General features: G+C 63.9%; 56 protein-coding genes and 1 pseudogene (2 of these 57 cut by a window edge). 35 read left to right on the top strand and 22 right to left on the bottom strand.

The annotated features are described in order from the left end of the window. On the top strand, window positions 1-528 hold the 3' portion of the coding sequence (locus NKJ04_RS06360) for an ABC transporter permease (protein WP_352673986.1). The gene continues 273 nt to the left of window position 1, outside the view; only the last 528 of its 801 coding nucleotides appear in the window; its start codon lies beyond the left edge, outside the window; its stop codon occupies window positions 526-528. Between the two features lie 91 nt (window positions 529-619). Here NKJ04_RS06360 and NKJ04_RS06355 read toward each other — a convergent pair whose 3' ends face one another. From NKJ04_RS06355 to NKJ04_RS06330, 6 genes are read right to left on the bottom strand one after another with little or no spacing between them, the layout of a single operon-like run. Beyond that, window positions 620-1,879, bottom strand: a complete 1,260-nt coding sequence (locus tag NKJ04_RS06355; protein WP_352673984.1) for an ABC transporter substrate-binding protein — start codon at window positions 1,877-1,879, stop codon at window positions 620-622. Between the two features lie 49 nt (window positions 1,880-1,928). Beyond that, on the bottom strand, window positions 1,929-2,357 hold the full coding sequence (locus NKJ04_RS06350) for a hypothetical protein (RefSeq protein WP_352673982.1): 429 nt from the start codon (window positions 2,355-2,357) through the stop codon (window positions 1,929-1,931). Further along, a complete protein-coding gene (locus NKJ04_RS06345) occupies window positions 2,354-3,409 on the bottom strand; it encodes an aldo/keto reductase (protein WP_352673981.1) in 1,056 nt (351 codons plus the stop codon). The genes NKJ04_RS06350 and NKJ04_RS06345 overlap by 4 nt, the downstream gene beginning before the upstream one ends. Next, window positions 3,406-3,759, bottom strand: coding sequence for a TIGR04076 family protein (locus NKJ04_RS06340; protein ID WP_352673979.1), 354 nt, complete (start codon window positions 3,757-3,759; stop codon window positions 3,406-3,408). Before NKJ04_RS06340 ends, NKJ04_RS06345 begins: the two co-directional genes overlap by 4 nt. A gap of 1 nt (window position 3,760) precedes the next feature. Next, window positions 3,761-4,243 (bottom strand): DUF3830 family protein, encoded by a 483-nt coding sequence (locus NKJ04_RS06335; RefSeq protein WP_352673978.1) that lies wholly within the window; start codon window positions 4,241-4,243, stop codon window positions 3,761-3,763. Then, a complete protein-coding gene (locus NKJ04_RS06330; RefSeq protein WP_352673976.1) occupies window positions 4,240-4,974 on the bottom strand; it encodes a GntR family transcriptional regulator in 735 nt (244 codons plus the stop codon). The genes NKJ04_RS06335 and NKJ04_RS06330 overlap by 4 nt, the downstream gene beginning before the upstream one ends. A 127-nt stretch (window positions 4,975-5,101) precedes the next feature. On the opposite strand from NKJ04_RS06330, the gene NKJ04_RS06325 reads away from it, so the two are divergent. The 5 genes from NKJ04_RS06325 to NKJ04_RS06305 are packed head-to-tail and all read left to right on the top strand — an operon-like array spanning window position 5,102 to window position 9,834. Beyond that, window positions 5,102-5,902 (top strand): ABC transporter ATP-binding protein, encoded by an 801-nt coding sequence (locus NKJ04_RS06325; protein ID WP_352673974.1) that lies wholly within the window; start codon window positions 5,102-5,104, stop codon window positions 5,900-5,902. Then, window positions 5,899-6,648 (top strand): branched-chain amino acid ABC transporter ATP-binding protein, encoded by a 750-nt coding sequence (locus NKJ04_RS06320; protein ID WP_352673973.1) that lies wholly within the window; start codon window positions 5,899-5,901, stop codon window positions 6,646-6,648. The genes NKJ04_RS06325 and NKJ04_RS06320 overlap by 4 nt, the downstream gene beginning before the upstream one ends. After that, on the top strand, window positions 6,645-7,553 hold the full coding sequence (locus NKJ04_RS06315) for a branched-chain amino acid ABC transporter permease (RefSeq protein ID WP_352673971.1): 909 nt from the start codon (window positions 6,645-6,647) through the stop codon (window positions 7,551-7,553). Before NKJ04_RS06320 ends, NKJ04_RS06315 begins: the two co-directional genes overlap by 4 nt. Then, complete coding sequence (locus NKJ04_RS06310; protein WP_352674115.1) at window positions 7,550-8,533, top strand: branched-chain amino acid ABC transporter permease; 984 nt, start codon at window positions 7,550-7,552, stop codon at window positions 8,531-8,533. The genes NKJ04_RS06315 and NKJ04_RS06310 overlap by 4 nt, the downstream gene beginning before the upstream one ends. Then, on the top strand, window positions 8,530-9,834 hold the full coding sequence (locus tag NKJ04_RS06305; protein WP_352673969.1) for an NAD(P)/FAD-dependent oxidoreductase: 1,305 nt from the start codon (window positions 8,530-8,532) through the stop codon (window positions 9,832-9,834). Before NKJ04_RS06310 ends, NKJ04_RS06305 begins: the two co-directional genes overlap by 4 nt. Before the next feature lie 8 nt (window positions 9,835-9,842). On the opposite strand, the gene NKJ04_RS06300 is transcribed toward NKJ04_RS06305, so the two are convergent. From NKJ04_RS06300 to NKJ04_RS06285, 4 genes are read right to left on the bottom strand one after another with little or no spacing between them, the layout of a single operon-like run. After that, window positions 9,843-10,499 carry a GntR family transcriptional regulator gene (locus NKJ04_RS06300; RefSeq protein WP_352673968.1) on the bottom strand — a complete coding sequence of 219 codons (657 nt, stop codon included), beginning with the start codon at window positions 10,497-10,499 and terminating at the stop codon, window positions 9,843-9,845. Between the two features lie 13 nt (window positions 10,500-10,512). Further along, entirely contained in the window at window positions 10,513-11,823 is a 1,311-nt protein-coding gene (locus NKJ04_RS06295; protein ID WP_352673967.1) for an aspartate aminotransferase family protein, read from the bottom strand. After that, window positions 11,824-12,882, bottom strand: a complete 1,059-nt coding sequence (locus tag NKJ04_RS06290) for a phosphotransferase (protein ID WP_352554769.1) — start codon at window positions 12,880-12,882, stop codon at window positions 11,824-11,826. Beyond that, the gene (locus NKJ04_RS06285) at window positions 12,879-14,174 is read right to left on the bottom strand and encodes an ArgE/DapE family deacylase (RefSeq protein WP_352673965.1); all 1,296 of its coding nucleotides are present in this window, start codon (window positions 14,172-14,174) and stop codon (window positions 12,879-12,881) included. Before NKJ04_RS06285 ends, NKJ04_RS06290 begins: the two co-directional genes overlap by 4 nt. A gap of 168 nt (window positions 14,175-14,342) precedes the next feature. Here NKJ04_RS06285 and NKJ04_RS06280 point away from each other — a divergent pair, with 168 nt between their 5' ends. The 8 genes from NKJ04_RS06280 (at window position 14,343) to NKJ04_RS06245 (ending at window position 23,433) form a co-directional block, all read left to right on the top strand. Then, the gene (locus tag NKJ04_RS06280; protein WP_245273050.1) at window positions 14,343-15,044 is read left to right on the top strand and encodes a GNAT family N-acetyltransferase; all 702 of its coding nucleotides are present in this window, start codon (window positions 14,343-14,345) and stop codon (window positions 15,042-15,044) included. Beyond that, window positions 15,041-17,767 (top strand): winged helix-turn-helix domain-containing protein, encoded by a 2,727-nt coding sequence (locus NKJ04_RS06275; protein WP_352554887.1) that lies wholly within the window; start codon window positions 15,041-15,043, stop codon window positions 17,765-17,767. Before NKJ04_RS06280 ends, NKJ04_RS06275 begins: the two co-directional genes overlap by 4 nt. 82 nt (window positions 17,768-17,849) lie before the next feature. Continuing rightward, the gene (locus NKJ04_RS06270; protein ID WP_023808834.1) at window positions 17,850-18,971 is read left to right on the top strand and encodes a histone deacetylase-like amidohydrolase; all 1,122 of its coding nucleotides are present in this window, start codon (window positions 17,850-17,852) and stop codon (window positions 18,969-18,971) included. After that, on the top strand, window positions 18,916-19,833 hold the full coding sequence (urtB, locus tag NKJ04_RS06265) for an urea ABC transporter permease subunit UrtB (RefSeq protein ID WP_352609318.1): 918 nt from the start codon (window positions 18,916-18,918) through the stop codon (window positions 19,831-19,833). The genes NKJ04_RS06270 and urtB overlap by 56 nt, the downstream gene beginning before the upstream one ends. After that, on the top strand, window positions 19,830-20,816 hold the full coding sequence (locus NKJ04_RS06260) for a branched-chain amino acid ABC transporter permease (RefSeq protein ID WP_023808836.1): 987 nt from the start codon (window positions 19,830-19,832) through the stop codon (window positions 20,814-20,816). The genes urtB and NKJ04_RS06260 overlap by 4 nt, the downstream gene beginning before the upstream one ends. Beyond that, window positions 20,813-21,517 (top strand): ATP-binding cassette domain-containing protein, encoded by a 705-nt coding sequence (locus tag NKJ04_RS06255; protein WP_023808837.1) that lies wholly within the window; start codon window positions 20,813-20,815, stop codon window positions 21,515-21,517. The genes NKJ04_RS06260 and NKJ04_RS06255 overlap by 4 nt, the downstream gene beginning before the upstream one ends. 2 nt (window positions 21,518-21,519) lie before the next feature. After that, entirely contained in the window at window positions 21,520-22,221 is a 702-nt protein-coding gene (locus tag NKJ04_RS06250) for an ABC transporter ATP-binding protein (protein ID WP_023808838.1), read from the top strand. A 42-nt stretch (window positions 22,222-22,263) separates the two neighbouring features. Then, the gene (locus tag NKJ04_RS06245) at window positions 22,264-23,433 is read left to right on the top strand and encodes a substrate-binding protein (RefSeq protein WP_023808839.1); all 1,170 of its coding nucleotides are present in this window, start codon (window positions 22,264-22,266) and stop codon (window positions 23,431-23,433) included. Between the two features lie 44 nt (window positions 23,434-23,477). Here the strand turns inward: NKJ04_RS06245 and NKJ04_RS06240 are convergent, their stop codons facing one another. After that, on the bottom strand, window positions 23,478-25,124 hold the full coding sequence (locus NKJ04_RS06240) for an acetolactate synthase large subunit (protein ID WP_352609317.1): 1,647 nt from the start codon (window positions 25,122-25,124) through the stop codon (window positions 23,478-23,480). Window positions 25,125-25,210: 86 nt separating this feature from the next. Beyond that, window positions 25,211-25,594 carry an SRPBCC family protein gene (locus NKJ04_RS06235; protein WP_352673961.1) on the bottom strand — a complete coding sequence of 128 codons (384 nt, stop codon included), beginning with the start codon at window positions 25,592-25,594 and terminating at the stop codon, window positions 25,211-25,213. On the opposite strand from NKJ04_RS06235, the gene NKJ04_RS06230 reads away from it, so the two are divergent. Beyond that, on the top strand, window positions 25,574-26,554 hold the full coding sequence (locus tag NKJ04_RS06230) for a CocE/NonD family hydrolase C-terminal non-catalytic domain-containing protein (protein WP_352673960.1): 981 nt from the start codon (window positions 25,574-25,576) through the stop codon (window positions 26,552-26,554). The two genes, NKJ04_RS06235 and NKJ04_RS06230, sit on opposite strands and share 21 nt — an antisense overlap. A 19-nt stretch (window positions 26,555-26,573) precedes the next feature. On the opposite strand, the gene NKJ04_RS06225 is transcribed toward NKJ04_RS06230, so the two are convergent. Then, window positions 26,574-27,476: a LysR family transcriptional regulator gene (locus NKJ04_RS06225; protein ID WP_352673958.1), complete on the bottom strand. Its 903-nt coding sequence runs from the start codon at window positions 27,474-27,476 to the stop codon at window positions 26,574-26,576. A gap of 102 nt (window positions 27,477-27,578) precedes the next feature. On the opposite strand from NKJ04_RS06225, the gene NKJ04_RS06220 reads away from it, so the two are divergent. The 3 genes from NKJ04_RS06220 (at window position 27,579) to NKJ04_RS06210 (ending at window position 30,116) form a co-directional block, all read left to right on the top strand. Beyond that, on the top strand, window positions 27,579-28,568 hold the full coding sequence (locus NKJ04_RS06220; protein ID WP_352673957.1) for a zinc-dependent alcohol dehydrogenase family protein: 990 nt from the start codon (window positions 27,579-27,581) through the stop codon (window positions 28,566-28,568). Between the two features lie 193 nt (window positions 28,569-28,761). Next, a complete protein-coding gene (locus tag NKJ04_RS06215) occupies window positions 28,762-29,061 on the top strand; it encodes a TFIIB-type zinc ribbon-containing protein (RefSeq protein ID WP_023808853.1) in 300 nt (99 codons plus the stop codon). A 68-nt stretch (window positions 29,062-29,129) separates the two neighbouring features. Then, window positions 29,130-30,116, top strand: a complete 987-nt coding sequence (locus tag NKJ04_RS06210) for a Tim44 domain-containing protein (RefSeq protein WP_352673955.1) — start codon at window positions 29,130-29,132, stop codon at window positions 30,114-30,116. Window positions 30,117-30,157: 41 nt separating this feature from the next. Here the strand turns inward: NKJ04_RS06210 and NKJ04_RS06205 are convergent, their stop codons facing one another. Further along, window positions 30,158-31,255: a lactonase family protein gene (locus NKJ04_RS06205; RefSeq protein WP_352673954.1), complete on the bottom strand. Its 1,098-nt coding sequence runs from the start codon at window positions 31,253-31,255 to the stop codon at window positions 30,158-30,160. Between the two features lie 197 nt (window positions 31,256-31,452). Between NKJ04_RS06205 and NKJ04_RS06200 the strand changes: the two genes are divergently transcribed. The 8 genes from NKJ04_RS06200 (at window position 31,453) to NKJ04_RS06165 (ending at window position 39,022) form a co-directional block, all read left to right on the top strand. Beyond that, window positions 31,453-32,004 carry a MaoC family dehydratase gene (locus tag NKJ04_RS06200; RefSeq protein ID WP_352673953.1) on the top strand — a complete coding sequence of 184 codons (552 nt, stop codon included), beginning with the start codon at window positions 31,453-31,455 and terminating at the stop codon, window positions 32,002-32,004. A 2-nt stretch (window positions 32,005-32,006) separates the two neighbouring features. Further along, window positions 32,007-33,167 carry a CaiB/BaiF CoA transferase family protein gene (locus NKJ04_RS06195; protein ID WP_352673951.1) on the top strand — a complete coding sequence of 387 codons (1,161 nt, stop codon included), beginning with the start codon at window positions 32,007-32,009 and terminating at the stop codon, window positions 33,165-33,167. Further along, window positions 33,164-34,333 (top strand): extracellular solute-binding protein, encoded by a 1,170-nt coding sequence (locus NKJ04_RS06190; RefSeq protein ID WP_352673950.1) that lies wholly within the window; start codon window positions 33,164-33,166, stop codon window positions 34,331-34,333. Before NKJ04_RS06195 ends, NKJ04_RS06190 begins: the two co-directional genes overlap by 4 nt. A gap of 26 nt (window positions 34,334-34,359) precedes the next feature. Next, window positions 34,360-35,547, top strand: coding sequence for an ABC transporter substrate-binding protein (locus NKJ04_RS06185; protein ID WP_352673948.1), 1,188 nt, complete (start codon window positions 34,360-34,362; stop codon window positions 35,545-35,547). A 66-nt stretch (window positions 35,548-35,613) separates the two neighbouring features. Next, window positions 35,614-36,351 (top strand): ATP-binding cassette domain-containing protein, encoded by a 738-nt coding sequence (locus tag NKJ04_RS06180; protein WP_352673947.1) that lies wholly within the window; start codon window positions 35,614-35,616, stop codon window positions 36,349-36,351. After that, window positions 36,344-37,102 (top strand): ATP-binding cassette domain-containing protein, encoded by a 759-nt coding sequence (locus tag NKJ04_RS06175; protein WP_023808860.1) that lies wholly within the window; start codon window positions 36,344-36,346, stop codon window positions 37,100-37,102. The genes NKJ04_RS06180 and NKJ04_RS06175 overlap by 8 nt, the downstream gene beginning before the upstream one ends. Continuing rightward, window positions 37,099-38,049: an ABC transporter permease gene (locus NKJ04_RS06170; protein ID WP_352440085.1), complete on the top strand. Its 951-nt coding sequence runs from the start codon at window positions 37,099-37,101 to the stop codon at window positions 38,047-38,049. Before NKJ04_RS06175 ends, NKJ04_RS06170 begins: the two co-directional genes overlap by 4 nt. Window position 38,050: 1 nt before the next feature. Further along, entirely contained in the window at window positions 38,051-39,022 is a 972-nt protein-coding gene (locus tag NKJ04_RS06165; protein ID WP_023808862.1) for an ABC transporter permease, read from the top strand. A 9-nt stretch (window positions 39,023-39,031) separates the two neighbouring features. Here the strand turns inward: NKJ04_RS06165 and NKJ04_RS06160 are convergent, their stop codons facing one another. Both NKJ04_RS06160 and NKJ04_RS06155 read right to left on the bottom strand, forming a co-directional pair. Further along, complete coding sequence (locus NKJ04_RS06160; protein WP_352673945.1) at window positions 39,032-39,871, bottom strand: amidohydrolase family protein; 840 nt, start codon at window positions 39,869-39,871, stop codon at window positions 39,032-39,034. A gap of 65 nt (window positions 39,872-39,936) precedes the next feature. Then, entirely contained in the window at window positions 39,937-40,722 is a 786-nt protein-coding gene (locus tag NKJ04_RS06155; protein ID WP_023808863.1) for an IclR family transcriptional regulator, read from the bottom strand. A gap of 169 nt (window positions 40,723-40,891) precedes the next feature. Here NKJ04_RS06155 and NKJ04_RS06150 point away from each other — a divergent pair, with 169 nt between their 5' ends. From NKJ04_RS06150 to NKJ04_RS06115, 8 genes are all read left to right on the top strand, one after another. Next, window positions 40,892-42,211: an ABC transporter substrate-binding protein gene (locus tag NKJ04_RS06150; protein ID WP_352673943.1), complete on the top strand. Its 1,320-nt coding sequence runs from the start codon at window positions 40,892-40,894 to the stop codon at window positions 42,209-42,211. Window positions 42,212-42,344: 133 nt separating this feature from the next. Beyond that, entirely contained in the window at window positions 42,345-43,241 is an 897-nt protein-coding gene (locus NKJ04_RS06145) for a carbohydrate ABC transporter permease (RefSeq protein ID WP_013533025.1), read from the top strand. Continuing rightward, complete coding sequence (locus NKJ04_RS06140) at window positions 43,241-44,107, top strand: carbohydrate ABC transporter permease (RefSeq protein ID WP_352673941.1); 867 nt, start codon at window positions 43,241-43,243, stop codon at window positions 44,105-44,107. Before NKJ04_RS06145 ends, NKJ04_RS06140 begins: the two co-directional genes overlap by 1 nt. Window positions 44,108-44,111: 4 nt before the next feature. Continuing rightward, window positions 44,112-45,209, top strand: coding sequence for an ABC transporter ATP-binding protein (locus tag NKJ04_RS06135; RefSeq protein WP_352673939.1), 1,098 nt, complete (start codon window positions 44,112-44,114; stop codon window positions 45,207-45,209). Between the two features lie 5 nt (window positions 45,210-45,214). Next, a complete protein-coding gene (locus NKJ04_RS06130) occupies window positions 45,215-46,327 on the top strand; it encodes a mandelate racemase/muconate lactonizing enzyme family protein (RefSeq protein ID WP_023808868.1) in 1,113 nt (370 codons plus the stop codon). Window positions 46,328-46,336: 9 nt separating this feature from the next. Further along, the gene (locus NKJ04_RS06125; RefSeq protein WP_023808869.1) at window positions 46,337-46,666 is read left to right on the top strand and encodes an L-rhamnose mutarotase; all 330 of its coding nucleotides are present in this window, start codon (window positions 46,337-46,339) and stop codon (window positions 46,664-46,666) included. Beyond that, on the top strand, window positions 46,659-47,735 hold the full coding sequence (locus NKJ04_RS06120) for a Gfo/Idh/MocA family protein (protein WP_023808870.1): 1,077 nt from the start codon (window positions 46,659-46,661) through the stop codon (window positions 47,733-47,735). Before NKJ04_RS06125 ends, NKJ04_RS06120 begins: the two co-directional genes overlap by 8 nt. Beyond that, a complete protein-coding gene (locus NKJ04_RS06115) occupies window positions 47,735-48,187 on the top strand; it encodes a MaoC/PaaZ C-terminal domain-containing protein (protein WP_502897889.1) in 453 nt (150 codons plus the stop codon). The genes NKJ04_RS06120 and NKJ04_RS06115 overlap by 1 nt, the downstream gene beginning before the upstream one ends. Window positions 48,188-48,216: 29 nt before the next feature. Here NKJ04_RS06115 and NKJ04_RS06110 read toward each other — a convergent pair whose 3' ends face one another. Next, a complete protein-coding gene (locus NKJ04_RS06110) occupies window positions 48,217-48,873 on the bottom strand; it encodes a GntR family transcriptional regulator (protein ID WP_352673937.1) in 657 nt (218 codons plus the stop codon). 103 nt (window positions 48,874-48,976) lie between these two features. Next, window positions 48,977-50,430 (bottom strand): annotated as a pseudogene (locus NKJ04_RS06105) (DHA2 family efflux MFS transporter permease subunit). 375 nt (window positions 50,431-50,805) lie between these two features. Here NKJ04_RS06105 and NKJ04_RS06100 point away from each other — a divergent pair. Then, window positions 50,806-51,822 carry a Zn-dependent oxidoreductase gene (locus NKJ04_RS06100; protein WP_352673936.1) on the top strand — a complete coding sequence of 339 codons (1,017 nt, stop codon included), beginning with the start codon at window positions 50,806-50,808 and terminating at the stop codon, window positions 51,820-51,822. A 6-nt stretch (window positions 51,823-51,828) separates the two neighbouring features. On the opposite strand, the gene NKJ04_RS06095 is transcribed toward NKJ04_RS06100, so the two are convergent. From NKJ04_RS06095 to NKJ04_RS06080, 4 genes are all read right to left on the bottom strand, one after another. After that, a complete protein-coding gene (locus tag NKJ04_RS06095; protein WP_352673935.1) occupies window positions 51,829-52,533 on the bottom strand; it encodes a cyclase family protein in 705 nt (234 codons plus the stop codon). Next, complete coding sequence (locus tag NKJ04_RS06090; RefSeq protein ID WP_352673934.1) at window positions 52,530-53,468, bottom strand: ABC transporter permease; 939 nt, start codon at window positions 53,466-53,468, stop codon at window positions 52,530-52,532. The genes NKJ04_RS06095 and NKJ04_RS06090 overlap by 4 nt, the downstream gene beginning before the upstream one ends. Then, entirely contained in the window at window positions 53,465-54,370 is a 906-nt protein-coding gene (locus tag NKJ04_RS06085; protein WP_352440117.1) for an ABC transporter permease, read from the bottom strand. Before NKJ04_RS06085 ends, NKJ04_RS06090 begins: the two co-directional genes overlap by 4 nt. A 61-nt stretch (window positions 54,371-54,431) precedes the next feature. Then, window positions 54,432-55,105 carry the 3' end of a sugar ABC transporter ATP-binding protein gene (locus tag NKJ04_RS06080; RefSeq protein WP_352673932.1) on the bottom strand. Its footprint extends 817 nt past the window's final position, so only the last 674 of its 1,491 coding nucleotides appear in the window; the start codon falls outside the window, past its right edge; it ends in the stop codon at window positions 54,432-54,434.

The following is a 55,105-nucleotide window of genomic DNA, read 5'->3' as shown; positions in this document are numbered from 1 at the left end:
CACGGGCGCCGCTCCGGACCCTCGGTGCTGCAGTTCATCATCTTCCTGCCGTTCCTGATGCCACCGATCATCAGCGGCCTGGCGCTGCTGATCTTCTTCCGCGAAATCGGCCTCGAACGCTCGCTGCTGACGGTCGTCATCGGGCATACGGTTTTCGTGCTGGCGATCGTCTACCGCACGGTGCTGATGCGGCTGCAGTCGATGAGCCGCACGCTGGTCGAAGCGTCCTACGATCTCGGTGCCACGGGCTGGCAGACGTTCTGGCGCATTATCCTGCCGAACCTGTCGAGCGCCATGGTCGGCGGCGCCATCCTGGCCTTCGCGCTGTCGTTCGACGAGACCATGATCACGATCCTGGTCACAGGTACCCAGAGCACGCTGCCGGTCAGGCTGTGGGCAATGATGCGGCTTGGCTTCTCACCTGACATCAATGCGCTGGTAGCGCTGATCCTGATGTTCACAGTGCTGCTCTGCGTGCTCGCCGCCCGCTTTCTCATCCCCAGGCAGGTCGCGACGGAACGGACTTGAGTGCCGGGCAAGAGCGCAGCAATGAAGCAGCCATAGTCTTGGTCCGGCATCGATGCTGATACAATCGATGCCGGACAAAACGGAATGATGCTTACTGAAGCTTGGCTTGCAAGGCGTTGACATCGTCGGTGGTCATTTCACCGTCCGTCGCCACCTTGCCGTCGACGATCTTCCACAGCCGGAACGGGCCTGTGATGTCGCCATATTTATCGAAGGCGACCGGGCCGATCACGCCTTCGTAGCGGATCGGCTTGCCGTCCTTGATCAAGCCGAGCGCCTTGGCGAACTCTTCCTTGCCGGCAAAGATCGGCGCGCCGGCCGGATCGACCGCCTTGTACATCGCGTCCTTGATCTTGGCCGGATCCTCCGAACCGGCAATGGCGATGGCGAGACCAACAATCGCGCCGGCGTCATAGGAACGGTCGGCTGCCGGATTGGTCGGTTCGATGCCGGAGAATTCCTTGTAGTTCTTGGTGAAGTACTCTGTCGAAGCGGTCGGGCTGGTGCCGGACGAGGTGCCGTAGGCTTCCTTCAGATAGTCGGCGCCGACGGACTCGATGAAATCAGGGCTGTTCATGCCGTCATTGAGGAGGAATTTCTGCACGCCGCCCTGCGAGATCCAGGTACGGGCGACCGTTGCACCGTCGACCGGCGTGCTGACGAGATAGAGCCCGTCCGGTTCGCCGGCCATCGCCGCCGTGACTTCGGAGGCATAGCTCGACTGCTTCTCGTTATAGGGCGTGTCGGAGACGATGGTGCCGCCGAGCGCTTTATAGGCACGCGAGAATTCGGCCACCATGTTGACGCCGAAATCGTTGTTGACGTGGATGATCGACAGTTTCTTGAAACCCTTGTCGACGGCGTATTTGGCGGCGGCGACGCCCTGCAGCGCATCCGAGGTGATGGTGCGGAAGAAGATGCCGTTGGTCTTGCCGTCGCGGCCGAGCGCGGTCAGCGTCGGCGAGGACGAAGCCGGCGAGACCTGGACGATCTTGGCTGGCGCGGTGACGGAGGTCAGGATCGGGATCGACACAGACGAGATGATGCCGCCGATGATGACCGGCACCTTCTTGACCTGAACCAGCTGGGTGGCTGCGTCGACCGCTATGTTGCCCTGGCTCTGGCTGTCGCGCGTATCGGTGACGAGATCGCAGCCGCGCACACCGCCGGCTCCGTTGATGTCGCGGAAGGCCATCTCGACCGACTTGGCCCCGGCCTGACCGTATTCGCCGGCCGGGCCGGTCAGTTCCATGACGAGGCCGACGGTGATCTTGCAATTGGCTGCCTGCGCGGCATCCGCCATCGTGACGAGAGCGAGCGCGGTGGTGAGTTGGAGTATCGTCTTTGTCATTGTTGTTCCCCTTTTCGTTACTCGACTGTATTTGAATTCTGGAACCTGTTCAGCGTTCCGGCACCTGCAGCCAGGTTTCATGCAGATGTCGCCATTCGACGCCGTTGGGCGCCGATGAACTGGTGGTGAAGACGGCGCTCGACTGGCGTCGGCTGTGCTTGTCTGCGCGCAGCTGCGCTTCGACATAAAGGACGACGATGGTATCGGCGTCCTGCCAGCCGGGCCGGATATCCTCGATCGAAATGGCAAAACCGTCGTCGCAAGAGGCGCGGCTTGAGCGGACATGGTCGACGACCGCTTCGCGGTCGAGGATCTGCCCGTCCGGCGCCACTATGCTGAGGTCTTTTCCCATCGCGCGTTCGAAGCGGCCGAAATCAGCCGTGTTGGCGCGCGCGGCGACGAACCAGTCGACAAAGAAGCGGTGCAGGTCGATGATTTCGGCACTGGCGCGTGAAAACAGGGAGGGTTCGCCGCTCATTTCTTCCCCGCATTGAGGTTGTAATGCATGATCGAACCGTGGCGGCCGCGGCGGTCGCGTTCCAGCGTATAGACATCACCTTCGAGACCCGCGCCTTGCGCGATGACGGCCGCAATCCGCGCCCGGTCCTCGGCGTCAAGCGCCACGTCCATGATTTTCGCATTGGCAATGGCGTGCGCCTGGTTGCGGGCACCGACGATGACAGCCGCCACTTGCGGCTGTTCCAGCACCCAGGCGCTGGCGATGGTGGCAATGTCGACGCCGTGGCGGTCGCCAACGGCTTTCAGCGCCTGAAGCAGGTGCTGGAACAGATCCCAGCCGCCGAAATCATCGATGATCAGCTTGTATTTGACCAGCGAGCGGTTTTCGAGCGGCGTGGCGGGTTCGGCCGCACCGAGCCATTTGTCGCTGAGGAAGCCGCCGGCAACCGAGCCGTAACAGAGGAAGCTGACGCCGTTCTGTTTTGCGAGTGCCGCCAAGCTGTTGCCCGGCCGCTGGTCGAGCACGGAATATTGCAGCTGTTGACTGACAAGCGGGATGCCGGCGGCGAGGATTTCGGTGAGCCGCGGCGTATCGAAATTGGTGGTGCCGAGATTGCGCACCTTGCCTTCCAGCCTAAGCTCGTTGAGCCAGCCCATCGCATCGACATAGCGCGGCTGGTCATAATCCCACCAATGGAACTGCACGAGATCGAGCCGCTCGGTCTTCAGCCGCCGCAGCGACTGGTCGACGATGCCCCTGATGTAGTCGCGGCTGATGCTGGCCAGCCGTTCGAGGTCGGGCACCAGCTTGGTGTGCACCTTCATCCGGGCGGCGACGTCGAGGCCGCGCTCGCTGGCCAGCCGCAGGCGCGCGGCACCGATGAGTTCCTCGACGCCGGTGTAGATGTCGGCGCAATCATAGGTCCAGATGCCGGCATCGAAAGTGGCGATCAGATCGGCCACCGCTTGGCTGCGGTCGATGGCGCCGTGGCCACCAGCCAGCTGCCAGCCGCCGCGAATGACGCGCGAGATGGTGTAGCCGGGGCCGAGTTCGAAGGTCTTGGCACTCATCTCTGGTCATCCTCCTTCGGCAGCGGCACGGCCGTCGTCTCGGCGTGGCTGAACCGTCGCTTGGCCACCCTGACAATCCGCAGCCGGCTGGCGCAATTGGGATCGGGACAAGCGATCTCGGCGTCCGAGGTCATCCAGTCGTTCCTGTCGGTAGGGCGCTGCTTGGCCGCCAGCAGCGGCAAGACGGCGGCGAGCGAATAGATCGAAAACCCCTGCCCTGCCGGCATCGAAAGCATCTCGCCCTTGAGCTCGAAATAGTCGCCGGCCCTGGCGCCGCAATAGATCGGTTTTCCCTCGGGGATGACCGCCTCGACGCGAAGATCGAAGAGTTCGAAACTGTCGTCGGTCATTTCAGGCCTCCACCAGGCTGAAGGTGACATCGCAGGCGCCGTTGCGCCGGATGACGCCGCAAGCGGCGGCGAACTGATCGCGCTCCCCGGCACGCACCTGCGCCACCACGCTGCCGGCCAGCCAGCCGATCGGGAACAACAGCCGCGCCCCCTGCCCGTAGTAGAGGCCGATGTCGAAGATCGCATTGGGATTGCCGCCCCACATGCGTGGCGGCACATAGGACAGGACGATGTCGCCCGGCTGCGGCGTCAGCGTCGCGTTCTCGGCCGGCAACGGTTTTGCATAGGCCTGGCCCTCGAGGGCGGCGGCCGGAACTGGACAGGAAATCTCAGGCCCTGTCCACATCGCATGGATACCCGGAACGACGCGTGGCGTGCCGAGATAGGCCAAGAGGAAGGCAGCGTTTTCCGGCGCCTTCTCGGACAGCAACAATGCGGTGACGGAAAGCTTCGAACGTGGCTCGGTGATCCTGATGGCGGTCATGTCTGGTCTTTCGCGGCGGCAGCTTGCAGCTTGCTACGCAGGAAGGTGAAGGGGCGGCTGATGTCGGCGACCAGCGACTCGCGCGCCGACTGCGCATCCTGCGTGGCCAGCGCAGTGACGATGCGGCGGTGATACTGTGCGGTGTCGACCTCGCCGGCTTCCGAGAAGGCGTAGATGGCGACGCGAATGCAGGGGCCCGATTGCAGCCACAGGCTCTCGATCATCGGGATCAGCACGGCCGAGCCGCAGGAGCGGTAGATCTCGAAATGAAAGCTCTGGTTGAGCGTCACTTCGCGATCGACGTCCTTCTTGTGTTTCAGCGCCCGCATCTCGTCCCATTCGCCGAGAATGGTTTCGATGGTGGCGATCTGGCGCGGGCCCATGCGGGCGGCCGCCAGCGCGATCGCCTCGCCTTCGATCAGGATGCGGGCACGCAGGAGATCGTCGAGGCGTTCCAGCGTGATCGGCGGCACGCGCACCGAACGGTTGGGCAACGCCTCCAGCGCCTTTTCCGTGATCAGCCGGCCGAGCGCCTCGCGCACCGGCATGGTCGAGGTGACCAAGGCGTCAGCCAAGCCCCGGATGGTCAGTACCTGGCTTGGCTCGAACAGGCCGCCGATCAAGGCGCGGCGCAGTTCGGAGTAGACGCGGTCCTGCACCGTTTCGCGGCCGACCGGCGCAAGCTGGGCAGCGATCACCTCGTTGTTCTTTTCGATGGCAGCCTTTTGCATGGAATTCCGCTCTTGGCCGGTTTTCGGCTTGCGGATAAAATTAAAGCCGAATAGCGTGATCAAAGCAAGTGTGATCACAAATCAATAATCAGGAGACGGCAATGATCGTCTTCGGCCAGAGGGTTTGATGAGCGAGGCAGCGGAAAGGCACGGGGCGGAAACCCGCGCGCCGGTTCTGACGGCAAGGAACGTCGTCAGGCGGTTCGGCGGCCTTGTCGCCGTCAACGACGTCTCGTTTGACGTCAAAGCGGGAGAAATCCTCGGCCTGATTGGCCCCAACGGCGCCGGCAAGACGACGATGTTCGACCTGCTCGCCGGCAGCATCCTGCCGACCAGCGGCGAAATCCTTGTCAACGGCACGCCTGTCTCGGGCGAAGCGGCACATCTGCGCATCGGCCGTGGCCTTGGCCGCACGTTTCAGATACCGCGCCCACTGCCCAATTTGACGCTGATCGAAAACATCATGCTGGCGGCACAGGGCCAGGCCGGTGAAAAGCTGCTTGCCAATTTCGTGACGCCATGGCGCGTCGCCGCGCAGGAGAGAGCGGCCAGGGCAAAGGCGCTCGAACTGCTGGAACTGGTCACCCTCACCCATCTCGCGCATGAGCCGGCGCGTGTGCTTTCGGGCGGTCAGCGCAAGCTGCTCGAACTCGCCCGCGTTATGATGGCCCACCCGGCGATCATCCTGCTCGACGAACCGGCGGCGGGGGTCAACGCGACGCTGCTCGAAGTCATCATCGACCGCATCCGCGACATCAACGCGCGCGGCATCACCTTCCTGCTGATCGAGCACAACATCGACATGGTGACGCGGCTTTGCCATCGCGTCCTGGTCATGGCGAGCGGCCAGTTGCTCAGCGAAGGCACGGCGGAAGAAGTCGCCCGCGACCCGCGCGTCATCGAGGCCTATCTCGGAGGCGTGGTATGAGCGAAACCGTCCTCAATGTCCGTGACCTCGAAGCCGGTTACGAGCCCGGCGTGCCGATCGTGCGCGGCGCCTCGATCACCGTCAAAAAGAGTGAGATCGTCGTCGTCCTTGGCCCCAACGGCGCCGGCAAGTCAAGCTTCATCAAGGCCATCGCCGGCCTCGTCCCGATCACCGGTGGCACGGTGTTTCTGGACGGCAAGGACATCACCGCTGCACCGGCGCACACGATGGTGCGGCTCGGCCTGGCCTTCGTGCCGCAGACCGAAAACATCTTCCCGCTGATGTCGGTCGAGGACAATCTGAAAGTCGCCTGCGGCATCCTCGAGCGGCGCGAGATTCCTGCACGCATCGAGGAGATGTATGCCGCCTTCCCCGACCTCGTCCGCCAGCGCCGCACCGCCGCAGGCAATTTGTCAGGCGGGCAGCGGCAGATGCTGGCCGTCGCGCGAGCGCTGATCGTCCACCCAAAGGTGCTGGTGCTGGACGAGCCGTCGGCCGGCCTGTCGCCGAAATTCGTCTCGATGGTGTTCGAGATGCTGGCAAACATCCGCAAGTCCGGCGTCACCATCCTGTTGGTCGAGCAGAACGCGAAGGCGGCGCTCGCCATCGGCGACCGCGCCTATGTGCTGGTCGAAGGCAAGGACCGGCACGAGGGCATCGCCTCCGAACTGTGGAACGATCCGGTGGTCGCTGAACTCTATCTCGGCCAGCGTCCGCTCAAGTCCGAAGGAGGAAGCGCGGCATGAGCCTGCAATTTGTCGTCGACGGGCTGCTGACGGGTTCGATGATCGGCCTCGGCGCCATCGGCGTGACGCTCACCTATTCGATCCTGCGCTTCTCGAACTTTGCCCACGGTGACTTCATGGCCTGGGGCACCTATGCGACGCTGGCCGTCGTCAGCGCCATCGGCGCGACATTCGGCAAGGTGGCGCCGATCGCGCCGCTGTCCTTCGGCTGGCCGCTGATTGTCGCCCTGGTCGTCGGCATGGCGTTCACTGCCCTCTTGGCGCTGCTGCTCGACAGAGTGCTGTTTTCGCGGCTGCGCTCGCAAGGCCAGGCGATCATCGTCGTGATGGCGAGCTTCGGCGCTTCGATGGCGCTGAGAAGCCTGCTCGAATTCACCTTCACCTCGCGGCCGACCTATTTCAGCCGGGCGATCCAGATCGCCATGCCGGTCGGCTTCGGCATCCGCATCACACCCGACCAGATCGCGCTGCTGCTGCTGACTGCGGTACTGGTGCTCGGCGTGCATCTGTTGATGACGCGCACGCAGACCGGCCGCTCGATGCAGGCCCTGAGCCAAAACGCGGCGCTGGCCCGCATCGTCGGCATCGACGTCGCCAGCGTGGTGCGCGTCACCTGGGTCATCGGCGGCGCGCTCGCCTGCGTCGCCGGCGTGATGATCGGCATTCTGGTGCAAATCCGCCCGTTCATGGGCTTCGACATGCTGCTGCCGATGTTCGCCGCCGCCATTCTCGGCGGCATCGGCAGCATCCCCGGCGCCGTGCTCGGCGGCCTGATCATCGGGCTCGCCGAGGCGGGCGCGGTGCAGCTAGTCGGCGCCGAGTGGCGCGCCGCCGTCTCCTTCATCATCCTGATGGCGGTGCTGTTCGTGCGGCCGATCGGCCTGTTTGGTGTGAGGGAACGCTGATGGACCTGCTCGGCTACGGCGCCTTCTTCCTGACCACCGCGCTGATCTTTTCGCTGGTCACGCTGGGGCTCAATTTGCAATGGGGCCTGACCGGCCTGTTCAATGTCGGCCTCGCCGGCTTCGTCGCCATCGGCGCCTATACATCGGCGCTGCTGACGACACCGGACGATGCCGCCCGGCTTGGCGGCTTCGGCCTGCCGATCCTTGTCGGCTGGGCGGGCGCGATGGTCGTCGGCGGCATCGCCGCAGCACTTACCGGCATGGCGACGCTGCGGCTCAGATCCGACTATCTGGCGATCACCACGTTCGGCGTCGCCGTCGTCGTGCAACTGGTCGCGCTCAATGCGCAAAAGCTGACGGGCGGCCCGTTCGGCATCGGTTTCATCCCGCGCCCCTTCGGCAGCCTTGCCGAAACGCCGCTACTGTTCAACCTGTCCAACCTTGCCGTGGTCTCGGTCGTCACGCTGATCGCCTATCTCGCTTTGGAGCATCTGTCGCGCAGCCCCTGGGGGCGTGTGTTGAAGGCGCTGCGCGAGGATGAGCGGGCGGCGATCTCGCTTGGCAAAAGCGCGCGTTTCTATCGCGTCCAGGCCTTCGCCGTCGGCGGCGCCATCATGGCACTGGCCGGCGCGCTGCAGGCGCATTTCACCGGCTTCATCGCGCCGGACAATTATTTGCCGATCCTGACTTTCCAGGTCTGGGTGATGCTGATCGTCGGCGGCTCGGGCAGCAATCTTGGCGCCGTCATCGGCAGCATCCTGGTGTGGGCGATATGGGCCGGATCGGGCACGCTGACCAGCATCCTGTTCCCGCCGGAACAGCAGGCTCGCGCCGCCGCGCTGCAGATCGCCGCCATCGGCGTCATGCTCTGCGTTATCCTGCTGATCCGGCCGAACGGCCTGTTCGGCGACAGGCCGCGGCGGCCCCGCTTCAGCAAGCGGGCGAAGATCGCTGCGGGCGAGAGCAGTTCCGGCTCATGAATGCCGTGATCCGGCAGGAGGCACAAGGCGCTTCGCTCTGGCATGCCGTCAGCCGTAGCCGCCGCGAGCGGCCGGCGCTGCAAGGGGGGCTCGATGTCGACCTGGCCATCGTCGGCGGCGGCTTTTCCGGCCTTTCAACCGCGCTGCACGTAGCGGGGAAAGGACTTTCCGTCGCCGTTCTCGAAGCCGAATTCATCGCCTGGGGCGCGACCGGCAGGAATGCGGGCTTCGTCGTGCCGAACTTCGCCAAGATGGATCCGATCGACATACTGGCCCATCTGGGGGCTGCCCGTGGCGAAAGGCTGATCGATTTCGCCGCCGGCAGCGCCGACCTGGTTTTCCGCCTGATCCGGCAGCACGGCATCGACTGCGACGCCGTGCAGAACGGATGGATCCAGCCGGCGCATTCGCCTGCCGCCTTCGAGAAGGTCAAATCACGTGCCGGGCAGTGGGCACAGCGTGGCCGGCCGGCAGTCACATTGGATCGGCCGGAAATCGAAGCCCTGACGGGCGTACCAGGCTATGTCGGTGGCTGGATGGATCGTTCTGGCGGCGTGCTCAATCCGGTCGCCTATGCGCGCGGGCTCGCCGATGCGGCGGAGAAGGCCGGCGCGAAGATATTCGAGCAGACGCGCGTCACCTCGGTTGATCGGACAGCCGATGGTTGGATACTGAAAACGCCGGCGGGCTCGGTACGCGCCGGCAAGGTGCTGATCGCCACCAACGCCTATGGCTGGTCCCTCAATCCGTCATTGCAGCGAACCTATTTCCCGCTGAAAGTCTTCCAGATCGCGACAGCGCCATTGCCTCGTGACGTCCGCAGCCGGTTACTCCCCGGCGGGCAAGGTGTCGGCGACACCAGGCGCAATCTGTTCACCTTCCGCTTCGACGCCGAAAACCGGCTGATCAGCGGCGGCATGCACATCCTTGGCGCAGGCGCTGATACGCGCGTACCGCAGACGATCTGGCGAAGGCTTGGCCGGCATCTCGGTCTGCCCGACTTGCCACCGCTTGCCTACAACTGGTCGGGAATGGCAGCGGTCGAACCGGATTTCCTGCCGCACCTGATCGAGCTTGGACCCAACCTGATCGCCGGCCGCGCCTGCAACGGCCGCGGCATCGCCATGACCACGTCGATGGGCAAGGTGTTGGCGGACTGGGCCGCTGGAACCGACGCCCGCGACCTGCCGCTGCCCTTCGCGGCGCCGGCGCCGATCCCGTTCCACGCCGTGTTGCGGCACGCGCCCAACCTCCTGCTCGGCTGGAGCATGGTGCGCGACCGGCTGGACGGGACGAGCTAGGCCGACGGCTACCTGGGAGCGTCCAAGTTTGCCGACAGCACGGCGGCCGCCACGGCGATGTCCTCTTCTATGAAAGTCCGCACAGTGGGACCGCTGCGTTGCTCCAGTGCGGCGACGATCTTGCGATGCGCATCGTTGGACTGCGGGATGTAGCGATCGGCCTGCATCAGCAGCTTGAGATAAGGCCCAACCCGCCCCCAGAGGTCGCGGATCATGTTCAACAGGATCGGGGCTCCGGCATGCTGGTAGATGGCGAAGTGGAACGCCTCGTTCAACGAGAGATAGGCCCTGGCGTCGCCGGCCTCGATGGCACGCTGCATGCCGGCGAGGGTCGCCTGGATGTCAGCCAGCCCGCTTTCGCTCATCCTGGTCGCCGCCATCTCGCCCGCCAGTCCCTCGACGGCGATGCGGATGCGCGTCAGTTCCTCGAAAGCAGGCGCGGACAGCAACGGCACTATGACCGAGCGGTTGTTCTGCATCTCGAGCAGCCGTTCGGCGATAAGCCGCTGCAGCGCCTCGCGGATCGGCGTCGTCGAGATGCCGAACGTCTCGGCAAGCTTGCGGATGACCAGTGTCTGGCCCGGGCTGAAGCCGCCGGAAATCAATTCCTGCTTGAGCGCGCCATAGGCGCGGTCATTCAAGGTCTGATGTTCGAGCTTCAGCATGCGTTCGGCCCGCTCACCAGTTCGACAGTGCGCGATCAAGCGTCTCGGCCAGTTGCTCGGCATTGTCCCTGGCAAACGGCAGTGGTGGCCTGATCTTCAGCACATTTCCGCGCGGACCGCAGGACGAGATCAACACACCATCCTCGCGCATGGCTTCGACGACCGCCGATGTCTTGGTGGCAGCCAGCGCCTCGTCGCCATCCGCCGTCAGCTCGACGCCGAAATAGAGGCCGTTGTGCCTGACGTCGGCGACCGCGCCATGCCGGCTCTGCAAGGTGCGCAGCAACTCGGCCGTATACGCGCCGACATTGCGCGCATTCTCGATCAGTCCTTCACCCTCGATCACCTCCAGCACGGCGAGGCCGACGGCGGCCGCGACGGGATTGCCACCGAATGTGTTGAAGTAACCAGTGTTCGAGCCGAAGGAGGCGACAAGCCGAGGCCGCACGAGCACGGCTCCCATCGGATGACCGTCGCCGATCGGCTTGCCCATGGTGACGATGTCGGGCTCGATGCCATAGTTTGCGAAACCCCACATTCCCTGGCCAAGTCGGCCGAAGCCGGACTGGACTTCATCGGCGATGACAATGCCACCGGCCTTTTTCACATGGTCGGCCGCCTCGCGCATTACCCCCGCATCCGGAAAGAAGATGCCGTCGCTGGAAAAGGCCGAGTCGAGAAGGAGTGCCGCCGGCCGGACATTTCTTGCGCGCATGTCCTCAATGGCTGCGGCGACATTTTTCGCAAAATCGTTCGCGGCCCGGCCATGGTCGCGGAACGTGTCCGGCGCTGTCACGGTGCGGTGCTGCGCGGGCACGCCCTTTGCCCCGACCGCCGCCGGCGACAGCTGCGCCGTCGCGATGGTGGCGCCGTGATAGGCGAAGTCGGTGATGATCACCCCGGTGCCGCCGCTGGAATGCAGGGCGATGCGGATGGCGAGGTCGTTGGCCTCGCTGCCGGTGCAGGTGAACATGGCATGGCCGAGATGGGCCGGAACGGTGCCGAGAAGTTTCTCCGCGTAGTCGAGGATGACCTCGCTGAGATAGCGTGTGTGGGTGTTGAGCGTGGCGGCCTGCGCTGACAGCGCCTCGACGACACGCGGATGGCAGTGTCCGACCGAGGCGACGTTGTTGTAGGCGTCGAGGAACTTGCGGCCCTGGGCATCGTAGAGCCACACACCGCTGCCGCGCACAAGATGGATGGGGTTGCGGTAGAAGGCGCGGTAGGTCGGCCCAAGCAGCCTGGCGCGGCGTTCGAGCAGCGCGCGCTCCGATGCAGCCGCGTCGGCATTTGAAGGATATGGCGAGGGCTGGGACACGAGCATCTACTCCGGATTGGAATGGTCGAGAAAATAGCGGCGGGCATCGGTGGACGACAGACCATCAAGCTTTTCAAGCGAAGCCCAGACCTCGGTGGCGAGGCGCAGCACGTAGTCGCGTTTGGCCGGGAATCGCTCGGCCTGCCAACTGGCGATGTTGACGATGAGCGCAAGGCGGGCACGGATCAGATTGAAGAGAATGCTGATCTCTTCCTCCTCGAGCGGCTGCACGGACTGATAGCCGGCGACAAAGCGCGCGGCCGGCGCCAGCGGATGGCCTTGTGCCGGCCAGCGATAGACGGCGCCGATGGCGAGGTCGCAGATCAGCGGCGAATGGATCATGTCGCCGAAATCGAGGATGCCGCTGACGATCTCCGGCCGCGAGGCGTCCATCACCACATTGTAGGAGTTCATGTCGTTGTGGACGATCTGGGCGCGCAGTTTCGGGATGACCGGCGCCGCGTGCTGCTCGAAGGAGTCGATCGCACGCTCGACCATCGCCCGCCGGCCGGGATCGGTGATATGCGTCATCATCGGCCGCGTCTCGGCCACCTTGCGGATATCCCAAAGCAGGTCACTGCCGGCGGCCGGATGGAAGAAGCCGCGCAACCCCCGGCCAAGGCGGGCGAGGAAGACGCCGAGATTGCGATCTTGCGCCTCTGAAGTCGGCGAGCGCGACAGCAGCTGACCGGGCAGATAAGTCACCAGCCGGACGATGCGCGGTGCCGATCCACCAACACTGGCCGTAAATTGCGCTTCGCCCTCAAGGCTTTTGCGCACCGAGGGAACCGGCAAGGTGGGGTCGACTGCAAGGATGTGGTCGAGCGCCTTGTTCTGAAAATCGGTGAAGCCGGCCTCTTCCGCCGGATGGGAGATCTTCAGGACGAACTCACGCTCGCCGTCGGCCTGGATGTGGAAATTGTGGTCGCGTTCGCTAGGCAGCGGACGCGCGGTGCCGGTCAGCCCGTAGTGCCGGCGCAGGATGGCAAGCGCGTCGGTCGTCGAGACATGGGGCGCGTCCTCGGCGAGCGTTTCGCCGAAAGCATCGGGGACGGCTGCATTCATGGCTTGGCCTCGATAGGTTCGAGGCCGCACCAGTCGGCGATGAACAGCGCGATCGTCTGGGTGACCTTGCGCACCGAGTCGAGATCGACGGCCTCGTCATAGCCGTGCGGCATGCGGCAGATCGGGCCGTAGACGATCGCCGGCGTGTCAGCATAGAGGCCGAAGAAGCGCGCATCAGTGGTCGCCGAGGTGACGTGCTCCGTCAGCGGCTCGCCCCACACGGCGGTGTGGCTGCGGCGCAGCACGGCTTCCATCTCGTCGGCGCCTTCCAGCACATAGCCCTCGGCCATGAAGCCGTTGTAGGTCATCATCGGTGGGCGATTGGCCAGGAACGGATCGGCACGCGCCGCTTCGGCGATACAGGCCTCAAGCTCGGCCCTGGCGTCCTCGAGCTTCTGGCCGGGATAGGTAGCGACCCGCATCTCGAAGACACATCGCGCCGGAACGCTCGATGTCCATTCGCCGCCTTCGATCTTGCCGAGATTGAAGCGGATCGGGTGCGGGTGATCGTGAAAATGCCTGTCGTCGACCTTGCGCGCGTTCCAGACGATTTCGAGCTGCTTCAGCGCCTGGATGATGACGAACGCCTTTTCGATGGCATTGGCCCCGGCCGAGAATGCACCCGACGCATGCTGCGGATCGCCGTCGACCTCGACCCGGAACCAGATCGGCCCGACCTGCGCCCGCATCAGTCTCGGCTCCAGCGGTTCGGGAATGAAAGCGGCGTCGGCGCGGTAGCCACGCTGCAGGCAGGCGAGCGCGCCATTGCCGGTGCATTCTTCCTCGACCACCGACTGGAGATACACGTTCGCGGCAGGCTGATAGCCAAGGCTGCGCAATGCGGCCAGCGCATAGAGGCAGGCGGACAGGCCGGCCTTCATGTCGCCGGCGCCGCGGCCATGCATCCAGCCGTCCTGGACCACCGGATCGTAGGGATCGCGCACCCAGCGGTCGAGCGGTCCGGTCGGAACGACATCGATATGGCCGTTGAGGATCAGCGAGCGGCCGGTCGCGTTTCGCGGCGTATGCGTGGCAACGACATTGAAGGCGTCGTCATAAGAAACTGCCACGGGTGAAAAACCCGGCAGGTCGCGAATCGCATCGACATCGACGCGCCACATGTCGACGGCATAGCCGTCAGCCTCAAAGGCAGCCGCCATGAACGATTGTGCGGCATGTTCCTCACCACGCTGCGAAGGAAAACGCACGAGGTCTTGCAGAAACGCTACCTGCCGCGCGAAGCCGCCATCGACCGCGCTGAGAATGGCCTCGTCCGCAATCCGCTCAGGCATTATGTTTCACTTTCATCTGAATGGTGTATCATATCTCATATGCCATTTCTGTGAAATGCAAGAGGCATACGCGCCAAACTTTCAGTCCAGGACTTGCCGTTCAATGCTGCCATGGTCTGGGGAGTTGGCATCGGATGCAGCAAGCCGATACTGCTATCTCTGGAAGACATGACGAGGAATGCGTTGATCACCGAAGACACGATGCCGGCCGAAATCACCGATCTCGCCATTGGCTACCATCGCCTGCCGGCGGGCAAGCTTGCCAATGCGGTGACGTGGATGGAGGCGCGCTCGCCGCAGCCCGATCTCGCGCACCCCTTGGCCATGACACGGATCACGCCCCCCGACTGCGCTTCCTACCGGGCGATTTTCCTAGAGATCGGCGCGCCCTGGCTTTGGGACCGTGTTTCCGAAATGTCCGATGCCGAAATCACCGAGCATTTCGCCGACCCGCGCCAGCATCTCTACTACGGCCATGACGAGACCGGCGCGCATCTCGGTATGGTCGAATTCTTCGTCGCCGACAGCAGCGAGATCGAGATCACCTATTTTGGCCTGTTCCCGTCCCTGACCGGCAGGGGTTTCGGCAAACGGCTGATGGCCGGGGCACTGGACCTCGCATGGCGTCTCAACCCGAGCCGCATCTGGCTGCATACAAGCAGCTTCGATCATCACAGTGTCATCGGGTTCTACAGTGCCTGCGGGTTCGTCCCCTTCGCGACCGGATTTGAGATCATCGACGATCCCCGGATCAAGGGAACCTTGCCGCGCGATGCCGCACCGCAGATTCCGCTGATCGAAACGGAGTGGAGCAATGGCAAGGGAGCCGCGCTTTCCCGGAAAAGCGGCAGGTTGCACGGGCCTAGATGAGAACAGCTCCGCAATCCGTCAGCCAAGCGTCGCCGCACCATCGCCGATGGGTGCGCCGCGAGACCATCCTGTCGACGCTGGAGCGCCACATCGACACGCGGATCGTGCTGTTCGCCGCGCCCGCAGGCTTCGGCAAATCGACGACAATGGCGCAATGGGCCACGGAGGTCGCGCGCCACGGTCGGCTGACCGCATGGCTATCCTGCGAGGCAACCGACAATGACGAGGGCGCCTTCCTGTCGCATCTGGTGGGCGCGCTCCGCCATCTCGTCCAGAGCCCAGCGGAACTCGACCTTGCCTTCCAGTCCAGCCCGATCCCCCAGCTCGATGTCATGCTCGCGGCACTGGTCACGGGCCTTGCAGCGCGCGAAGCTGACATCACGCTGTTCTTCGACGACTACCACGCTGTCGAGGCGACGGCGGTGAAGCGGTTCATGGAGCGCCTGACCCGGCAGGCGCCGGCAAACGTCGCCTTCGTCATCGGCTCGCGCAGCCTGCCCGATCTGCAACTCGGCAAGCTCAGGGTGCTGGGCGACATCTTCGAAATCGGCCCCGACGATCTGCGTTTCGCCTCGTCCGAGGCCGAGGCTTTCTTCAACGAGAAGCTGGGCCTGAGCGTCAGCAGCGGCACAGTGGAGACCTTGTGCTCGCGTACCGAAGGATGGGCCGCCGGCCTGCAGCTCGCCTCGCTCTCGCTGAGTGCCGCACACGCACCCGAAACCGTCATCGGCAATTTTACCGGCGCCAACCGCAACGTCGCCGACTTCCTGATGGGCGAAGTGTTTCTGGAGCTGCCGCCGGCAATCGCAAAATTCCTGCTCTACAGTTCGATCTTCGAACGCTTCAGCGCCGAAGCCTGCCGGGCGGTGATGCGCGCGGCGGATGCCGAGGCGGCGATTACCGAGATCGAGACGCGCAACCTGTTCCTGGTGCCGCTCGATGAAGAGCGACGCTGGTTCCGCTACCATCATCTGTTCCGCGATTTCCTCAGCCGCGAAATGGAACGGCGCGAACCGGAGATGATCGCGCCGCTGCATCTGGCGGCCGCCGAATGGTTCGGCGAACGCAAGATGCTGACCGAGGCGATCGGGTACGCGCTGGCCGCCGGCGACCAGGCACGCGCGGCGGTATTCGTCGAAAACAACGCGCTCGACCTCATCGCCCAGTGCCAGCTTCTCTACGTGCGCCAGCTGCTCGCGCTGCTGCCTAGGAAACTGATCGACCAGCGCATCCGGCTGCAACTGGTGGTGCTTTGGCTGGCGGTGCACAGCAGCCAACCCGAGATTGCCCAGCAGACGCTGAGCAATGCGCGCAAGCTGGTCGAGACCGGACCGACTGACAGCAATGACCCAGGCACCATGACCGGCACAACGATCGAGGCCGAACTGGTGGTTCTCGCCGCTGCCGTCCACAGCACGCTGGAGCAGTTCGATCAGGCGCGCGACACAGCACTTGCGGCCCTGCGCGTCATCTCACCCGATGCCTGGTTCATGGAAGGCGCGACCGCCAATGTCATCGGCTACAACCTCTATGCGCTGGGTGACCTCGAAGGTGCCCGCGCCGCGATCGATGCGGCGCGACGGGCGCATGAGCGAAGCGGCAGCCTGCTCGGCGTCACCATTGCCAATTGCTACATGGCCGTTGTCGAGCGTTCGGCGGGCCGCTTGCCCGCCGCCGAGCGGCTGCTGCGCAACGCCATCATCGAGGCCAGGGCGCGGATCGGTGCTAATTCCTATGCCGAGGCCTTGGCCGGAACGCTGCTAGCCGAGCTCGCCTACGAGACCAATGCGTCGGGCGAAGCGCTGACCCTGGTCGAGAATCTCGGCCCGCAGATCGAGGGCGCGGCGGTCATCGTCTATCCCCTTGCCAGCGTGCCGACCTATGCCCGTGTGCTGCAGCTGACCGGTCGCACCGAAGCCGCACTGGACATGCTGGAGCGCGTCTATCAACGCGTGCGCGGCACGGTGTATCGCCGCCTGGCATCGATGATCATGCATGACCGCGTACGTGTGCTGCTCGACCAGAACCGCAATGCCGAGGCGCGCGCGCTGCTGGCCGAGCATCGCGGCGAAGAGACCGAGACTTCGACGGTCATCACCACCGCAAACGAGTTCGAGTTCTTTGCCGAGGGCCGTTTGCTGACGGCGGAAAAATCCTATGCCGATGCAGCGGGGGTTTTCGACGCGCTTCTGGAGCGCACGAGAACCAGCGGGCGCATGCGTCGCCATATATTGGCGCTGATCCTGCGAGCCAAAGCGGCCAGCGCTGCCCACGACCAACGCGAGGCAGACCGCAATCTCCTCGATGCGTTGCGTCTCGCCCAACCTTCCGGCTTCATCCGTTCCTTCGTCGACGAGGGAAGGTCTGTCGTCGAAGGGTTGATGCGGCTGCGTGCTGCCCAGGCGAAGACCGACCCCGCGCTGTCAGCCTATGCCACGCGCATCATCGATGCAGCGCAGGCGATGCCCGTGGCGGCGCGCAAGCTGGCCGCACCAGCCGCTGAGAAGGAACAGCTCACCCAGCGCGAGGCCGAACTGCTGCGCTATCTCACTGAGGGCATGTCCAATCGCGATATCGCCTTGGCGCTGTCGGTGAGCGAAACCACGGTGAAATGGCACCTGAAGAACATTTTCGGCAAGCTTGCGGTATCCAACCGGGTGCAGGCGGTGCGCGCCGCGCAAGGGTCAGCAGGCGCCTATACCCCTCCGAAAGGAGGGGCATAGATACAGGCGCAGCCCCTCTTTCGGGTCGGGCCACATGATCGTTAGCCTGCTAGCGTCACCTGGTTTTTAGAGGACGCTGCGAATGGCGACAGGCTACGTTTTTCACGAACAGCTGATGTGGCATGACACCGGCTCCAGCGCCGACATGATGCCTCCCGGCCGTTTCGTGGAACCCGGCCGCCATCTGGAATCCCCTGGCTCGAAGCGGCGGCTGAACAACCTCATCCAGGTCAGCGGCCTGTCGCGCCATCTCGTCCCGATTATCCCCGAGCCGGTCTCGGTCGAGGACCTGTTGCGCGTCCACACGCAACGTCACGTTGACGACATCAGAATGCTCAGCGAGCGCGGCTCCGGTTTCGCCGGGCCGCAGGCGCCAATCGGCCTCAACAGCTTCGACATCGCGCTGCTGTCTGCCGGCACCACCTATGCCGCGATGCGCGCCGTGCTGACCGGACGCGTCGACAATGCCTATGCGCTGGCGCGGCCGCCGGGGCACCATGCCGAGCCTGATCAGGCGATGGGCAACTGCCTGTTCTCCAACATCGGCGTCGCTGTCCGCCGGCTGCAGCATGAAGGCCTGCTTGGCCGCGCCGCAGTGGTCGACTGGGATGTGCACCACGGCAACGGCACCGAGACGGTGTTCTATTCCGACCCGTCGGTGCTGACCATTTCCTTGCATCAGGACAATCTCTACCCGACCGGGCGCGGTGCGCTGGCCGACAACGGCAAAGATGCCGGCGAAGGCTACAACATAAACATACCGCTGCCGGCGGGCAGCGGCACCGGCGCCTATGAAGCGACTTTCGACCGTGTCGTCGCGCCGGCGCTGCGTGCCTACAGACCGGACCTCGTCATCGTCGCGTCCGGCTTCGATGCGTCCGGCTTTGATCCGCTCGGCCGCATGATGCTCAACAGCGAATGCTTCAGGCGGCTCGCCGCGCGCATGGTGGCGCTGGCCGCCGAAACTTCGCAAGGGCGCCTGATGATGACCCATGAGGGCGGCTACTCCGAGGGCTATGTGCCGTTCTGCGGCCATGCCGTCATCGAGACTCTGGCCAACCATCGCACCGAAGTGGTCGACCCGTTGTCGGAGCATATCGACGAATGGGCGGGGCAGGATCTGCAGTCGCATCAGGCCGCGGCGATCGATGCCGCCGAAGGCCTGCTCGCCGGCCTGCGCCAACGTCTCGCCAGTGCGGCCTGACGCGATGGATTTTCTCATCACCACGCTGCTCAATGCGCTGACGCTGATCAGTATCCTGATTCTGGTCGGGCTCGGGCTGGCGATCAGCTTCGGGCTGATGAACGTGACCAATTTGGCGCATGGCGAGTTCGTCACCGTCGGCGCTTTCGCGGTTTATTTCGTCCAGAGCGTGGGCGGCTCGTTCTGGCTGGGCCTGGCGGCGGCGCCCGTTGCCGGCGCGGTGGTCGGCTGTATCCTCGAGTTCGCCATCATCCGCCATCTCTATTCCAGGCCGGTCTCGACCGTGCTTGCCACCTGGGGCGTCAGCCTGATCCTGCAGCAAGGGCTGGAACTGATCTTCGGGCTCGGCGCCAAGCCGGTGACGCCGCCGATCGAGGGCACGCTCGATCTTTTCTTTACCGTCTATCCGGCCTACCGGCTGATCCTGATCGGCATTGCCATGCTGACCTTGCTCGGCGTCATCCTGTTGATCAGCCGGACGCCCTTCGGTCTCGACATCCGCACCGTCATCCAGAACCGCGAGATGGCCGAAGGCGTCGGCATCAATACCCGGCGCACCTACGCCATCGCCTTCACCTTCGGCGCGGCAATCGCCGGCCTTGCCGGCGGACTGGTCGCACCGCTGGCAATCGTGCTGCCGCAGATGGGGGTGAACTATCTCGCCAACGCCTTCTTCGTCGTCATCGTCGGTGGTGTCGGCTCGATCGGCGGCCTTGTCGCCGGCAGCGTCTTCGTCGGCGGACTGACCAGCATCCTCAATTATCAGATTTCGCCGTCGCTGGCGCAGGCGATCGTGCTGCTGGCTGCCATCGTCGCTGTCCGTCTGCGGCCCAACGGCCTGTTCAACGGAGCGTCGCGATGATCGCCCGCGACCGCAACTGGCTGATGATCTTTGCCGTCTGCGTGGCGCTCGCGATCATCTATCCGTTCTTTGCCGGCGGCTATCAGTTGACGGTGATCCGCGACGCGCTGATCTTCGGCCTGTTCGCGGCGAGCCTCGACTTCTTCTGGGGCCGCACCGGAATCCTGTGTTTCGGCCACGCCGCCTTCTTCGGCATCGGCGGCTACATCATGGCGCTGGTTACGCTCAATGATGCCATCCCCTTCGGAAGCCTGCTTGGCATCATCGGTGCGGTGGCGGGTGCGGCCTTCGTCGCCGCCATCATCGGCTACTTCCTGTTCTTCGGCGGCATTCGTGGCAGCTATTTCACCATCGTCACGCTGGCCATGGGCGTCATCTGCCAGCAGGCCGCGGTTTCCTGGAGTTCGGTCACCGGCGGCGACAGCGGCCTGATCGGCATTCCGCCGATCGAGTTCGATCTTGGCGGCCTGCATGTCGATCTGAGCCAGGATCTGCCCTCCTATATCTTCGTCTCGGCTATCGTCGCCGTGACGGTGCTGGCGCTGTGGTCGATCAGCCGCGGCCGCTGGGGAACGGTGCTGACCGCAATCCAGGACAATGAAGTCCGGGCGGCCGCGCTCGGCCACAATGCGCCGTTGCGGCTGCTCGTTACTTTCGTCTTGTCGGCGGCGATCGCCGGACTTGCCGGCGCGCTCTATGTCTGCATGGCAGGACTGGTGGCGCCCGACCTGTCCGGACTGCTCCTGTCGACGGAGGTGATCGTCTGGGTGGCGGTCGGCGGGCGCGGCACGCTGCTTGGGCCAGTACTGGGCGCCATCTTCATTCAGCGCGCGCAGCAGACGATCAGCAGCTTCAACCCGAGCCTGTGGCCCCTTCTGCTCGGCTGTGTCTTCGTCATCATCGTCTTCGTCCTGCCGGATGGGATCCTGTCGATCTACGCGCGGCTGAAAGGCCTGTTCAAGGGCGGGAGGCGCGCGCAATGAGCGACATCCTGCTGCAGGCCGAGAACGTCGGTATCCGCTTTGGCGGGCTGCAGGCGCTGGAGGCTCTGAACCTCACGGTGCGCGACAAGGAACTCTGCTGCATCATCGGGCCGAACGGCGCTGGCAAGAGCACCTTCCTCAACGTGCTGACCGGCACGCTGCGTCCGACCAGCGGCAGCGTGCGCTTCCTCGGCCACGACATAGCCGGCTTGCCGCTGCATCGCATCGCCCGGCTCGGCATTGCCCGCAAGTTCCAGATCCCCTCTGTCTTCCCGAGCCTCTCGGTGGAGGATAATCTCAAGGTCGCGCGCTGGGGGGCGCCTTCGCCTGCGCGCCCGGTTGGCGAACTCTTGGAGCTGGTCGCACTGACCAACCGCGCCGCCACGTTGGCCGGCGAACTCGCGCATGGCCAGAAGCAATGGCTGGAGATCGGCATGGCGTTGGCGATAGAGCCGCGCCTGCTGTTGCTCGATGAACCCACTGCCGGCATGACGCCGCAGGAGACGCTGGCGACGGCGCAGATGCTGCTGCGACTCAAAGGTGAATTCTCGATCGTTGCCGTCGAGCACGACATCCGCTTCGTGCGGGCGCTGAACTGCGAGACGTTGGTGCTGCATCAGGGACGCCGGCTGCGCAGCGGTCCTTTCCATGACATCGAGACCGACGAGATGGTCCGCGATGTCTATCTGGGGAGGCGCTGATCATGCTGCGAACAATGGCGGTGTCGGCCGGCTACGGTCTGCTCCCCGTGCTGAACGGCATCGACCTCAGCGTCGCGCTGGGCGAAGTCGTGGGCTTGCTCGGCCGTAACGGCGCAGGCAAGACAACGCTGCTGCGCGTCATCTCCGGCGGCTTGCGGGCAAGCGGCGGGGCGGTGGTTCTCGGAGACAAGGATCTCACCAACGCGCCGGCTTTCCGCCGTGCGCGCGCAGGCATCGCGCATGTGCCGCAGGGGCGCGGGATCTTTAACCAGCTGACGGTGCGGCAAAACCTGGAGGTCGGCACCCGCGCTGCCAAGGACCGTGGCGACGGCGGCATTCCGGCCGACATCTTCGGCTATTTTCCAATCCTGCGCGAACGCGAAGCGCAGGTCGCCGGCACGCTTTCGGGCGGCCAGCAGCAAATGCTGGCGATCGGCCGCGCGCTCTGCGGCCTGCCCTCGGTGCTGCTGCTCGACGAGCCCTCGGAAGGCATCCAGCCGAACATCGTGCAGTCGATCGCCGAACTGGTGCCGCGCATCGCCCGCGAGCGCGGCATCGCGATCATTCTTGTCGAGCAGAATCTCGATCTCGTTCTCAAGGCATCGGACCGCTGCCTGGTGATGGAGAAGGGCAGGATCGTCCACGAAGGTGCGCCTGAGACCTTCGCCGACGAGACCCTGCTGAAGGACCTGTTGGCTTTGTAAGGCGTGCATGGGGCGCGCCTGGGACTGGAAGGGAACACAACAATGATAAGCAGAAGAACTGTCTTGAAATCGGGCGGCGCTGCCGCCGCCTTCGCCATAGTCGGCGCGCCGTCGATCCTGCGCGCCGCCGACACCGTCAAGGTCGGCCTGTCGATCCCGATCACCGGACTGCAGGCGATCCTCGGCGAGACGTTGCTCAATTGCTACAAGCTCGCCGCCGCCGAACTCAACGCCGCCAACGGCATTGGCGGGCGCCAGGTCGAACTCATCATCGAGGACAACCAGACCACGACCAAGGGCTCCATCGACAAGGCGCGCAAGCTCATCAACGAAGACAAGGTCGACGTGATCATGGGCACGATCATTTCGCCTGAGCGCAGCGCCACGCTGTCGGTCACCTCGAAGGCCAAGAAGCTGTTCTTCTACCCGACCAATTTCGAAGGCGGCGAATGCAACCGCTACTTCGTCGCCACCGGCCCGATCCCGATGCAGCAGGTCGACCCGATGATGCCATGGGTGGCAGAGAACCTCGGCAAGACGATCTATGTCATGGCTTCGGACTATGCCTGGCCGCAGAAGATGACCGAGGCGATCACGGCGGCCTATGAGAAGGCCGGCGGCAAGATCATCGGCGCCGATTACTATCCGTTCGGGACCACAGATTTCGGCCCGGCCTTCCAGAAGATCAAGTCGCTGAAGCCCGATGTCGTCTGGTCGATGGTGGTCGGCAACGACGCCGTCACCCAGCTCAAGCAGTATCGCAGCTTCGACATCAAGCAGCCGCTGATCGCCCCGCTCGACGAGGTCTTCAACAAGGACGCGCTGCCTCCCGGCGTTGCGGCCGGCACCTATGCGCCGCAGCCCTACTGGATGGCGCTGGACAATCCGGTCAACAAAAAGTTCATCTCCAGCTTCCGTGAGAAATTCGGCCAGGAGAAGATGGTCAACGGCATCGGGGAGGCCGGCTACAACGGCCTGCATCTCTACGCGCTGGCCGCGGAGAAGGCGGGATCGCTGAAGGACGACGATGTATTGGCCGCGCTGCCGTCGATCGAGTTCGACGCACCGCAAGGCAAGATCCGCGTCGACGCCACCAACAACCACACACTCTGCCATTCCTATGTAGGCAAGGCGGCGGCCGACGGCATCGGCTACGAGATCGCTAAGGATTTCGGCACCATCGCGCCGGTAACGCCTTACTGCAAGGTGTAGGGTCTTCCGCCCAAGCAATCCTGACGGCGGCTTTGTCGCTGCCGTCAGGGCGTCTGCGGCGCAGGCAGACGCTCGCGCAATTCGTCGACGAGCACCCTGGTGTTTTCGGAATAGTCGATAGGCACAACGACGAGATGCACGCCGCCGCCGGTGAAGGCCTGTTCCAGCGCCGGCCGCAAGTCGGCGATCTCTGCAACCCTGGTTCCCTTGGCGCCATAAGCCTCGGCATACTTGACGAAATCGGGATTTCCGAAGGTCATGCCGAAATCCGGAAATTCGTCAACCGCCTGCTTCCAGCGGATCATGCCATAGGCATGGTCCTCGAGCAGCAGGACGACGAGGTTGAGCTTGAGCCTGACGGCGGTCTCCAATTCCTGGCTGTTCATCATGAAGCCGCCATCGCCGCAGATGGCCATGACACGGCGCTGCGGATAGAGCAGTGCCGCCATCATCGCCGACGGCAAGCCCGCGCCCATGGTGGCCAGCGCATTGTCGAGCAGGATCGTGTTTGCCATGCGCGTCCGGTAGTTGCGCGCGAACCAGATCTTGTACATGCCGTTGTCGAGGGCGAGGATCCCGTCGGCCGGCATCACGGCGCGCACGTCGTGCACGATGCGCTGCGGCGTGAAGCGATCTTCGGTGGCCCGCGCGGCGATCCGGCTCAGAATGCCTTCCCGCAGCGGCAGCAGGGCCTGCGCGTTGGGGATCTTGCCCTCGATGCGGTCGGCCAGCAGCGCCAGCGAAGGGCCGAGGTCGCCGACGATTTCGGCTTGCGGGAAATAGACCTGCTCGACATCGGCTGATTGGTAGCCGACATGAATGACCTTCGGCCCCTTCGCCCCCATGATGAAGGGCGGCTTCTCCACGGTGTCGTGACCGATGGTGATGATCAGATCGGCCTGCTCGATGGCCTCGTGCACGTAGTCGCGCTCCGAAAGGGCTGCCGTTCCCATATAGAGCTCCGTGCCGCCAGGCACGGTGCCCTTGCCCATCTGCGTGGTGAAATAGGGAATTTGCGTCCGCAGCACGAACTGCGCGACATCGGGGGTCACGCGCGGTCGCGACGCCGCCGCGCCGAACATCAGCAGCGGGCGCCTGGCTTCCAGGATCATACGGGCGGCGCGATCAAGCGCGCCTGGACTGGCCAGCGGCAGTTCGACCGGGTGCGTCGGCACCAGCGCGATCGGTTCGCACTCGGCCGCCGCAATGTCTTCCGGCAGTTCCAGATGCACGGGGCCGGGACGCTCTTCCTGGGCGACACGGAAAGCTTCGCGCACCAGCGAGGGGATCATCTTCGGCGAGACGATCTGGCGCGACAGCTTGGTCAGCGGCTTCATCGCCGCGACGATGTCGACGATCTGGAAGCGCGCCTGCCGGGATGACAGGATGCCCTTCTGGCCGGTGATCATGATCATCGGCATCGCGCCGAGCAGCGCATAGGCCGAACCGGTCGAAAGGTTGAGCGCGCCTGGGCCAAGCGTAGTGATACACACACCCGGCTTTCCGGTAAGCCTACCATAGGTGGCGGCCATGAAAGCGGCTGCCTGCTCGTGACGGGTCAGGATCAACTGGATCGAGGAGCGGCGGATGGATTCGACGATATCGAGATTTTCTTCGCCCGGAATGCCGAAAATCCGCTCGACCCCTTCGTTCTCGAGGGCCGCGACGAACAAATCCGAACCTTTGGTCATAAACTGTCTCTCCCGCAACATTCCGTCGGCCCCCCTTCATATGGCATCGGAATGCGACGCCTCAAAGAGGCATCTTCGGCCGCGGGTCAGAGCCGCGTGTTGCAACTCGCCGCTTTCGGCGAAGCGAAAAGTTCCTTCGGCGCAGACCATTGGCTGACGGTCGCGCCGCGCGTGCCGGTGATCAGCGAACGCAGTTCCGACAGATAGGTCTGCACGAAGAACGAGGTCTGGCTTTCCAGCGGCGTATAGGGGCCTGGCCGGTAGGCGCGCGACATGATGCCGTCGGCATTGTCCTCGGTGATCTTCTTGTCCTGCACCGTGGTGACGTCCCACATCCAGCTGATCGCATCGGAATCGACGCCGCCATCGGCATCCTTGTCGACGGAGCCAAGCGGCCCGGCCGCTGGGTCGCCGAGCCGGCGTGGCCCGGACCAGGCGTCGGCGAAAAAGTGCTGAACCTTGGCCCCCATGTGCTGAGCGAGGCCAAGGGCGAAGATACGATCCTGGAGATTTCGTCGCCGCAGACGGCCGGCCTGTCTTCCGGCGCCTGGTGCGGTTATGGTGTCATGCCGACCTTGCCGGTCGACCAGCGCACGGAAGAAGGCAATGCCCTGATCTTCGAGACCGCACCGTTGACCGAAGCGGTCGAGATCCTTGGCTTCCCCGAATTCGAGGTCAGGCTCTCCTCCGACAAGCCAGTCGCGCTACTCTCCGCCACGCTGTCGCAAGTGTTCCCTGAGGGAGCGGCCTCGCGCGTCAGCTACGGCATTCTCAATCTGAGCCATCGCAATGACGACCTGGACATCGAGCCGATGGTGCCGGGCCAGGCGGAAACGGTGCGCATCAAGCTGCGCTGCTGCGGGCAGCGTTTCGAGGTCGGCGAGCGTATCCGACTGGCACTGGCGACATCGCACTGGCCGATCGTCTTCCCGACCGCCGAACAGGCGACGCTGTCGATCCATTGCGGCGACAGCCGGCTGATCCTGCCGGTACGCCCACCGCAGAAGCTGGACGACACGCTAGGGGCCTTCCTGGGACCTGAAAGCGCCAAGCCGATGGAGCAGGAGGTTCTGGCCAAGGGCGACGGCTTTCAGCGCTCGGTGTCGACGGACCAGGTCACCGGCGAGACCGTCTATCAGGTCGTCAATGATGGCGGCACGGTGCGGCATCCACATACGCAGATGACCGTTGCGGCGAGGCATGTCGACCGGTTCACCATCCACCCCGACGATCCGAACTCGGCGGTCGGCACCTGCACCTGGGAAAAGTCCTATGGCCGCGGCGACTGGCAGGCGCGCCTTTCGGTGAAGGCGACCGTGCGCGCGCTGCGCGATGTCTGGCGGATCGAGACCCACATCACTGCCCATGACGGAGATGAAGTGGTCGTCGATCGCAGCGAGGTCAAGGAGTATCCGCGCGACCTCAACTGAAAGCGGCTGCGATTGGCAATCAGGCCATCGATCTCGGCAAGGCGGCAGCCAGCGCATCGACGGCCAGCCGCACCTTTAGCGGCAGATGCGGTGTCTGCAGCCAAAGGGCGTAGCAGTCGTAGAGATATCGCGGCTGGTCCGGCAACAGCGCCACCAGCGCACCGGCTTCAATGCGCTCGCGCACCAGCCACCAGGGCAGCCAGGCAAGCCCCATGCTCTCAACAGCCGCATCGGCGATGGCATCGAGATCGTCGAGCCGCAGCCGCCCGGTTGGCGTAATCTCCTGTACGGATTGCCCCTCGCGCGCAAACAGCCACGGCTGAACGACCTGGCCGAGCCGGCGGTAGACAATCGCCTGATGATCAGCGAGATCCTCGATACGCTGCGGCTCGTCATGAATTCTGAGATAGGAGGGTGCGGCGCAGACGACCATGTCCTGGCGCGCGACGCGGCGTGCGATCAACCCCGCCTTGTCGCCCAGAGCACCGGTCCGAATGGCGAGATCGTATCCGTCTTCGGCAAGATCGGCGAAGCGGTCGGTGAGCGACAGGTCGAGCTCCAGCATCGGATATTGCCGCGCCAGCCGCAGCAGCACGGGTGCAACGCAATGGCGGCCGAAATGCGCCGGCATGGTGACCCGCAGTTTTCCACGTGGTTCGGAGAACTGGTCGGCGGCGAGCGCATCGGCGGCTTCGGCCTCGGCCAGCACCACCCGGCAGCGTTCATAGTAGGCGCGCCCGAAGTCGGTCAGGCTCTGCCGCCGCGTGGTCCGGTTGAGCAGCCGCACGCCCAGCCGCTCCTCGAGGAACCGCACATGCTTGCCAACCATTGGTCCGGACAGATCGAGTGCGACTGCGGCGGCTGCGAACGAGCCGAGGTCGACGGCCCTGACGAACACGGCCATGCTCTCAAGCCGATCCATATTCAAAACTCCTGGTTTCTACTATTCTTCCCTTACAGCCATTTATCCCCGGCAAGCCTAGCTGCATAGCTCATTCGGTTCAGATGATTTGGAGTATCCCGAATGACACGCGTAGTTCGCTTTCACCAGCATGGTGGCCCGGAGGTTCTGCGCATCGAGGATGTCGCGCTTCCCCCACCGGGGCCGGGCGAAGTTCAAATCCGGGTCAAGGCACTCGGCCTCAATCGCGCCGAGGCGCTGCTACGCGCGGGCGCCTATATCGAGACGCCGACGCTCCCCTCGGGGCTTGGTCTTGAAGCGGCGGGTGTCGTCGAGACTATTGGCGACGGCGTGAAGGATTTCGCGCCAGGTGACAGCGTCAGTGTCATCCCGCCGCAATCGATGATCCGCTGGCCGGCCTATGGCGATCTTGCCACCTACCCGGCCCGACTTGTCGTCAAGCATCCGCCGTCGCTTGACTGGCAAACGGCAGCGGCGGTCTGGATGCAATACCTCACCGCCTACGGCGCGCTGATCGACATCGCCGGGCTGCACAGCGGAGACGCCGTCGTCATCACAGCAGCATCGAGCAGTGTCGGGCTTGCGGCGATCCAGATCGCCAACAAGGTCGGCGCGACCGCGATCGCGGTGACGCGGACATCGGCGAAGATGCGGGCGCTGCTCGAGGCCGGCGCGGCCGACGTCGTGGCCTCGACGGAGGAGGATCTGGCGGCGCGATTGAACCAGATCGCCGGGCCGCGAGGCGTGCGCGTCGTGTTTGATGCGGTCGGCGGCCCGATCTTCGAGCCGCTGACGGCGGCCATGTCGCATAGCGGCATCCTCATCGAATATGGCGGACTGAGCCACGCGCCGACGCCATTCCCGCTGCCAGCGGTGCTGAGCAAGACGCTGACACTGCGCGGCTACCTCGTGCATGAGATCACCGGCGACCCGGTGAAGCTGGAGGCCGCCAAGGCGTTCATCGTCGAAGGCCTGCAGAGTGGGGCACTAAGACCGATCATCGACCGGACCTTTGCGTTCGACCAGATCGTCGAAGCGCATCGGTATCTGGAATCAAACGAGCAGTTCGGCAAAATCGTGGTGATGATTTGAGCGGAGTTGACAAACAAATCGTTCCTGGGGGCGATATCGCTCTTGAAGGCGCCGAGTTGCATTCCTAACTGTCTCACGCGGGCCGGGCCCCTCTGACTATCGCTTTTGGCGATCGTGATGTCGGACCGCTTTAACGGGCCCGTTTCCATGTTTTCGGTCAAGCGGGCTCAATCTTTTCGGTTTGGAGCCCCGTATGACATCTTCTCTTCTTGGCATGACTTGCCCCTCCTGCCGCGTTGCGCTCGTGATGAGCGAACGCCAGGGTATCGAAATCGACTACTGTCCGCAGTGCCGCGGCGTCTGGCTTGATCGGGGAGAACTCGACAAAATCATCGAGCGTTCCGGCAGGGAAGCGGCGCCCGCGCCGCAGCCACAGCCGGCAGCATTCTCCCAGCCGCAACACGGCCAGGGCCGCGACGACGATTATTCCCGCTCCCACGGCCACCGCTATCCGAAGCGGAAGAAATCATTTTTCGAAGAGTTGTTCGATTGACCGCATGACGCCGGCACCCGGCGGCGGCTGAAAACTTCCGAAACCGCAGAGACAAAGGTTCATCTCCGATGACTTCCCGTACAAGCCGATTTGCAGCCCTCTTTGCAGGACTGTTCCTGGCGTTTTCGATGGTTGCGATAGACCATGCCGAGGCGCGCCGCGGCGGCAGTTTCGGCAGTCGTGGCATGCGCACGTTCCAATCGGCACCGCCGACCAGGACCGCACCGGCCCCGACCGCTCCAGTCGAGCGTTCGATGACGCCCAACACCGGTGCGAACAACGCGGCCCAGCAGCCGCAGGCCGGCCCGCAGAGGCCCGGCTTCATGAGCGGTTTCGGTGGAACGATGATGCGCGGCCTGCTGCTCGGCGGCCTGATCGGCCTGCTCGTCGGCCAAGGCTTCGGCGGCCTGGCCGGCATGTTCGGTTTCCTGCTTCAGGCCCTGCTCATCGGTGGCACGATCATGCTGGCTATCCGCTTCTTCCGCTCGCAATCGGCGCGTGGTCCTGCGCCAGCGCTCGCCGGTGTCGGCAATGCCCAGGCTTCGAGATTTGAGAACCGCGCAACGGCAGGGCAGCAGACTGCAGGCTCCTTCACAATTCCTGGCTTTGGCGGTGTTTCGGGCGGAAGCTCTCCGGCCATCGGTTCTGATGAGATCACGCTGGCTCAGACCGACCTCGACGCATTCCAGCAGCTGTTGACCGATGTCCAGGAAGCATTCGGGCGCGAAGACCATGCCGCTCTGCGCCGGGCTGTTACCCCCGAAATGGTGTCCTATCTGTCGGAAGAGCTGGCCGACAATGCCCAGAAAGGTCTCAGGAACGAGGTAACGGACATCACCTTGCTGCAGGCCGACGTCGCTGAAAGCTGGCGTGAGGATGACCACGACTACGCCACGGCCGCATTGCGCTACGAGTCTCGTGACGTGACGCGCGAACGGGCCAGCGGCAAGGTCGTCGCGGGCGACGATGATCATCCGACAGAGACGACCGAGCTGTGGACATTCGTGCGTGAGAATGGCTCGAATTGGAAGCTATCGGCGATACAACAGGCTTGAGCCCAGGGCGATTTTGTCCAAGGCTTCACAGTTGTGGGCGTTCAGCGCACGATCTTGACGCACATCGGCGTGCCGATCTCGATGGCGCGCCTGGTGTCGCTGAGCATGCCGGTCTCGGCGTCGCGCGCGAAGATCGAGATGCGGTCGTCATTCTGGTTGGCGGAAAACAGATGGCCGCCTGACGGCGTCAGCGCGAGGTTGCGTGGCGTCGCACCGCCGCAAGGGACGTAGCCGACGAGGCTCAGCGATCCTGTCTGCTGGTCGACCGCCATGATGACGACGCTGTCGTGGCCACGGTTGGAGCCGTAGACAAAACGGCCATCCGGGGAAATCTGTATGTCGGCGCAGTGGTTGCTGTCGCGTGCCTCGGCCGGCACCGCCGGCTTGGCATCGATGAACGAGAGCTTGCCCGTGGCTTCGTCCAGTACCATCGACACGATGGTCGAATCCAATTCGTTCATGACAAAGACGAAACGTTCGTTCGGATGCAGCGCCAGATGGCGCGGGCCGGCGCCGTGCGGCAAAGCAGATTCGGCTAGCTTGGCCAGATTGCCGTCGCGCTCGATCCGGTAAGACACCAGCCGGTCGATGCCGAGGTCGGCGACGATGACTGTCCCACCTCCGATGGTTTCGGTGACGCTGTGCGCATGCGAGCGTTCCTGCCGCGCCGCATTCGGGCCGCTGCCCTCATGCGAAACGCTGGCGAGCGGCGCTGACAACGCTCCATTCTCCTCGAAGCCATAGACAGCCACCGCGCGATCCGGGCCGCCCTCGCCCATGCCGTAGTTTGCGACCAGCAGTTTTGTCCCGTCGCGGGTGATGGTGTTGTGGGCGGTGATGCTGCCGAGCGACGGCTGCTTGTTCAGATAAATGAGCGTACCAGAAGCTCGATCGAAGCTGTAGGCGGAGACGGTGCCCTCGCGCCAGGTGAAGACTTCCGAATTGGCATAGATGTGCGAGCCGTCCGGTGTCACCGAGAGGAAGGTCGGATTGTCGACATCGTTGGTCTCGGCCAGTTTTCGTGTTTCCAGCGTCGTCTCGTCAAAGCTGTAGACGCCGAGACCGACACCCCGAGCGCCCTGAAAATACGGCGCCTCGCGGTTCAGGCTGCCGACAAAGACCAGACAATCCTCGCGCATGATTTCCTCCCTGCCCGCCTGCGCTTCGGCGCGCGGGAGCAGCCAAAATTTCGCCTGTTCACGCTTGCAACGCAACCCCATATGTGAAAATACTATTTACAAAAGAAGATTAACGGAGGAAACGTCTTGCATTTCGACGCCTTGATGCGTTTTCCGGCAGCTGTGACGTGCCCCATACAAGGCCGGCGGTGCCGGCCATGAACGATTTCGCGCCCACCGTCGGTGTCGCCTCGACGCATCCCAAGAACATGCCTGGGGATCACGCCGCGCTGCCGGTGTGGAACGCCGAAAACTGGTTCTATGAGGATTGGCCGGTCGGGCAGAAGATCCGCTCGTTGCGACGGACCATGGCCGAAGGCGATAGCCATTTGTTCAACACGCTGGTGCTCGACATCCACCCCTATGTGCAGGACCAGATATTTGCCGAGAGCGAAGGCATTTTTGGCAAGCGGCTGATCGCCGGCGCCTTTGTCTTCTCGGCTGGCCTCGGCCTGGTCGCCACCAATTGCGTCAATGCCTTTTCCTATGGCTACGACAAGCTCCGTTTCATAAAGCCTGTCTTCATTGGCGACACGATCTATTCGATCCGCTCCAACCTCGACAAGACACCCCGCTACAAGGAGATGGGGCTGATCCGCGCCAGCTATGAGGTTTTCAAGGGCGAAGGCGAGCTCGTTCTCTATTGCGAGCATCTGCAGACGGTGAAGTACCGCAACCCGGCCGACTTCATCGGCAAGACGGAGAAATAGAGATGCCGGCAGCAGCCGAATTGCCGCTCGCCGGTCTCGTCGTCGTCGACATGAGCCAGTTCCTGTCGGGCCCGTACTGCTCACTCAGGCTGCTCGATCTCGGCGCCCGCGTCATCAAGATCGAGCGTCCGGATGGCGGCGACCTGTCGCGCCGGCTCTATCTCAGCGACACCGAGATCGGCGGCGACTCCACCATCTTCCATGCCATCAACAGGGCCAAGGAAAGTCTTGCCATAGACCTCAAGAACGAGGCCGATCTCGAAGCGTTGCGCGGCCTTCTGGCCAAGGCGGATGTACTGATCCAGAATTTCCGGCCGGGCGTCATCGAGCGGCTCGGCCTGGACTATGAGGCAGTCCGCAAGATCAATCCGCGGCTGGTCTATGCCTCGATCAGCGGCTATGGCGAAGACGGACCATGGGTCAAGCGACCCGGCCAGGATCTGCTGGCGCAGGCGCGTTCCGGCGTGATGTGGCTGAACGGCGACGAGGATCAGGGACCGGTGCCGTTCGGCCTCGCCATCGGCGACATGCTGGCTGGTGCCGCCTGTGCGCAGGGCATTCTGGCCGCACTGGTGCGGCGCGGCATCACCGGTCAGGGCAGCCATATCGAAACCAGCCTGCTGGAAGCGCTGGTCGATTTCCAGTTCGAGGTGCTGACGACGCATCTCAATGACGGCCGCCGGCTGCCCAGGCGCTCCAGCTTCCGCAGCGCGCATGCCTATCTGTCGGCGCCTTACGGCGTCTATCCGGCGAAAGACGGTTACCTCGCCATCGCCATGACGCCGATCCCCAAACTGGCCGATCTGCTGTCGCTCGGCGAACTCGCACCCTATCGCGACAAGCCCGCATCCTGGTTCACCGCGCGCGACGACATCAAGGCGATCATCGCACAGCGGATCGCCACCAAAACCATCGACGAATGGCTTGATATCCTTGAGCCGGCCGACATCTGGTGCGCCAAAGTGCTGACCTGGCCCGAGATGCTGGCAAGCGAGGGGTTCCAGTCGCTCGATATGCTGCAGACGGTGACGCGCGAGGATGATGTCTCGATCCTCACCACGAGTTCGCCGCTCCGGGTCGATGGCATCAGGGCCAAGGTCGACCGGGCAGCACCACGCATCGGCGAGCACAGTGCCGCCATCCGCGCGGAGTTCGGCCTGTGAGCGTGCCCATCCTCAAGGGCATGACCTGGAGCCATCCGCGTGGCTACGATCCGATGGTCGCCTGCTCGGCGCTGTGGCAGCAGAAGACCGGTATTGCCATCGAATGGGACAAGCGCTCGCTGCAGGATTTCGAATCCTTCCCGGTGGAGGATCTGGCGCGCGCCTATGATCTCATCGTCATCGACCATCCGCATGTCGGCCAGATCATGGCCGAAGGCTGCCTGGAGCCGCTGGATGTCGCCGGACGCGAGGCGGAACGCACGGCCCTTGCCTCGGGCAGCGTCGGCCAGTCCTATCCGAGCTACAACTGGCAAGGACGGCAATGGGCTTTCCCGATCGATGCGGCAACCCAGGTCCAGGCATGGCGGCCGGATGCGATCGAGGCGCCACCGGCGCGCTGGAGCGAAGTGCTCGATCTCGCCCGGCAAGGCCGTGTGCTGCTGCCGCTGCGGCCGCCTCACGTGTTGATGGTGTTTTACACATTCGCAGGCAATCTCGGCCGTCCTTGCACCACCGATCCATCCCACGATCTCATCGATGTTGACGCCGGTAGCGAAGTGTTTGAAGCAATGCGCGAGATTGCAGCGCTCGTTGATCCGGCTTGCTTGGAGATGGATCCGATTGCCGTCTCGGAGCGCATGGCGGAGGCCGGTTCCAGGTTCGTCTGCGCGCCACTGATCTATGGTTATGTTTCCTATGCGACGACTGGCTTTCGGGCGAACCGGCTGGCCTTTGCCGATGTTCCGGTCATCGGTTTCGGCGGCCCGATCGGTTCGGCGCTCGGCGGCACCGGCATAGCCGTATCAGCCTTTTCCAAAGCCAGGGATGCCGCGATCGACTTTGCCTATTGGGTCTCGAGCGGCGATGTCCAGCGCGGCGCCTATGCCGCCGCCGGCGGCCAGCCCGGCCATGCAGCGGCCTGGGAAGATCAGGCCGTCAATGAAGCGACCGGCAATTTCTACCGGGACACGCGCGCGACGCTGGAGGGTGCATGGGTGCGGCCGCGCCATGACGGCTACATGGCGTTCCAGCAGGCCGCGTCCGAACGCATCCTTTCCGGCATGACCTTCCGGCATCAAGCCCGACAGGTCGTTGCCGATCTCAATCGCCTGTTTCGGGAGAGTTCCCCGGTGCAGGTGTCCGGCGCTGCCGGTGGAGGAGCCTGAACCAAACCGAACGGAGGAGAACAAGAATGACAGGAATGATCCGCGGCCTGCTGGCCGCAACGGCGCTTGCCTCGCTTGCAACGGCCGCCTTTGCACAGGATGTGCAAGGCGTCATCGGTGGACTGCCGACCGAACTCAAGGCGCAGTATGACGGAGCGCCCCAGAAGGTATTGCCTTCGGCCTGGGAGAATTTCAACGCGCCGCCAAAGCCGTGGAAATGGTGCCACTCGGAATCCTACCAGGGCAACCCGTGGCGGGTCACGGTGACCAAGGAGTTGAAGCGTCTTGTCGACGGGCTGATCGCCGACGGCACCGTCTCCAGCTTCGAGGTGTCGGATTCCAACAACGACGCCAGCCAGCAGATCAACCAGATCCGCGCCTTCATCGACAAGAAATGCTCTATCATCACGTCGGTGCCGGGCTCGGCGACGGCGCTCGACGATGCAATCGACGCTGCCGCCAAGTCCGGCATTCCGTTCATCACAGCGGCCGGCTCGGTGACGAGCCCCAACGCGATCAATGTCGATTCCAACTATGCGCGCTGGGGCTATGACATGATGACGGCGATCGCCAAGGCGCAGCCGGACGGCGCCAGCATCCTTCTGGTCGAAGGCATCGCCGGACACCCGATCGTGGTGCAGGAGCGCCAGGGCGCGGACAAGGCGCTGGCCGAAAATCCGAAGCTGAAGATTTCGCGCAACGTCAACGGCAACTGGACAGCCAACGTCACCAAGACCGTGGTGCTGCAGGCGATCGCCACCAACCCGGCGCCGATCGATGCGGTGTGGACGACAGGCAGCGAAAGCCGTGTCGTTGCCGAAGCCTTCGCGGAAGCCGGCCGGCCGGCGCCATTGATCACCGGCTCGATCACCGGGGACGCGCTGGGCTACTGGAAGGCCAACCCCGACAAGTACCGCTTCGAAGGCCATGCGGTGCTGCCGCACTGGACCGCGCAAACACTGTTCCGCGTCGGCGAGCGCATGCTCGACGGACAGAAGCCGAAGCTGAACACGCTGCTGATCCCGATCCCGCCTGTCCACACCGCCGATCTCGGTGCCTGGTACAAGGACTGCATGACGACGGATGCCGTGTCGATCTTCCCGATCCCGCCGAAAGATCCGATGCCGGAGGAATGGCTCGACGCCTATTTCTCGAACCCGGCGCCGACCAAGGGCTGGGATTATTCGAAGGTGCCCGATGCCTGTGCAAAGTGACGCCTGCTAGTCTCTCAGCAGGCCGGCTCCTTTCGGGAAGCCGGCCTGCCAGCATCGAAATGCGACATGCTTGAAATCAAAACCATATCCAAACGCTATGGCGAGACGATCGCGCTCGCGGACGCATCGATCGCGTTTCGGGCGGGAACCATCCACACCATCCTGGGCGAGAACGGCTCGGGCAAGAGCACGATGGTCAAGCTGCTGTCCGGCATCGTCCAGCCGGACAGCGGCGTGATCCTGCTGCACGGCAAGCCATTTTCTGGCGCCAATCCATCGGCCTTCCAGGCGCAAGGCTTCGCCACGGTGTTCCAGGAGGTGCTGATCGCGCCGGACTGCAGCGTCATCGATAACATCCTGCTCGGCCTCGACGGGCTGGTCCGGCGCGCTGTTCCCCGCAACGAGCGCCGTGACCGGGCGAAAGCCGCGCTGAAGCGCTTCGCGGTTACCGACGTCCCCCTCGACAAGCCAGCCGGCCTGCTGCCGCTTGCCGCGCAGCAATTGGTCGTTCTCGCCCGCGCGATCGTGCGCAACCCAAAGATCCTGATCCTCGACGAGGTCACCGCCGCGCTCGACTTCGCCGATCGCGAATCCGTCTTTTCCCTGATGCGCGCGCTGGCCGGCGAAGGCTGCCTGATCCTGTTCATCACCCACCGCATGGACGAGGTGATGTCGCTGTCGGATCGCATCTCGATCCTGCGCGGCGGCAGCGTCGTGCGCACCGAGGAGCGCGGCGCTTCGACGCCGGCTGAACTTCTCAAGGCGATGGCGCCACGCACGGCGGCGGAGCTGCAGCATGGCTGATCGCGCCGCCCTCGATTTTGGTGGTCTTGCCGTTCGGGACCTTGTCATCGCGCCCGGCGCCAGCCCGATCACGCAGGCAATCGCTCCGGGTGAGATCGTCGGGCTTGCCGGTCTCGATGGTCATGGCCAGGAGCTGTTTCTCAAGATGCTTGCCGGCCTGGAACCGCCCCATGGCGGCTCGATCGAACTCGGTTCATCGGATGCCTCCCGAAAGATTACCGGGTTTCGCAAGGCTGTCGCCAGCGGCATCGCCTATTTGCCGCGCGACCGGCGCGCCAACGGCATTTTCCCGACACAGTCGGTGCTCGACAATTTCGCCGTCTCGACCTTGTCGCGCGACACGCGGCTCGGGCTAATCAGCCCGTCGGCACGCAAGGCGCGCTACGACTTCTATCGCGAAAAACTCTCGATAGTGGCGCCCCGGCCCGATGCGCCGATCACCACTCTTTCGGGCGGCAACCAGCAGAAGGTGCTGTTGGCGCGTGCCTTGGCGCTGGAGCCCGCGATCCTGCTCCTCAACGATCCGACGCGTGGCGTCGACGTGGCGACGCGGCATGTGCTCTACGACGTGTTTCGCGGGCTGGCGTCCGACGGCATGGGGCTCGTCATCCTATCCAGTGAAATCGAGGAGATTCTTCTCCTGTGCCAGCGCGTGCTGGTGTTCCGTGAGAATGAAGTCGCGGCCGAGATCTCTGGCGACGCGCTCACCACCGACAGCGTGATATCAGCCATGTTCGGACGTGCGGCATGAACCCTGTTGCGCGCCTCCTGTCCCTTGGGCGAAATTTCGGCTTCGCGGTGGTGCTGCTGGTCGTGCTGCTTGCGATCAATCTTATCCTCAGCCCCGGGCGGTTCCAGCCGGGTTCCTGGGGCGCGCTGGTCGGATTGGCGGCGCCCTTGATCGGTGCGGCCATTGCGTCCACGCCTGTCATCCTCGCCGGGCGTGGCGGAATCGACATCTCGGTCGGGCCATTGATGGGCTTCGTCAACGCTTTGACGATCCAGGTGCTGTTCCTCGGCACCGGCATCTCATCGCCCCTGGTGCTCGTTCCGGCTGCATTGCTCGTCGGGGCGCTGGTGGGTGCTGCGAACGGCTTTCTGGCGACAATCGTGCGCATTCAGCCGATCGTCGCGACGCTCGGCACCTATCTGATCCTCACCGGCGTGACGTTAACAATCCTGCCGGCGCCGATCGGTCCCGCACCGGCCTGGCTCAAGGCACTGTCCGGTCCGCTGTCGATGCTGCCGCTGGCGGCGATGTTCATCGTCTGGTGGCTGGTGCGGCGCACCCCTTACTACGACCAGCTTATGGCGGTGGGCAGCGACGACCGTGCCGCCTACACCGCCGGCGTCGATGTCACGCGCGTGCGCTTCATCGCCTATATCATGACCGGCATCCTTGGCGGCTGCGCCGGATTGATGCTGACCGCGCTGATCGGCTCCGCCGATCCGAACATCGGGCCAACTTACACACTGATCGCCATCGCCGCGGTAGCGCTCGGCGGCGTCAGCCTTGCAGGCGGCCGTGGTGGGGTGGCGGGTGCCGCCATCGGCGCCATCGACATCTTCCTGCTGCAAAGCGTGCTGACGACGTTCAACGTCTCGACCTTCGTGCTGCAGATCGCCTACGGCGCGATCCTGGTGCTGGCCGTGATGCTGACAGCGCTGCAGGAACGTCTTGCCATGGGGAGACGCTGACATGGTTTTGCGCCAAAACCTCTTCGCCACAACCAACGCTCGCGTCGTCGGCGCCTTCTGCGTCGCCGCCCTTCTGCATCTCGCCGGCACGATCCTCATTCCTGGCTACTCCGCGCCGTTTGCCATACGCGCCATGCTGGTGCTCGCCTCGCTGCTCGCCGTGGCCTCGATCGGGCAGACGCTGGTCGTCATCATGGGCGGCATCGACCTGTCGATCCCTTTCGTCATTGGCTTTGCCAATGTCGTGGCGGCGCAGCTTTATGGCGATGGCTGGCATTTTGTCCTGGTCTGCGGCCTCGTCGGCGTACTGGCGATCATCATCGGCGGGCTGAACGGGCTGATCTCGCGCAGCCTCGACATCCAGCCGCTCATCGTCACGCTCGGCATCGGCATGGTCGTGCAAGGGCTGGTGCTGTTGTGGACGGCGGGTTTCCCGTCAGGCTCCGCACCGCAAGCGGTATCCAGCTTCGTCTCGATCGGCGGATCGGCCGGACCGCTGCCGGTGCCGTGGCTGGTGCCGAGCCTTGTCGTGCTGGCGGCACTCGTCGTCCTGGTGCTGGAGCGAACGCCCTATGGCCGCCGGCTTTACGCGCTGGGCAGCAATCCGGGCGCGGCGCCGCTGGCGCTGATTGACCCGGTTCGCATGTGGGTCATCACCTATGCGGCAAGCGCTTTCTTCGCCGCCGTGGCAGGAGTGCTGCTGCTCGGCTTCACCGGTTCGGCCTATGGCGATGTCGGCCAGCCCTATCTGTTCCAGACCATCGCGGCGGTCGTCGTAGGAGGCGCAGCACTTGTCGGCGGCCGGGGAAGCTATCTCGGCACGATCGCCGGCGTGCTGGTGCTGACCGAGATCAACACGCTGCTGATCGGCCTCGGCTTCCAGCCCGCAGCGGTGCAGGCCGCGCTCGGCTTCGTCATCGTGCTGCTGGTTTCGCTCTATGGCCGCGAACGGCACGTCTCGACAACCATCTGAAAGGACCAGTCAGTCGAGCCGCCACAGCTTGCGGGCATTGCCGGACAACAGCCTGTCGCGCTCGGAGATGCTGCAGCCCGAGAGCAATGCATGGGTCGCCGCCACCCAGGTCGACAGACCGCCGCCTAGCGTGCAGACCGGCCAGTCGCTGCCCCAGACGACACGGTCCCAGCCGAATGAATTGATGGTGTGCTCGACGTACGGCCGCAACGTCTCAACCGTCCAGCTGCCGGCATCGGCATAGGCGACGACACCGGAGATTTTGGCCATGACATTCGGGCGCCGGGCGATGTCGCTCATATGCTCGCGCCATGGATGTTCGCTCTTGCCTTTGATGTCGGGGACGCCGCAATGGTCGAGGACGAACGTCACATCGGGTGCCAGGTCGGCAAGCACGACCGCCCTGGGGATCTGGTGCGGCAGCACGACGAGATCGAAGGTCAGGCCGGTGCCGCCAAGCCGCTTTATGCTGGCGCGAAACACCGCACCTTCCGAGAGCTCGTCGGGCACGACGTGGAGGACGCGGCGAAAGCCTTTTACGAACGGGTTTGCCCGCTGCCGTTCGAGATAGGCCGCGAAGTCCCCTTCCTCAGGACGGCAGGACGCGATCACCCCGGCCAGCATGCTGCTGGGCTGCCGTGACAGGCCTTCGACCCGAGCGGTTTCAGCCTCGATGTCGGCCGCATCGACATCGACCTCCATATGCAGCACGCGCTCGACGCCGACACGCTGCGCCTCCACGGCGTAGTCCTCATAGGAGAAATCGCGGTTGAGCGCCGGCACGCCGGCGAGCCAGGGATAGCGCAGGGCCGAGCGATCGATGAGATGCAGATGGGTATCGATGATCATGGTGAGGCTCCTCCCTCTGGCTTTTCAAATCATCTCACGGGGGAATTCTTCATTCAAATAAGAATTCACACCGATGAGCCTACTGCTGATCCAGCAAGGTGCGACAGCTTTTCACACGTTGCCAGCAACAGTTCGATCGTCCTGGTGATGTCGGGCGCGGAAGGCGCGTTGACCACCGTGATGTAGGGAATCGACAGCGCGGCGATCGCCTTGCCGTCGGAACTGCGCACCGGGGCGGACAGGTTGAAGACGCCGGCTGTCTGCATCGAGGCCATCATCTCGTAGCCACGGTCGCGGATCTGGTCGAGACGGGTGAAGAACTCGGTCGATTGCGCCGTCTTGTCGGTGCTGCGGACGTGTTCGGAAATCATCATCTGGCGCTCTTCCGGTGAGCGGAAAGCGAGCAGCACATGTCCCGAGCCGGTGTCGAACAGACTGATATGGGAGCCGACCCGGATCGATATGCCCCAGTAGTTCGGTGCTTCTTGCTGGCCGATGACGACGGCAGAACCGCGATCAAAAACAACGAGTTGGTTGGCCTGCTGCGATGTCTCGGCAAGCTCACGCATCAGCGGCGTCGCATAGGAGACCAGCCGCCGAACCGGCGCGTGCAACTGTGCCAGACCGAACAGCTTGAGCGTCAGCGAATAGCGGTCGCCGTCGAGCCTGGTGACATAGCCGCGCCGCACCAGCCGGTCGAGCATACGGTAGAATTCGTTGGGGCTGCGGTCGAGTTTCTTGGCGATTTCTGCCTGGGTCAGGCCGCCGTCGACGCCCGCCAGCAGTTCAAGGATATCGAGCCCCTTGTCGAGCGCCGGCGCGCGATAGCGCTCGTCTTCGCTGTCGTCCATGGGCTCATCCTCCAGTGAATTTCACCCTTCATATACGCAGGAACGTGCGCGGCGGAAACAAATTTCGCCTTGACGTGTCCATGAATGTTTTGTTTGTATATGAATGTAGCACTTCTTGTCATCAGACGAGTTGCGGTCGCCGCGGAGGCGGCACCAAGGGAGGATACCAATGAACAGACTGCTGTCCGGCGTGTGCGCCGGTGCATTGTTGCTCGCGTTAGGTGCGGGCGCTGCCCTTGCCGGCGACCTGCCCGGCAAGTTCGAAGGCGTGACCGTCGACGTGAAGCTGATCGGCGGCCAGCAATATGAAAAGCTCTACGAGCGCATTCCCGAATGGGAGAAGGCGACCGGCGCCAAGGTCAACATCCTGACCAAGAAGAACGGCTTCGACATCGACAAGGAGCTCAAGTCCGACATCGCCTCGGGCAGCACCAACTGGTGCGTCGGCTGGAACCATTCGTCCTTTGCGCCGCAATATACGGGCCTTTACACCGACCTCAGCAAATTGCTGCCCAAGGAAGAGATCGACGCTTTCGTGCCGTCGACGATCACGTCCGCAACCATCGACGGCAAGCTGGAGATGCTGCCGCGTGCGCAGTTCGACGTTTCGGCGCTCTACTACCAGAAGAGCCTGTACGAGAACGCCGACAACAAGACCAAGTTCAAGGCGAAGTACGGCTATGATTTGGTGCCGCCGGACACCTGGAAGGAAGTGACCGACCAGGCCCAGTTCTTCGCCAACCCACCCAATTTCTACGGCACGCAGTTCGCCGGCAAGGAAGAGGCGATCAACGGCCGCTTCTACGAGATGGTTGTCGCTGAAGGCGGCGAGTATCTCGACAAGGACGGCAAGCCGGTCTTCAATTCCGAGGCCGGCATCCGGGCGCTCGACTGGTTCGTCAACCTTTACAAGGCCAAGGCCGTACCGGCCGGAACCACCAACTATCTCTGGGACGATCTCGGCCAGGGCTTTGCGTCCGGCACCGTCGCCATCAACCTGGACTGGCCGGGCTGGGCTGGCTTCTTCAACGATCCGAAGTCGTCGAAGGTCGCCGGCAATGTCGGCGTGAAAGTCGCGCCGAAGGGCTCGTCCGGCAAACGCACCGGCTGGTCAGGTTTCCATGGCTTCTCGGTGACCGAGAATTGCCCCAACAAGGAGGCCGCGGCTTCCCTGGTGTGGTGGCTGACCAACGAAGACAGCCAGAAGCTCGAGGCCGCCGCAGGCCCGCTGCCGACCCGCAGCGCGGTGTGGGACTGGGATTTGAAGCAGGCCGAAAACGATCCTTACAAGAAGGAGGTTCTTACCGCCTTCCAGGAAGAGGCCAAGCACGCGTTTGCCGTGCCGCAGACGCCTGAATGGATCGAGATCTCGAACGCCGTCTATCCCGAATTGCAGGCGGCGATCCTCGGTGACAAGACCTCCAAGCAGGCACTGGACGATGCGGCCGCCAAGGCGACGCAAATCCTCCAGGACGCCGGCAAGCTCTAGAAACGGGCTCCCAAGGCTGCCTCCCCCATCGGAAATGGGGGAGGCGATCGTGTTTCGCGGCCAGCGATTTACGCTAACCCATCGCCCCCGGCCCACTCACGGCCGTCCAAATGCAAACACCTCAAGGATTCTGATGAAGGGCTTCAAGCCATCCGCGCCATTCCTGCTGCTGCTTCCGGCCATGATCGTGCTGGCGGCGGTTGTCGTTGTGCCGTTGCTGTTGTCCCTTTACTCCAGCTTCACGCCGTTCCGCCTGACGCGGCCCGAAACGTTCTACGTCTTCATCGGCATTCGGAACTATCTTTCGATCCTGTCCAACACTGATTTCTGGTGGGCGTTCGGTCGCACGGTGCTGCTGCTGACCATCGCGCTCAATCTCGAAATGCTGCTTGGCCTTGGGCTTGCCATGCTGGTCGAGAAAGCGACACGCGGCCAGCGCATCCTGCGCACGCTGATGATGTTTCCGATGATGTTTTCGCCGATCCTCGTCGGCTTCCAATTCAAGTTTATGTTTAACGACAATATCGGCCTGGTGAACAATGCCTTGCAGTCGCTCGGCATCACCAGGGACGCCATACCGTGGCTGATCGAGGGCCATCTCGCCTTCATCGCCATCTCGATCGCCGAGATCTGGTCGTCGACGGCGATCTTCGCCATCCTGATCCTCGCCGGCCTGCTCGCCATGCCCAAGGAGCCGATCGAGGCGGCGCGGGTCGACGGCTGCACGCCGTGGCAGACATTCCGCTATGTGACGTGGCCGTTCGTCATGCCTTTCGCGTACATCGCCATGACCATTCGCTCGCTCGACGTCGCGCGCGCCTATGACATCGTCAAGATCATGACCGATGGCGGACCGGCGGGCCGCACCGAACTGCTATGGACCCTGGTGGCCCGCACCGCCTACAGCGACGGGCGCATGGGCATGGCCAACGCCATGGCCTATTTCTCGATCCTGCTGTCGATCGCCTTCACCGTCTACTTCTTCAACAAGCTCGCCGCGGCGCGCACGCAGATCGGTGCGGAGTGGTGATGGACGAGAATTCTTCCGCCCGCCTGAAGCGCCGGCTGCTGGGCGTCGTCTATCGCATCGGCCTGTTCCTGGCGATGCTGACCATCTGCCTGCCGGGCCTGTGGATCGTCATCTCGTCGCTACGGCCGACGGTCGAGATCATGGCCAAGCCACCTGTCTGGATCCCGCAGGAGATTTCATTCGACGCCTATGTCGCCATGTTCTCAGGCATCGGCAAGGGCGGCATCCCTGTCATCGAGTACTTCCGCAACTCACTGATCATCTCGGTGACCTCGACGGTCATTGCGGTGGCCATCGGCATGGCCGGCGGCTATGCCTTCGCCCGCTATCGTTTTCGCGGCAAATCGAGCGTCTTCCTCGGCCTGATGCTGACGCGCACCGTGCCGGGCATTGCGCTCTCGCTGCCACTGTTCTTCCTTTATGTGCGGCTCGGCATCATCGATACGCATTTCGGGCTGATCCTTGCCTATGTCGCCCTCAACGTGCCATTCACGATCTGGCTGATCGACGGCTTCTTCCGCCAGGTGCCCAAGGACCTCGCGGAGGCGGCACAGATCGACGGCTGCACGCGCTGGCAGGCGTTCTGGCAGGTCGAGTTCCCGCTTGCCGGGCCGGGCATCGCGTCGGCCGCGATCTTCGCCTTCCTGACCTGCTGGAACGAGTTCGCGCTGGCCTCGCAGCTGACCCGCTCGGTGAGCGCCAAGACGCTGCCGGTCGGCCTGCTCGATTACACGGCCGAGTTCACCATCGATTGGCGCGGCATGTGCGCGCTGGCCGTGGTGATGATCATCCCGGCGCTCACCCTCACCTACGTCGTCCAGAAACACCTTGTCGGCGGCCTGACCTCCGGCGCGGTGAAAGGCTGATACCATGGCAACCGTTACCCTCACCAAGCTGACCAAGCGCTACGGCAACATCGGGATCGTGCACGGCATCGATCTCGATATCGCCGACCGCGAATTCATCGCGCTGGTCGGCCCGTCCGGCTGCGGCAAGTCGACGACGCTGCGCATGATCGCAGGGCTGGAAGAGATCAGCGCCGGCTCGATCGAGATTGGCGGACGCGTCGTCAACGACCTGCCGCCACGCTCGCGCAACATCTCGATGGTGTTCCAGTCCTACGCGCTCTATCCGCACATGACGGTGCGCGAGAATCTCGGCTTCTCGCTGAAGATCGCCGGTGCCGCCAAGGAAGACATGGACCGCAGTGTCGCCGAAGCCTCGGCCATCCTCGGCCTCGACACGTTGCTCGATCGCCGCCCCTCACAACTGTCCGGCGGCCAGCGCCAGCGCGTCGCCATGGGCCGCGCCATCGTGCGCGATCCTGACGTCTTCCTGTTCGACGAGCCGCTTTCCAATCTCGACGCCAAATTACGCACGCAGATGCGCACCGAGATCAAGAAGCTTCATGCCAAGGTGCAATCGACGGTGATCTACGTCACCCATGATCAGGTCGAGGCGATGACGCTTGCCGACCGCATCGTCATCATGCGCGACGGCCATATCGAACAAGTCGGCACGCCCGACGAGGTGTTCCGGCAGCCGGCGACGCGCTTCGTCGCAGGCTTCATCGGCTCGCCGCCGATGAACCTGCATGAAGCCACGATCGATGATGGCCAGATGGTTTTCGCCAGCGGCGAAAAGCTGCCGCTGCCCGCCCAGTTCAAGACCAACGTCGCCACCGGCGACAAGGTCGTGTTCGGGCTGCGGCCGGACGACATCTATCCGACCGGCCATGGCATCAGCTCCGGTGGTGCGGCCGATGTCCACCAGATCGAACTGCCGATCACGGTCACCGAACCGCTCGGCAACGAGACACTGGTGTTCGTCGAATTCAACGGTACGGACTGGGTGTCGCGCATGCTGAACCCGAGGCCACTGCGGCCGGGCGAGCGGGTCGCCATGAGCCTCGACATGTCGCAGGCGCACCTGTTTGCCACCGAGACCGGAAAGACATTGCGGAGCTGATCGGCATGGCCAAAATTGAGAAAGTCGACCTTCGGATGGTGGACCTTGTGCCCAAGGTCAAGCGCACCGACGCCATCCAGAGCTTCGTCAGCCAGGAAACGCCTATCGTCACCATCACCGATTCCGACGGTGCGGTCGGCACCGGCTACAGCTACACGATCGGCACCGGCGGCTCGTCGGTGATGCGGCTTTTGTCCGACCATCTGGTGCCGCGCCTGATCGGCCGCGACCCCGACATGATCGAGGCAATCTGGCACGATCTCGAATTCGCCACGCATGCCACGACCATCGGCGCCATCACCGCCATCGCCATCGCGGCCATCGATACAGCACTGTGGGACCTACGGGCAAAGAAGCAGAACCTGCCTTTGTGGAAGCTGGCCGGCGGCGCCAAGGACCGCTGCCCGCTGTACACGACCGAAGGCGGCTGGCTGCACATCGAGACGCAGGCGCTGGTCGACGATGCGCTGGCCGCCAAGGCCAAGGGCTTTCGCGGCTCGAAGGTGAAGATCGGCAGGCCGCACGGCTCGGAAGATCTGGCGCGCCTGTCGGCGGTGCGCAAGGCGGTCGGCGACGGCTACGAGATCATGACCGACGCCAATCAGGGCTTTTCGGTCGACGAGGCGATCCGGCGCGCGGCAAGATTACGCGACCTCGACCTCGCCTGGATCGAGGAGCCACTGCCGGCCGACGACATTGACGGGCATGTGCGGTTGTCGAACTCGACGCCGACGCCGATTGCCATCGGCGAGTCGCTCTACTCCATTCGCCATTTTCGCGAGTACATGCAGAAAGGCGCCTGCTCGATCGTGCAGGTCGATGTCGGCCGCATCGGCGGCATCACGCCCTGGCTCAAGATCGCGCACGCGGCGGAGGCCTTCGACATTCCGGTCTGCCCGCATTTCCTGATGGAGCTGCATGTCAGCCTGACCTGCGCTGTTCAGAACGGCCGATATGTCGAGTACATTCCGCAACTCGACCAGTTGACCGGCAAGCGCCTCCGCATCGAGGATGGCCAGGCGCTGGCGCCCGACGAACCCGGCATCGGCATCGATTGGGACTGGGACGCGGTCAAGGCCATGAGCATCGCCGAATTCACCACGGCGATCACGAAATAGGAGAATGATATGCAGCGGATGGGAATGGTTCTGGGGCTGAAGCCGGAAAAGGTCGAGGAGTATGTCCGCCTCCATGCCGCCGTCTGGCCCGACGTGCTGGCCATGATCTCCGCCTGCAACATCAAGAACTACTCGATCTACCTGAAGCGGCCGGAGAACGTGCTGTTCAGCACCTTCGAATACCACGGCAGCGACTACGAGGCCGACATGGCGAAGATGGCGGCCGATCCGAAGACGCAGGAATGGTGGGCGGTCTGCATGCCGTGCCAGGAGCCGCTGGCGACGCGCAAAGAGGGCGAGTGGTGGGCCGAGATGGATGAGGTCTTCCATCATGACTGAAGGCGGTTTCGACCCTGCCTTGCTCGTTCAATCCTGGCCAAAACCCTCCAAGCCCCGGCAGATCGTCACCTTCGGCGCCGGATCGATCGTCGGCGACGCGCATTTCCCGGCCTACCGGAAGGCCGGCTTTCCGGTTGCCGGGCTTTATGATCCTGATCATACCAGGGCCGAAAAGCTGGCCAGCCAATGGGGCGTGACGGCCTTTGGGTCGGTCGAAGAAGCTGCTGCCGTCGAGGGCGCGATCTTCGACCTTGCCACCCCGCCGTCGCGTCATGCCGATGTGCTGAAGTCCTTGCCTGATGGCGCGGTGGCGCTGATCCAGAAGCCGATGGGCAGCAATCTTGCCGAGGCGACCGCGATCCTCGAGATCTGCCGCGCCCGGAAGCTGCACGCAGCGGTGAACTTCCAATTGCGCTTCGCGCCGATGATGCTGGCGCTCAAAGATGCCGTCGGCAAGGGCTGGCTCGGCGAGATCGTCGACTTCGATGCCTGGCTGGCGCTGGCGACACCGTGGCAGCTTTGGGAATTCCTGCTCAAGGCGCCGCGCGTCGAGATCGCCATGCATTCGATCCACTATCTCGACCTGATCAGGCAATTGCTCGGCGACCCCAAGGGCGTGCACGCTAAGACGCTCGGCCATCCCAATCATGCCGTGGCGCAGACGCGCACCAGCGCCATTCTCGACTATGGCAACACCATGCGCTGCGCGCTGTCGATCAACCACGACCACAAGTTCGGCCGCCGGCACCAAGCCTGCGAGTTCCGCATCTGCGGCACCGAGGGAGCAGCCTATCTCAAGTTGGGTCTCAACCTCGATTATCCCACAGGTGAGCCGGATGTGCTGGAAATCTATCCGAAAGGCGGGACGGACTGGATCGCAGTGCCCTTGGCCGGCGAGTGGTTTCCCGACGCCTTCGTCGGCCGCATGGCCAATGTCCAGCGTTTTGCCACCGGAGAAGATGCTACGCTGATCAGCCCGGTCGAGGACGCGTGGAGCACGATGGCGCTGGTCGAGGCGGCGTATCAGTCGAGTGCGGCACCGGCGACGCCGATTGCGGAAAGACCCTGATGGAACGGATTCAGTATTTCGAAGACTATGAGATTGGCGCGTCGCGCCTGACCAGCGGCCGCACCATCACCGAGACCGACTTCATCGTCCATGCCGGCCACACCGGCGATTTCTTCCCGCACCACATGGACGCCGAGTTCATGAAGACGACGCCATTCGGCCAGCGCATCGCGCACGGCACGCTGGTGTTCTCGGTCGGCATCGGGCTGACGGCAACCGTCATCAATCCTGTTGCCTTTTCCTATGGCTATGACCGGCTGCGCTTCATCAAGCCGGTGTTCATCGGCGACACGATCCACACGCGAACCACAATTGTGGCCAGGGAAGACGACCCGAAGAGGCCGGGGTCGGGACGGGTGATCGAGCGCTGCGAGGTGATCAACCAGCGTGGCGACGTGGTGCTGGCGGCCGACCACATCTACATCGTCGAACGCAGGCCGGCGCAGGGCTGAAGCCCATCGCATGCCCATGAGCCACGCCGTCAGGATTCTCGCGACAGGCCATCTTCCCTGATCGCGCGGACCAGCGTCTCGCTTCCTTCGCGAAGATGCTGCCTCAGAATGCTTATGGCCCTGTCGCCGTCGCGCCGCCGGCAGGCGGCCAGCAGCTCGCGATGCTCCGTCTGCGAGCGGCTGCGATAGTCCAGGTTCGACAGCAGGATGCGGACGTAGCGATCGGCAGCATTGTGGTGGGCCTCGATAAGGCCGAGCAATCGATGGTTGCCACAGGCATCGTAGAGAGCCAGATGAAAGGTCCGGTTCAGCGCGCCCCATCGGCCGACATTGCGCTCGGCGTCGATCTGATCAAGCACCTGTTCCGCCTCATCGAGTTTCGCGCCGGCGAGGCTGGGTACAGAGAGCCGGAGCGCCTCACTTTCGAGCAGCTCGCGCAGCGCGTAGATTTCACTGATCTCGGCGCAGTCCATCCGGGCGACATGCGCGCCCTTTGTCGGATGGATGGAAACAATGCCCTCGGCTTCCAGTTGGCGAAGCGCATCGCGAATGGGCATCCGGCTGAAGCCGAAATGTTCGGCGAGTTCGTCCTGTCGAAGCGAAGTGCCTGCCTTTATAGTGCCATTGGCAATCGCCTCGCGCAGGACATTCGCGACCTGCTCGGCCACGGTCCGCGGCCCCTGCATCACGCTTTCCGCAAATCCCCGCAACCGATGCTCCCGTTCACATGGGCACCATCCTAATGGAGAACCCCCTGCATGGGTATATGTATGCCCGTATACGCCGGCATCATTTGCGAGAATTGCCCGATCGAACGTGGCCGCTGACCTGCACGCCGTCCTCGGCGCGCAGGTACAGGAATCCCGGAATGGACATGAGCGGGATGACCGCGGTGAGCAGGAACACCTGATGAAAGCGTTCCGGTGTCACGATGTGGGTTTCTCCTGCGACCAGACCCAGCACCATGGCGGCGATCGAAACGCCCAGGGAAACGCTGAGCTGCTGCAGGACGCCGCCGAGGCTGGTGGCGCGGCTGAGCTTGTCGGCCGGCAGGTCGGCATAAGACAGCGTGTTGGAGGTCATGAACTGCGCCGACCGGATGATCCCGAACACGAAGACGTAGAGACCGATCATCCAGTGCGGCGTATCGGCCTCGATCAAGGCGAACCCCGCCACGGCGGCTGAGCCGACGACCGCGCTGCCGATCAGCACGACATTGAAGCCGAAGCGCCGCAACAGCGGCGACAGCAGCGGCCGGATGAGCAAGGCGCCGAAGCTGCCGACGAATGTCAGCGAGCCTGATGTGACCGGGCTCATGCCAAAGCCGAGCTGTAGCATCAGCGGCAACAGGAAGGGCACGCCATTGAGGCCAACGCGGCACAGGCCGCCTGCCAGCGTACCGATCCAGAACGAGCGAAATCGAAACAGCGTCAGATCGACGGCCGGTGCAACGACGCGGCGCGCATAGCGCCCGAAGGCGAGCAGCAGCAGGATCGCCGCGGCCAACACCAACGCTGTCGCCGAAACGGAGATGATTGGCCTCCCGATGCTTTCCAGCCCGAACTGCAGCAGGGCCACACCGCATCCCACCATCAGGAACCCGGCGAAGTCGAAGCGTTGCACCGCTTCCTCGCGGAAATCGTCGACGAAGCGCAGCGCCGCTAGAATGCCGAGACAACCGAATGGCACGTTGACATAGAATATCCAGCGCCATGACGCGTAAGTGGTCAACAGGCCGCCGAGCAGCGGCCCGATCACAGGCCCCATGATGGCGGGCAAGGTCGTGTAGGTCATGGCGGTGATCAGCCCGCTGCGCGGGAAGCTGCGCAGCAGGATCAGCCGCCCGACCGGCGTCATCATGGCGCCGCCCAGCCCCTGCAGGGCGCGCATCGCCAGCAGAGCATGCCGAAACTGTTGGCCATGCCGCACAGCGCCGAGCCGAGGGTGAAGGTGAAAAGCGCCAGCGCGAACACTTTTCGCGCACCGAACCTGTCGGCGAACCAGCCGCTGACGGGAATGAACACGGCCAGTGTCAGAATGTAAGTGGTGATCGCCAGGTTCAGCCTGACGGGCGTCGTGTCGAGACTGCGTGCGATGGCGGGGATCGCGGTGGTGATGATGGTGGAATCGAGCTGCTCTATCAGAAAGGCGATGGCGACGATGATTGGGATGATCAATCTCAGCCTCGGGTCGCGCTCGGTGGCAAATTGAGGCTGTTCCAATTCTATTGCCAATTCCGTCATGCAAGCGGCTGCTCTATTCCAGGTGGCGCGTCCGCGTTCAAAGGCAAGGTCGCCTTCCGTGCGGCAAGCCAGCCGAGGCCCGATCACACGGCCTGTCTTATGGTCCGACAAGCAGGCAAGCGGTAGTCATTTCCTCTTTGATGGAGGTCAACAAATTTTGACTGCCGACCCCTTCGAGAGGAGATCGGCAGGGACAGCGCATTGAGAGTCCGAACTGCCGACGCCAGGTGCATTTGCGTTTCAGCGGACGTCCGTCCCGATTTCGTGAAGGAACATGTCAGGTAAGAGGCCGTCTTACCGCCGCCATGAGCGCTTGCGTCTTGACGGCACCGCGAGATTGAGCCACTTGTCGACTAGTATACAAGTGGTGAGGCCATGCTTGAAGTTCTCGTTCGCGCACCGCAGTCGCTGGAAGTCCGGCAGGGCGCCATGCCAGAGCCCGGCCCTGGCGAAGTCGTCGTTCATGTCAGCCGTGCCGGTATCTGCGGCTCCGACATTCACATCCTGCATGGCTCCAATCCGTTCGCCGTCTATCCGCGCATCATCGGCCATGAATTCGCCGGCACGGTAACCGCGCTCGGACGCGATGTGACCGGCATTGCCGCGGGAGACCGTGTGGTGGTCGATCCCGTGGTGTCGTGCGGTCACTGCTATCCCTGCCGGGTCGGCCGCTCCAATGTCTGCGCCAACCTCGAAGTGATGGGTGTTCACCGCGATGGCGGTTTTCGCGCCTTCGTGGCGGTGCCGGCGGCAAATGCCATACCGGTTCCGGCGAATATGCCATTTGGACTGGCGGCACTGGCCGAACCGTTCTCCATCGCCGCCAATGTGCTTGACCGTACCGGCTGCGGACCCGACGACACGGTGCTGATCTATGGCGCCGGCACGGTCGGCGTCACCGTGCTGCAGGTCGCCAAGCTCAAGGGTGCACGCTGCATCGTGGCCGACATCGATGAAGCCCGTCTCGAGCGAGCGCTTCGCTTCGGCGCCGACAGGGTGATCCACTCTGTCCGCGATCCCGTGCCAGCCGCGGTACGCGGCGAAAATGACGGTCTTGGCCCGACGCTGGTCATTGATGGCGCCGGCATTCCGGCACTTCTGGACGAGGCTTGCCGCCTCGCCAGCCCGGCGGGCCGCATCGGCCTGCTCGGCTTTTCGGATGCCCCGTCCAACCTCAGCCAGCAGGAAGTGGTGCGCAAGGAGCTGACCATCGTCGGTTCGCGCCTGAACCGCCGGCTGTTGCCGCGTGTCGTCGAATGGCTGGCCGACAAGCGGCTCGATCCGCAAGGCATGATCACACAGGTCTTCGCGGCGACGGAGGCGCGCGCCGCCTTCGACCTGATCGAGAAGGAAGCTCAGCGCACGCTCAAGGTCCAGCTGGATTTCTCTTGAGCCGGTTTAGCCCTCGACCAGCGCGATGGCGCGCAGCGGCGATCCGCTGCCGCCTTCGATCGCCAGCGGCAAGCTGATCAGGAAGCACAGCGGCGGCAATTCACCAAGCCGGGCGAAATTCTCGCCGATCAGAACGCCGGCTGAAAGCAGCGTATTGTGCGCCGGGAAATCCTCGCTGCCGAAACAATCGATCGACAGGCAATCCGAACCGGCGATCCGCACGCCGCGATCGACCAGCAATTCGCTCGCTTGCCGCGAAAGGCCAGGCCAGTCGGCAAGAAACACGGCCGGATCGTCCCAGAACCGGTCCCAGCCGAAACGGAAGAACACGGCGTCGCCCTGCCGTACGCAACCCTGTTCGGCCTCGAAAGCGAAGATAGAATCCGGCTCGACCGCCTGCCGGGGCGCGCAGTCCCGCGCATCGATCGTCACCATGCGGCCGAAGAAACGCTCGACCGGAATGTCCGAGATGGCAGCACCGCCGCGGATGAAATGGACCGGCGCGTCGAAATGCGTGCCGGTGTGCTCGCTCATAGCCAACGCATGGTTGCAGGCGACGTCGCCGCGGTCATAGGATTCCACCATCTCCTGGCAGTAATGCGGGTGCGTCGGCCACACCGGCATGCCGGGCTTCATCGGATGCGTCAGGTCGACGAAGGAAACTGCCTTTGTTTCGAACAGCCCGGCGAGCGTATCGGTGGCGGGTGTCATCTGACGCGAGGCCTCGGCACGAGAGCGACGATCAGGATGATCAGCACGCCGGTCAAAAGGAAGCGCACGCCTGCCTGGATGCCAAAGGTGTTGAGCATGGTGGACATCAGGTTGAAGAACAGCGCAGCCCCCCATATGCCTACCGCGTTGGCCTGTCCACCGGCGACGCTGGTGCCGCCAAGCACCACCACGGCGATCGATTCCATCAGATAGGCGTCACCCATGTTGAGTGCTGCCCCGCCGCTGAAGCCGGCAAGCAGGAAGCCGGCGAGCGCTGCCGCCGTGCCGCACAGCATATAGGCAATCAACCGCACCCGGGCGACGTTGATGCCGGCGAGCCGCGCCGCCGGTTCGCTCTGGCCGGTGGCCAGCAATTGCCGGCCCCAGACCGTGCGTTTGAGGACGACCATGGCGACCAGCGTCAGCACCATCACCGCGATCGGCATGAATTGGACGCCGCCAAGGTTCATCAAGGTAAACCGGGAAAGGCCGGCCGGCGGCTTCAGTGTCGCCTGGCCGCCGAGATTAAAGGCAAGCGACTGGAAGACGAAGCTCCAGGCGAGCGTTGCGATGATCGGCGGCAGCCTGAGCGCGACGATGGCAAGGAAGTTAGCGGCACCCGCGACGGCGCCGACGGCAAGTGCTGCAAGCAGGCCAGGCAGCAGCATGCCGTCGGACCCTTGCATGACCGTTATCGATACATAGGCGGCCAGCGTCAGCACGGATGGCACGGACAGGTCGATATTGCCCGGCCCGGAGGCGACGACGAACATCTGCCCGGTTCCCACCACAACACTGAAGGCACCGAAGGCGAGCGCCCCCGAAAACGTGGCGCCGGCGCTGCCGATACCGGAATAGGCTGATGTCACCACCCACATTGCGAGCGCCACGATGAAGCCGTAGGTCCACGGCGCGAGGCTCAATCTTCGGGTCATCGCGCCCGCTCCGACAAAAGCACGCGCCCGGCCAGCACGAGAAACAGGATAACGCCCTGGGCACCGATCTGCCATGTCGGCGGCACCTGCAGGAAAGACAAAAGCGAGCCCGCGAGCGACAGCGTCAGAGCGCCGACCACCGTGCCGACCGGCGAGACGACGCCACCGGTGAAAGCGCCACCGCCGAGGATCACCGCGCCGACGCCGAGCAGCGTATAGGCCGGCGCGACATTGGCGTCGCCCGATGTGGTGAGGCCGGTCAGCGTCAGCCCGGCCAGACAGGCGAGCAGGCCGGCGGCGGCATAGACAGCGACGCGGATGCCGACAACGGACCAGCCGGCGCGCTGGACGGCGCGCGGATTGCCGCCTGCGCCGCGCAGCACCACGCCATAGGAGGAGCGTGAGATGACGAGATGGCCGGCAAGCGCCGCCAGTGCCGCCAGCCAGATCGACAGCGGCATCAAAGGCGGCTGCCAGCTCATGAAGGCGGCAAGCCATGCGGGTGCCGAGCCACCCGGTGCCGGCAGTAGGATGACGGCGATGCCGAGCCAGATGAAGGACATGCCCAGCGTCACGATGATCGAGGGCAATTGCCGTGCATGAATAAGCAGGCCGAAGCCGGCATAGGCGGCGATCAGGACCAGGTAGCACAGCGCCGCAATTGCCGGCGCATCCCCGAGATAGAGCGCCGTGATGCAGGTGATCAGCCCGACAAAGGCGCCGTTCGACAGGTCGATGTCGCCCAGCATGATCACCATCATCTGCGCCAGTGCGGCAAAGACCAGCGGCACCGAGAGCTTGAACAGCAGATGGAAGCCGAAATAGCTCATCGCCGCCGGGCGGATGCTGAAGATGATGGCCAGCATGACCAGCAGCGCGATTGCCGGCAGGCCGACCTGCATCGCATTGAGCAAGGCCGAGCGCGGATTGGAAGGAGAACGGGCCGGAACTCGGGCAGGCGCGTCAGACATGGTCGCCTCCGAACGACGCCTGCAGGATACGGCCGGTCTCGATGGCCTCGCCTTCCAACCTGGTCACGGCGCGGCCCTCGCGGAAGACATAGATGCGCTCGCAATTGGTCAGCTCTTCGAGTTCGGTTGTGTACCAGACGAAGGCGCGTCCGTTCTCGGCTTCCGCGCGGATCAGCCGGTAGACCTCCTGCTTGGTGCCGACATCGACGCCGCGCATCGGATCGTCGAGGAAGATCACCTCGGCGTCCGACGACAGCGCGCGGGCGAACAGCACCTTCTGCTGGTTGCCGCCGGACAGCGACAGGATCGGCGTGTCGATCGAAGGCGCCTTGACGTTGAGCCTGTTCGACCAGGTCTCGGCCAGCTTGCGGGCGGCGGCGCCTGAAATCATGCCGCCCCGCGTCAGTGCATTCAGGCTGCGGATGGTCAGATTGTCGGCGATAGACCACAGCGAAAACACGCCTTCCGAGCCGCGGTCGCCGGCGACATAGGCACCCGGCAAGGCCTCGCGTTGCCGGCGCGAGGCATAAAACATCGCGCGCAGCCGCTCGCGCTGGCCGTGGCCGTCGAGCCCGGCGAAGCCGATGACCTCACCCTTGCCGACGTCGATGGTCAGATCTGTGGTGTCGCGACCCGCATGCCGGATAACCGGAGCTTGCACCGAGG

Source organism: Mesorhizobium sp. M0618 (assembly GCF_040320765.1).
Taxonomy (GTDB): Bacteria; Pseudomonadota; Alphaproteobacteria; order Rhizobiales; family Rhizobiaceae; genus Mesorhizobium.
Note: the sequence above shows the minus strand (reverse complement) of the source record. Positions and strands in the feature narration are given on the sequence as shown.

Coding starts and splice junctions, on each gene's coding strand:
- NKJ04_RS06355 (WP_352673984.1), bottom strand. CDS start 1,879: ATGACAAAGACGATACTCCAACTCACCACCGCGCTCGCTCTCGTCACG.
- NKJ04_RS06350 (WP_352673982.1), bottom strand. CDS start 2,357: ATGAGCGGCGAACCCTCCCTGTTTTCACGCGCCAGTGCCGAAATCATC.
- NKJ04_RS06345 (WP_352673981.1), bottom strand. CDS start 3,409: ATGAGTGCCAAGACCTTCGAACTCGGCCCCGGCTACACCATCTCGCGC.
- NKJ04_RS06340 (WP_352673979.1), bottom strand. CDS start 3,759: ATGACCGACGACAGTTTCGAACTCTTCGATCTTCGCGTCGAGGCGGTC.
- NKJ04_RS06335 (WP_352673978.1), bottom strand. CDS start 4,243: ATGACCGCCATCAGGATCACCGAGCCACGTTCGAAGCTTTCCGTCACC.
- NKJ04_RS06330 (WP_352673976.1), bottom strand. CDS start 4,974: ATGCAAAAGGCTGCCATCGAAAAGAACAACGAGGTGATCGCTGCCCAG.
- NKJ04_RS06325 (WP_352673974.1), top strand. CDS start 5,102: ATGAGCGAGGCAGCGGAAAGGCACGGGGCGGAAACCCGCGCGCCGGTT.
- NKJ04_RS06320 (WP_352673973.1), top strand. CDS start 5,899: ATGAGCGAAACCGTCCTCAATGTCCGTGACCTCGAAGCCGGTTACGAG.
- NKJ04_RS06315 (WP_352673971.1), top strand. CDS start 6,645: ATGAGCCTGCAATTTGTCGTCGACGGGCTGCTGACGGGTTCGATGATC.
- NKJ04_RS06305 (WP_352673969.1), top strand. CDS start 8,530: ATGAATGCCGTGATCCGGCAGGAGGCACAAGGCGCTTCGCTCTGGCAT.
- NKJ04_RS06300 (WP_352673968.1), bottom strand. CDS start 10,499: ATGCTGAAGCTCGAACATCAGACCTTGAATGACCGCGCCTATGGCGCG.
- NKJ04_RS06295 (WP_352673967.1), bottom strand. CDS start 11,823: ATGCTCGTGTCCCAGCCCTCGCCATATCCTTCAAATGCCGACGCGGCT.
- NKJ04_RS06290 (WP_352554769.1), bottom strand. CDS start 12,882: ATGAATGCAGCCGTCCCCGATGCTTTCGGCGAAACGCTCGCCGAGGAC.
- NKJ04_RS06285 (WP_352673965.1), bottom strand. CDS start 14,174: ATGCCTGAGCGGATTGCGGACGAGGCCATTCTCAGCGCGGTCGATGGC.
- NKJ04_RS06280 (WP_245273050.1), top strand. CDS start 14,343: ATGACGAGGAATGCGTTGATCACCGAAGACACGATGCCGGCCGAAATC.
- NKJ04_RS06275 (WP_352554887.1), top strand. CDS start 15,041: ATGAGAACAGCTCCGCAATCCGTCAGCCAAGCGTCGCCGCACCATCGC.
- NKJ04_RS06270 (WP_023808834.1), top strand. CDS start 17,850: ATGGCGACAGGCTACGTTTTTCACGAACAGCTGATGTGGCATGACACC.
- urtB (WP_352609318.1), top strand. CDS start 18,916: ATGCCGCCGAAGGCCTGCTCGCCGGCCTGCGCCAACGTCTCGCCAGTG.
- NKJ04_RS06260 (WP_023808836.1), top strand. CDS start 19,830: ATGATCGCCCGCGACCGCAACTGGCTGATGATCTTTGCCGTCTGCGTG.
- NKJ04_RS06255 (WP_023808837.1), top strand. CDS start 20,813: ATGAGCGACATCCTGCTGCAGGCCGAGAACGTCGGTATCCGCTTTGGC.
- NKJ04_RS06250 (WP_023808838.1), top strand. CDS start 21,520: ATGCTGCGAACAATGGCGGTGTCGGCCGGCTACGGTCTGCTCCCCGTG.
- NKJ04_RS06245 (WP_023808839.1), top strand. CDS start 22,264: ATGATAAGCAGAAGAACTGTCTTGAAATCGGGCGGCGCTGCCGCCGCC.
- NKJ04_RS06240 (WP_352609317.1), bottom strand. CDS start 25,124: ATGACCAAAGGTTCGGATTTGTTCGTCGCGGCCCTCGAGAACGAAGGG.
- NKJ04_RS06235 (WP_352673961.1), bottom strand. CDS start 25,594: ATGGGGGCCAAGGTTCAGCACTTTTTCGCCGACGCCTGGTCCGGGCCA.
- NKJ04_RS06225 (WP_352673958.1), bottom strand. CDS start 27,476: ATGGATCGGCTTGAGAGCATGGCCGTGTTCGTCAGGGCCGTCGACCTC.
- NKJ04_RS06220 (WP_352673957.1), top strand. CDS start 27,579: ATGACACGCGTAGTTCGCTTTCACCAGCATGGTGGCCCGGAGGTTCTG.
- NKJ04_RS06215 (WP_023808853.1), top strand. CDS start 28,762: ATGACATCTTCTCTTCTTGGCATGACTTGCCCCTCCTGCCGCGTTGCG.
- NKJ04_RS06210 (WP_352673955.1), top strand. CDS start 29,130: ATGACTTCCCGTACAAGCCGATTTGCAGCCCTCTTTGCAGGACTGTTC.
- NKJ04_RS06205 (WP_352673954.1), bottom strand. CDS start 31,255: ATGCGCGAGGATTGTCTGGTCTTTGTCGGCAGCCTGAACCGCGAGGCG.
- NKJ04_RS06200 (WP_352673953.1), top strand. CDS start 31,453: ATGAACGATTTCGCGCCCACCGTCGGTGTCGCCTCGACGCATCCCAAG.
- NKJ04_RS06195 (WP_352673951.1), top strand. CDS start 32,007: ATGCCGGCAGCAGCCGAATTGCCGCTCGCCGGTCTCGTCGTCGTCGAC.
- NKJ04_RS06185 (WP_352673948.1), top strand. CDS start 34,360: ATGACAGGAATGATCCGCGGCCTGCTGGCCGCAACGGCGCTTGCCTCG.
- NKJ04_RS06180 (WP_352673947.1), top strand. CDS start 35,614: ATGCTTGAAATCAAAACCATATCCAAACGCTATGGCGAGACGATCGCG.
- NKJ04_RS06175 (WP_023808860.1), top strand. CDS start 36,344: ATGGCTGATCGCGCCGCCCTCGATTTTGGTGGTCTTGCCGTTCGGGAC.
- NKJ04_RS06170 (WP_352440085.1), top strand. CDS start 37,099: ATGAACCCTGTTGCGCGCCTCCTGTCCCTTGGGCGAAATTTCGGCTTC.
- NKJ04_RS06165 (WP_023808862.1), top strand. CDS start 38,051: ATGGTTTTGCGCCAAAACCTCTTCGCCACAACCAACGCTCGCGTCGTC.
- NKJ04_RS06160 (WP_352673945.1), bottom strand. CDS start 39,871: ATGATCATCGATACCCATCTGCATCTCATCGATCGCTCGGCCCTGCGC.
- NKJ04_RS06155 (WP_023808863.1), bottom strand. CDS start 40,722: ATGGACGACAGCGAAGACGAGCGCTATCGCGCGCCGGCGCTCGACAAG.
- NKJ04_RS06150 (WP_352673943.1), top strand. CDS start 40,892: ATGAACAGACTGCTGTCCGGCGTGTGCGCCGGTGCATTGTTGCTCGCG.
- NKJ04_RS06145 (WP_013533025.1), top strand. CDS start 42,345: ATGAAGGGCTTCAAGCCATCCGCGCCATTCCTGCTGCTGCTTCCGGCC.
- NKJ04_RS06140 (WP_352673941.1), top strand. CDS start 43,241: ATGGACGAGAATTCTTCCGCCCGCCTGAAGCGCCGGCTGCTGGGCGTC.
- NKJ04_RS06135 (WP_352673939.1), top strand. CDS start 44,112: ATGGCAACCGTTACCCTCACCAAGCTGACCAAGCGCTACGGCAACATC.
- NKJ04_RS06130 (WP_023808868.1), top strand. CDS start 45,215: ATGGCCAAAATTGAGAAAGTCGACCTTCGGATGGTGGACCTTGTGCCC.
- NKJ04_RS06125 (WP_023808869.1), top strand. CDS start 46,337: ATGCAGCGGATGGGAATGGTTCTGGGGCTGAAGCCGGAAAAGGTCGAG.
- NKJ04_RS06120 (WP_023808870.1), top strand. CDS start 46,659: ATGACTGAAGGCGGTTTCGACCCTGCCTTGCTCGTTCAATCCTGGCCA.
- NKJ04_RS06115 (WP_502897889.1), top strand. CDS start 47,735: ATGGAACGGATTCAGTATTTCGAAGACTATGAGATTGGCGCGTCGCGC.
- NKJ04_RS06110 (WP_352673937.1), bottom strand. CDS start 48,873: ATGCAGGGGCCGCGGACCGTGGCCGAGCAGGTCGCGAATGTCCTGCGC.
- NKJ04_RS06100 (WP_352673936.1), top strand. CDS start 50,806: ATGCTTGAAGTTCTCGTTCGCGCACCGCAGTCGCTGGAAGTCCGGCAG.
- NKJ04_RS06095 (WP_352673935.1), bottom strand. CDS start 52,533: ATGACACCCGCCACCGATACGCTCGCCGGGCTGTTCGAAACAAAGGCA.
- NKJ04_RS06090 (WP_352673934.1), bottom strand. CDS start 53,468: ATGACCCGAAGATTGAGCCTCGCGCCGTGGACCTACGGCTTCATCGTG.
- NKJ04_RS06085 (WP_352440117.1), bottom strand. CDS start 54,370: ATGCAGGTCGGCCTGCCGGCAATCGCGCTGCTGGTCATGCTGGCCATC.